Source organism: Rhodopirellula sp. MGV, assembly GCF_002251265.1.
Taxonomy (GTDB): Bacteria; Planctomycetota; Planctomycetia; order Pirellulales; family Pirellulaceae; genus Stieleria; species Stieleria baltica_A.
In genome coordinates this window covers 1-57,671 of the sequence record NZ_NPDI01000069.1, presented here as the reverse complement: position 1 = coordinate 57,671, position 57,671 = coordinate 1, and the positions used below count along the sequence as shown (strand labels likewise).

47 protein-coding genes are annotated in these 57,671 nt (G+C 57.2%); 22 read left to right on the top strand and 25 right to left on the bottom strand.

All coding sequences use genetic code 11. The annotated features are described in order from the left end of the window. Positions 1-219 precede the first annotated feature (219 nt). Positions 220-1,158: a tetratricopeptide repeat protein gene (locus tag CGZ80_RS23870; protein ID WP_158222834.1), complete on the top strand. Its 939-nt coding sequence runs from the start codon at positions 220-222 to the stop codon at positions 1,156-1,158. Between the two features lie 514 nt (positions 1,159-1,672). Then, positions 1,673-1,888 carry a hypothetical protein gene (locus tag CGZ80_RS23865; protein ID WP_094418186.1) on the top strand — a complete coding sequence of 72 codons (216 nt, stop codon included), beginning with the start codon at positions 1,673-1,675 and terminating at the stop codon, positions 1,886-1,888. 1 nt (position 1,889) lies between these two features. Here the strand turns inward: CGZ80_RS23865 and CGZ80_RS23860 are convergent, their stop codons facing one another. The 3 genes from CGZ80_RS23860 to CGZ80_RS23850 are packed head-to-tail and all read right to left on the bottom strand — an operon-like array spanning position 1,890 to position 5,884. After that, on the bottom strand, positions 1,890-2,831 hold the full coding sequence (locus CGZ80_RS23860) for a CNNM domain-containing protein (RefSeq protein WP_094418185.1): 942 nt from the start codon (positions 2,829-2,831) through the stop codon (positions 1,890-1,892). Continuing rightward, positions 2,831-4,117 (bottom strand): CNNM domain-containing protein, encoded by a 1,287-nt coding sequence (locus CGZ80_RS23855; RefSeq protein WP_233148632.1) that lies wholly within the window; start codon positions 4,115-4,117, stop codon positions 2,831-2,833. Before CGZ80_RS23855 ends, CGZ80_RS23860 begins: the two co-directional genes overlap by 1 nt. Beyond that, positions 4,118-5,884, bottom strand: coding sequence for a hypothetical protein (locus tag CGZ80_RS23850; protein ID WP_094418283.1), 1,767 nt, complete (start codon positions 5,882-5,884; stop codon positions 4,118-4,120). A gap of 312 nt (positions 5,885-6,196) precedes the next feature. Between CGZ80_RS23850 and CGZ80_RS23845 the strand changes: the two genes are divergently transcribed. From CGZ80_RS23845 to CGZ80_RS23825, 5 genes are all read left to right on the top strand, one after another. Beyond that, entirely contained in the window at positions 6,197-6,391 is a 195-nt protein-coding gene (locus tag CGZ80_RS23845; protein ID WP_094418282.1) for a Flp family type IVb pilin, read from the top strand. Positions 6,392-6,603: 212 nt separating this feature from the next. Beyond that, positions 6,604-7,485, top strand: coding sequence for an NAD-dependent epimerase/dehydratase family protein (locus tag CGZ80_RS23840; RefSeq protein WP_158222833.1), 882 nt, complete (start codon positions 6,604-6,606; stop codon positions 7,483-7,485). 157 nt (positions 7,486-7,642) lie between these two features. Next, the gene (gene kdsB / locus CGZ80_RS23835; RefSeq protein ID WP_094418182.1) at positions 7,643-8,431 is read left to right on the top strand and encodes a 3-deoxy-manno-octulosonate cytidylyltransferase; all 789 of its coding nucleotides are present in this window, start codon (positions 7,643-7,645) and stop codon (positions 8,429-8,431) included. A 117-nt stretch (positions 8,432-8,548) separates the two neighbouring features. Continuing rightward, positions 8,549-10,189, top strand: a complete 1,641-nt coding sequence (locus CGZ80_RS23830; RefSeq protein ID WP_094418181.1) for a CTP synthase — start codon at positions 8,549-8,551, stop codon at positions 10,187-10,189. A gap of 59 nt (positions 10,190-10,248) precedes the next feature. Beyond that, positions 10,249-10,614, top strand: a complete 366-nt coding sequence (locus CGZ80_RS23825; RefSeq protein ID WP_094418180.1) for a DUF1844 domain-containing protein — start codon at positions 10,249-10,251, stop codon at positions 10,612-10,614. Positions 10,615-10,736: 122 nt separating this feature from the next. Here the strand turns inward: CGZ80_RS23825 and CGZ80_RS23820 are convergent, their stop codons facing one another. From CGZ80_RS23820 to CGZ80_RS23795, 7 genes are all read right to left on the bottom strand, one after another. After that, positions 10,737-11,195 (bottom strand): DUF420 domain-containing protein, encoded by a 459-nt coding sequence (locus CGZ80_RS23820; protein ID WP_094418179.1) that lies wholly within the window; start codon positions 11,193-11,195, stop codon positions 10,737-10,739. Position 11,196: 1 nt separating this feature from the next. Continuing rightward, the gene (locus CGZ80_RS23815; RefSeq protein WP_094418178.1) at positions 11,197-11,871 is read right to left on the bottom strand and encodes an SCO family protein; all 675 of its coding nucleotides are present in this window, start codon (positions 11,869-11,871) and stop codon (positions 11,197-11,199) included. Between the two features lie 85 nt (positions 11,872-11,956). Then, positions 11,957-13,030, bottom strand: a complete 1,074-nt coding sequence (locus CGZ80_RS23810; RefSeq protein WP_094418177.1) for a protoheme IX farnesyltransferase — start codon at positions 13,028-13,030, stop codon at positions 11,957-11,959. Between the two features lie 7 nt (positions 13,031-13,037). Further along, a complete protein-coding gene (locus CGZ80_RS23805) occupies positions 13,038-14,153 on the bottom strand; it encodes a COX15/CtaA family protein (RefSeq protein ID WP_143544122.1) in 1,116 nt (371 codons plus the stop codon). A 4-nt stretch (positions 14,154-14,157) separates the two neighbouring features. Further along, on the bottom strand, positions 14,158-14,334 hold the full coding sequence (locus CGZ80_RS28380; protein WP_198953776.1) for a hypothetical protein: 177 nt from the start codon (positions 14,332-14,334) through the stop codon (positions 14,158-14,160). Beyond that, complete coding sequence (locus CGZ80_RS23800) at positions 14,331-15,659, bottom strand: cytochrome c (RefSeq protein ID WP_233148631.1); 1,329 nt, start codon at positions 15,657-15,659, stop codon at positions 14,331-14,333. The genes CGZ80_RS28380 and CGZ80_RS23800 overlap by 4 nt, the downstream gene beginning before the upstream one ends. A gap of 207 nt (positions 15,660-15,866) precedes the next feature. Continuing rightward, complete coding sequence (locus tag CGZ80_RS23795; protein ID WP_233148630.1) at positions 15,867-16,658, bottom strand: methylamine utilization protein; 792 nt, start codon at positions 16,656-16,658, stop codon at positions 15,867-15,869. Positions 16,659-17,209: 551 nt separating this feature from the next. On the opposite strand from CGZ80_RS23795, the gene purD reads away from it, so the two are divergent. After that, the gene (gene purD, locus CGZ80_RS23790) at positions 17,210-18,505 is read left to right on the top strand and encodes a phosphoribosylamine--glycine ligase (protein ID WP_094418175.1); all 1,296 of its coding nucleotides are present in this window, start codon (positions 17,210-17,212) and stop codon (positions 18,503-18,505) included. A gap of 3 nt (positions 18,506-18,508) precedes the next feature. On the opposite strand, the gene CGZ80_RS23785 is transcribed toward purD, so the two are convergent. The 8 genes from CGZ80_RS23785 to CGZ80_RS23750 form a co-directional block, all read right to left on the bottom strand. Continuing rightward, entirely contained in the window at positions 18,509-19,552 is a 1,044-nt protein-coding gene (locus CGZ80_RS23785; RefSeq protein ID WP_094418174.1) for a hypothetical protein, read from the bottom strand. After that, complete coding sequence (locus CGZ80_RS23780; RefSeq protein ID WP_094418173.1) at positions 19,549-21,651, bottom strand: hypothetical protein; 2,103 nt, start codon at positions 21,649-21,651, stop codon at positions 19,549-19,551. The genes CGZ80_RS23785 and CGZ80_RS23780 overlap by 4 nt, the downstream gene beginning before the upstream one ends. Then, entirely contained in the window at positions 21,648-23,159 is a 1,512-nt protein-coding gene (locus CGZ80_RS23775; protein WP_233148629.1) for a MotA/TolQ/ExbB proton channel family protein, read from the bottom strand. Before CGZ80_RS23775 ends, CGZ80_RS23780 begins: the two co-directional genes overlap by 4 nt. Before the next feature lie 151 nt (positions 23,160-23,310). Then, on the bottom strand, positions 23,311-26,070 hold the full coding sequence (locus tag CGZ80_RS23770; protein ID WP_233148628.1) for a prenyltransferase/squalene oxidase repeat-containing protein: 2,760 nt from the start codon (positions 26,068-26,070) through the stop codon (positions 23,311-23,313). A gap of 59 nt (positions 26,071-26,129) precedes the next feature. Then, entirely contained in the window at positions 26,130-26,582 is a 453-nt protein-coding gene (locus tag CGZ80_RS23765; RefSeq protein WP_094418172.1) for an ExbD/TolR family protein, read from the bottom strand. A 3-nt stretch (positions 26,583-26,585) separates the two neighbouring features. Next, positions 26,586-27,623, bottom strand: coding sequence for a MotA/TolQ/ExbB proton channel family protein (locus CGZ80_RS23760; protein ID WP_233148627.1), 1,038 nt, complete (start codon positions 27,621-27,623; stop codon positions 26,586-26,588). A gap of 181 nt (positions 27,624-27,804) precedes the next feature. Next, positions 27,805-30,138, bottom strand: coding sequence for a tetratricopeptide repeat protein (locus CGZ80_RS23755; RefSeq protein WP_409994565.1), 2,334 nt, complete (start codon positions 30,136-30,138; stop codon positions 27,805-27,807). After that, on the bottom strand, positions 30,084-31,163 hold the full coding sequence (locus CGZ80_RS23750) for a tetratricopeptide repeat protein (protein ID WP_094418170.1): 1,080 nt from the start codon (positions 31,161-31,163) through the stop codon (positions 30,084-30,086). Before CGZ80_RS23750 ends, CGZ80_RS23755 begins: the two co-directional genes overlap by 55 nt. Positions 31,164-31,627: 464 nt before the next feature. On the opposite strand from CGZ80_RS23750, the gene CGZ80_RS23745 reads away from it, so the two are divergent. The 8 genes from CGZ80_RS23745 (at position 31,628) to CGZ80_RS23705 (ending at position 41,172) form a co-directional block, all read left to right on the top strand. Beyond that, complete coding sequence (locus CGZ80_RS23745; protein ID WP_094418169.1) at positions 31,628-32,641, top strand: NAD-dependent epimerase/dehydratase family protein; 1,014 nt, start codon at positions 31,628-31,630, stop codon at positions 32,639-32,641. Positions 32,642-32,962: 321 nt separating this feature from the next. Continuing rightward, positions 32,963-33,454: a fasciclin domain-containing protein gene (locus CGZ80_RS23735; protein ID WP_094418167.1), complete on the top strand. Its 492-nt coding sequence runs from the start codon at positions 32,963-32,965 to the stop codon at positions 33,452-33,454. Positions 33,455-33,899: 445 nt separating this feature from the next. Beyond that, positions 33,900-34,142, top strand: coding sequence for a 50S ribosomal protein L31 (gene rpmE / locus CGZ80_RS23730; RefSeq protein WP_094418166.1), 243 nt, complete (start codon positions 33,900-33,902; stop codon positions 34,140-34,142). 232 nt (positions 34,143-34,374) lie between these two features. Next, positions 34,375-35,454: a peptide chain release factor 1 gene (gene prfA, locus CGZ80_RS23725; protein WP_094418165.1), complete on the top strand. Its 1,080-nt coding sequence runs from the start codon at positions 34,375-34,377 to the stop codon at positions 35,452-35,454. Next, positions 35,454-36,356 carry a peptide chain release factor N(5)-glutamine methyltransferase gene (prmC, locus tag CGZ80_RS23720; RefSeq protein WP_094418164.1) on the top strand — a complete coding sequence of 301 codons (903 nt, stop codon included), beginning with the start codon at positions 35,454-35,456 and terminating at the stop codon, positions 36,354-36,356. Before prfA ends, prmC begins: the two co-directional genes overlap by 1 nt. Positions 36,357-36,658: 302 nt before the next feature. Continuing rightward, the gene (locus tag CGZ80_RS23715) at positions 36,659-39,220 is read left to right on the top strand and encodes a circularly permuted type 2 ATP-grasp protein (RefSeq protein WP_143544121.1); all 2,562 of its coding nucleotides are present in this window, start codon (positions 36,659-36,661) and stop codon (positions 39,218-39,220) included. Beyond that, the gene (locus CGZ80_RS23710; RefSeq protein ID WP_315851431.1) at positions 39,217-40,326 is read left to right on the top strand and encodes a transglutaminase family protein; all 1,110 of its coding nucleotides are present in this window, start codon (positions 39,217-39,219) and stop codon (positions 40,324-40,326) included. The genes CGZ80_RS23715 and CGZ80_RS23710 overlap by 4 nt, the downstream gene beginning before the upstream one ends. 141 nt (positions 40,327-40,467) lie before the next feature. Continuing rightward, a complete protein-coding gene (locus CGZ80_RS23705; protein ID WP_143544120.1) occupies positions 40,468-41,172 on the top strand; it encodes a hypothetical protein in 705 nt (234 codons plus the stop codon). Positions 41,173-41,201: 29 nt separating this feature from the next. Here CGZ80_RS23705 and hisB read toward each other — a convergent pair whose 3' ends face one another. The 3 genes from hisB to hisD all read right to left on the bottom strand — a co-directional run bounded on the left by hisB (position 41,202) and on the right by hisD (position 44,357). Continuing rightward, positions 41,202-41,789 carry an imidazoleglycerol-phosphate dehydratase HisB gene (hisB, locus tag CGZ80_RS23700; protein WP_094418275.1) on the bottom strand — a complete coding sequence of 196 codons (588 nt, stop codon included), beginning with the start codon at positions 41,787-41,789 and terminating at the stop codon, positions 41,202-41,204. 80 nt (positions 41,790-41,869) lie between these two features. After that, a complete protein-coding gene (gene hisC, locus CGZ80_RS23695) occupies positions 41,870-42,928 on the bottom strand; it encodes a histidinol-phosphate transaminase (RefSeq protein WP_094418274.1) in 1,059 nt (352 codons plus the stop codon). Between the two features lie 67 nt (positions 42,929-42,995). Beyond that, positions 42,996-44,357 (bottom strand): histidinol dehydrogenase, encoded by a 1,362-nt coding sequence (hisD, locus tag CGZ80_RS23690; RefSeq protein ID WP_094418273.1) that lies wholly within the window; start codon positions 44,355-44,357, stop codon positions 42,996-42,998. 85 nt (positions 44,358-44,442) lie between these two features. Here hisD and CGZ80_RS23685 point away from each other — a divergent pair, with 85 nt between their 5' ends. The 3 genes from CGZ80_RS23685 (at position 44,443) to thiC (ending at position 49,190) form a co-directional block, all read left to right on the top strand. After that, positions 44,443-46,149, top strand: a complete 1,707-nt coding sequence (locus CGZ80_RS23685) for a hypothetical protein (RefSeq protein WP_094418161.1) — start codon at positions 44,443-44,445, stop codon at positions 46,147-46,149. 131 nt (positions 46,150-46,280) lie between these two features. Next, complete coding sequence (locus tag CGZ80_RS23680) at positions 46,281-47,657, top strand: c-type cytochrome (protein ID WP_146043113.1); 1,377 nt, start codon at positions 46,281-46,283, stop codon at positions 47,655-47,657. A 195-nt stretch (positions 47,658-47,852) separates the two neighbouring features. Further along, positions 47,853-49,190, top strand: a complete 1,338-nt coding sequence (thiC, locus tag CGZ80_RS23675) for a phosphomethylpyrimidine synthase ThiC (protein WP_094418159.1) — start codon at positions 47,853-47,855, stop codon at positions 49,188-49,190. A 126-nt stretch (positions 49,191-49,316) separates the two neighbouring features. On the opposite strand, the gene CGZ80_RS23670 is transcribed toward thiC, so the two are convergent. From CGZ80_RS23670 to thrC, 4 genes are all read right to left on the bottom strand, one after another. Further along, complete coding sequence (locus CGZ80_RS23670; protein ID WP_094418158.1) at positions 49,317-50,621, bottom strand: MFS transporter; 1,305 nt, start codon at positions 50,619-50,621, stop codon at positions 49,317-49,319. A gap of 179 nt (positions 50,622-50,800) precedes the next feature. Beyond that, positions 50,801-51,160 carry a hypothetical protein gene (locus tag CGZ80_RS23665; RefSeq protein ID WP_094418157.1) on the bottom strand — a complete coding sequence of 120 codons (360 nt, stop codon included), beginning with the start codon at positions 51,158-51,160 and terminating at the stop codon, positions 50,801-50,803. A gap of 33 nt (positions 51,161-51,193) precedes the next feature. Next, positions 51,194-51,997, bottom strand: coding sequence for a 4-hydroxy-tetrahydrodipicolinate reductase (gene dapB, locus CGZ80_RS23660; protein ID WP_094418156.1), 804 nt, complete (start codon positions 51,995-51,997; stop codon positions 51,194-51,196). A 133-nt stretch (positions 51,998-52,130) separates the two neighbouring features. Further along, positions 52,131-53,558 carry a threonine synthase gene (gene thrC, locus CGZ80_RS23655; protein WP_094418155.1) on the bottom strand — a complete coding sequence of 476 codons (1,428 nt, stop codon included), beginning with the start codon at positions 53,556-53,558 and terminating at the stop codon, positions 52,131-52,133. A 266-nt stretch (positions 53,559-53,824) separates the two neighbouring features. On the opposite strand from thrC, the gene CGZ80_RS23650 reads away from it, so the two are divergent. From CGZ80_RS23650 to CGZ80_RS23635, 3 genes are all read left to right on the top strand, one after another. Continuing rightward, complete coding sequence (locus CGZ80_RS23650; protein ID WP_233148626.1) at positions 53,825-54,613, top strand: signal peptidase II; 789 nt, start codon at positions 53,825-53,827, stop codon at positions 54,611-54,613. Positions 54,614-54,634: 21 nt separating this feature from the next. Further along, positions 54,635-55,459, top strand: coding sequence for a histidinol-phosphatase (hisN, locus tag CGZ80_RS23645; RefSeq protein ID WP_094418154.1), 825 nt, complete (start codon positions 54,635-54,637; stop codon positions 55,457-55,459). A gap of 889 nt (positions 55,460-56,348) precedes the next feature. Then, on the top strand, positions 56,349-57,671 hold a 1,323-nt coding region (locus CGZ80_RS23635), incomplete at its 3' end, for a helix-turn-helix domain-containing protein (protein WP_094418152.1).

Here is a 57,671-nt window from a genome sequence, read left to right as displayed (position 1 = left end):
TCTTGCGACCGAAGGCAATGGGTTGCTACGGTGTATTTTGTCAGCTCCGGTCGATCTCAATAAGCCCCATTTAACGTGGCGGCGAAAACAGTCCATCGTTCGACACGGTGCGAGACAAACCTTTTCGGCGTCAGGCAATCCGTGACGATGCACTGCCCCCACCACAGTGCCCTCATTCCTTCGCCCTGTTTTCTCTCAAAACTTCACCTAGCACCAATCATGGAAGGTCGTGCCTGGCTGAGACGATCGCTGAGATCACTTTTGATCGCGACGCTAGCTGCGTGCTGCGTTTCGGGACTGGGCTGCCGAACCATCCGCAAGATTGGAAACAATGGCGAAACACTCGGTGCTCGCCGTCTGTCGCGAAGTGGCATGGAATTCATGCGTCAGGGGCAGTGGGATCAAGCGGAACACCTTTTCCAAGAAGCACTCGCGCTTTGCAAGACCGACGACCGAGCCCACCGCGGACTCTCGGAGGCTTACTGGAAACGCGATCAGAAAGACGCCGCGATCAAGCACATGGAAACGGCGGTCAAACTGAGCGAACAAGACCCACGTCTGGTCGTACGCCTGGGCCAGATGTATTTCGATGTCGGCCGTTTAGACGATGCCGAAGCCCAAGCCAAAATCGCGTTCGCCGCTCAGCGTGACATGGCTGATACATGGGTCCTCAGCGGTGATTGCTTGTCCGCACGACACAATCGTGACGAAGCCCTAGCGGCCTATCACCGCGCCCTTGCGCTGCAGCCAGATTTCGTTGACGTGAAAATGCGTGTCGCAGAAATCTACCTTAGCGACGAACAATACGACCGGGTTCTCGCGACACTTGATCGCGCCGAAGACGAAAGCTCCTTCGCGTCGCTTCCGACTCGCGTCCACATGCTACGTGGGATCGCGATGAAAAATCTCGGGCGCCCCGAATTGGCAATCAAGCATTTTGCCAAAGCAAAATTGCAGTCACCCGAAATGGCCGAACCGTGCTTGCAAATCGCATCCATTCGCCTCAGCGAAGGCGACACGATCGCGGCCAGCCAAGAGATCGCCGAGGCGATGCAACTTAACGAAGGCTTGGTGGTCGAAAGCGGGTGGTCAAAATTCCTCCTCACGCCCGAACAACTTGCCGCCCAAAAAGCAGACCAAGATCGCAAGCTACGTTAATACGGAACGGTCGCGGTTTCCCGCCTGCTCCTGCGAAGCGCATGGCGAGTACGGATTCTAGGGGTTTTGACGCTTAGCCGAATGAGTCAAATCAACTGCCCCACGTTCAACCGCCATCATCACCCCTGACCGATAAATGCGGGAATTCCGCCGGTCAGAGTTGCCGTATTTCTGAGGCATCTTGGGGCAGCGTCCACAGCGATAACCTAAGATTGATTGACGAACTGTGTAGGCCGATGCGGTTCAGACGAGCCATTCTCCTCGTTCGTCGACTCCGCATCTTCGCGGCAATTGCCCCACGCCGGTTTCGACCCCTTTCAACCGGCAACGCCCATTAAGGATTGGTAGACCGACGGACCGGAGCTTGCCCGCACAACCACGTTCCTTCATCCAATGAGACCTTTTCATGTCGCTCTCCAATACCGAGTCGCTCTCAGCGTCCGAACTGGTGAATCCTCATCCCCTGCCAACCAATTCCTCGACGTCCGCGACATCATCCTCCAATCAATCTCCCATGAATAATCCCGGGTTTGTCGATCGACGGAAACAGGGTGGGTCACGTGTCACAGGTGAACGCCGACAGTTCGGAAGCTCTCACAGCGGTCTTTCACAAGCCGGCCGAGAACTCGCGTTGGCAATCGACCAATACAAGCTGCAAAACCACCGTCGCTACATCACCTGCGACGAGATGCTTCATGTGATCTCGCAGCTCGGTTATCACAAAGACTGATCTATTTGATCATCGGCTGTAAAAGCTGTCGACGCGTGACAACCGAACGCGCATTGTTCGAATCATCGCACAACAATGCCACTTCACTGGCCGCGTCGTACAACCGCAGCAGCACTTTTAGATGCCGACTGTGAACAGACTCACGAATCACAGGGCGAACCTCAGCCTTCGCCCCTGCGGTCGCCAATTCTGAATAGCGGACGTATCCGACGATTCGCTTCTTGTTTTGAACCAAAACGATCGGGTGGTTTTGACGCCGAGCTCGATTTGCTTCGTCCTCGCTGAGCGGAAGGTTCACCGTCGCCAAACGGTCAAGCGGCACCGCGAACGAGACCGCGAGTTGGTTGCCAACATCGAACAGCTGCTCCACCAATGATCGCTGGCCGGAATGCAACACACCGGCTTCTTCACCGGCGCGTAACACCTGCATGAATTCGCCACGTGCCATCGCCAAACGTAACCGCAATGGCGTCTGCCCGGTCACCCAGCTCAAAATGATTGATAGTCCTGCCAGCGCCATCGACACCGGCAGAAACAAGATCGTCGCGATCAAAATCAGCGGGCTCACCAAATTCAACAGCCGATACGGCGCTTGAAAAAACCAGTACTTGGGAAGCAATTCCCCGAATACGAACACAATCGGCGTCATCAACATTGGGCCAATCAGTTCGGCCGTTGCGGACACGCCAAACAGGCTTCCGACCAACATGACGATCGCGAAACTGGTCAAGAAGTTGGCGAGATTATTCCCCACCAATGCCGTCGCGACAAAAATGGTAGGACGATTGATCAACCAAATCATTGCCCTCGCCGGTGGTGAACCGTCCAGCGCGTCCAACACCAACCGCGTTCGACTTACCCGGTACAGACCGGTTTCACTGCCGCTAAAGAACGCGCTGAGCACCAACCCGAATACGAAGATTGCGATTGCGAGCAGAACCATTAGATTCCCTCTCCTTCCATCGCGTTCGATTCGTCATTCAAGATCCGCTGCGCTTCAATCCGCACCGATTCGTCGTCCTGTTCAATCACCGTCAAACGGAAACCTCCCAGGATCGCTTCATCGCCAAGCCGAGGCAATCGTTCATTGTGTCGTTGAATAAACCCTGCGACGGTCGCCACCGATCCCTCAGGACTTTCGACGCCAAGCCGTTTTGCGAACTGGCGAAGCGACACACCGCCAGAGACACGAAACCTGTCCGGCGAGCAAACTTCAATTGCGTCAGAGATAACAGCCTCGTCTGACTGGTCATGCTGCGGCGCCAACATCCGGCGAAAGATTCGATCGATCGACAAGGCACCGATACCGTCCCCGTATTCGTCGACGACGACAGCCACACTGATATCCTGTTCGTTGAGCAGTGACAGCACGCGCGCGACCGGCGCCGACCAAGGCACATAGATCACCGGCTCGATATGTTGCTCGAAATGATCCAGTTGGCTCGGACGCAGCAAACGTACCGCGACGGTGCCGACCATCCGGTCGCCGTCGTCGTCGGTCACAATGACGTAGCCGCCGGGGATGGGACCTTCAAAAGTCGTCTCACGATTGAGTGGCGGTTCGACCAGTTTCAATTTACTGCGTGGACGCATCAATTCACTTGCCCGCATGTCGGCAATTTCAACCATGCTGCTCAGCGCAACACGCTCGCGTTTCAACAACGCCGCGTCATCGGTTCCCAATTCGACCGCTCGCTCGATATCCGCCAAATCGATATCGGTTTCCGGTTGAAACGTCGGCCAAAGTAAACGCCCCGCCAACTTGTTTGACGTCCGCACCACCGGCAACACAGGGCCAATTAATCGGACAGCAATGCCCATCGGCGGCGCCAATAGAATCGATGCCCGCGTCGGTTCGAGCACCGCAATGCTTTTGGGCAGCATCTCGCTGAAGAAGATAATCACCAGCAAACTAACGACCGTAAACACCGCCGCAACGCTCGCACCGCCATTCGGGTCCGCCTCCAGCTTCCCGGCGACGATCGATGCGATCGCGAAGTAGGTCATATTGATCAGCAAATTCCAAAACAGAATTGCCGACAAAAGGTGCTCGGAGTCTTCAAGCAAACGGTGCGCGATACGTCCGCCAACTCCGCCGCGACGGAGACGCCGACGGTCGCGAGCGCCCAGCGAGAATAACGCCGCTTCACTTCCGCTGAAAAGCGCACTGAGGACGATCAAGATCGCCATCGGCAATAGCCAGCCGGCGTGCGGCGAAAGAATACTCAATCAGCTATTCCCTTCGGAACCACGATCTCGCTCCAGTGAGACATCGAACTCACTGAGAGCGGGAATCATCAAGGCTGCGATCGTGAATCCGTATCCGACCGCCATCGAAAAGAACACGAACAGGTGGTCGGTCTGAAGCAAAAACTGAGTGATCGAATAGAACGTGATCAACGGCAGCGTAAACGATGCAAGAAAGATCGCGCTCGACGGGTTTCGCCAACCTAGCGATGCGAATAGGGCTGCACCGCCACCCAAAATCATGACCAAGAACGGTGCCAGCTGTAACTGAAACGCTCCACGGAAACTGACCATGATCGTCATACAAATCGCGATGCCGACGCACAGAAAAAACACCGTGCCGAGGCTCGCCAGTGTCGCCGTGCGGCCAGCCACGTAATTCATCCCCGAGTGAATGCCAAGGATCGTCACGAACAGATACAGCACCAATGCACCCAAGATCGCATAGACCATGTTTTCGTAGGTCATCACGCCTTGAGATGCCATAAAGATCACCAACAAGATCGGCAAAACAATCAACTCTTTGCCGACATAGAACACGCCTAACAGCTTGCCAAACACGAACTCTCGTGGATTCAAATCGGTGACCAACAAAAGGTCCAATGCCAGTCCGTCCCGTTCGCCGGTGACCGAGTTCACCGCCAATGCGTTGACCAACACCAAACTGATCACACCGATCGCCGCGACAGGCAAGGTCGCCGCTGGCAGCGCCCGACCGATACGTGCCGCCGGTTCGAAAGCCGTTCCGTCTCGCATCTGGCCATAAATCACCGCCGCACCCAACAGAAACAACAACGCGAACGCGACGCGGATGACAACGACCTTGCGCCCGTAAGCCCAGGTACGCACTTCTCGCCACAAAATCGGATTGCTCCACACCGGTCGCGGCTGACGAACTTTCCAGCTGCTCGGCGACTCCTGATTCTCAGCCTCTTCGCTGGTTTCCGGTTCCGGAGTCTTCAAACGGACTTCGCGTGACGGATTCCAGACGCGGACCTTGCTGACACCGACAAATAAAACCAGGACCGTTCCGCCAGCAGCGACACAGCTGAACAATGTGACTCCCAGTGCAGTATCCGCGGAGAGTTTTGCGAGCGGTGAAGCGGCCGCCGACAACGCTCGAATCGGACTGATCGCCAAGGCGTACTCCTGCGGCGGATGCAATGTCGCGATCGCGATCTCGCCAAGTCCCAAAAGCATCAACAAAATCAATACCGTGAGCGCGATCGCTTGGAACGTCTTCTCACGCCACAAGCCAACCACTGTTCCGACGCTGCCGGCAAACACGACCGAAGCTGTCGTGACCAAGAAGACGGAAAGCACTTGGCTTGGCGAAACTCCGCCGAGCAATGGCAACACCAGGAACAACGGCAACGCGGCGAGCAACATCGCCAACGGGCCGAGCAGCGTCGCGGTTAACTTGCCGACAACGACCTCGAAACCACTCAGCCGCGTCATCAACAACAAGATCAGCGTTCGTCGGTCTTTCTCCTGCGCGACACTCGATGCAGAGCCGACTGCGGCAAGGCTCGACAGGACCAACAATTGCAACGGCGAAAGCAGCGAGAACATCCAGCCGCCAAAACGGGCCGAATCGGAAACGGTCGACAACGATCGAGATCCGTCTAGCACTAAATATCCGGTGCAGATCAGCCCGAACATCGCCAACACATACAGCCCCCGCGCCAGAAAGGTCTTTGACCGCTTGGGTAGGACGATCGCTTCACGATTGAATACAGGTCCGAGCATCAGGCCAATGGGGGGATAAACGAGTTGCGTCGCGATGATTTCATCGCAACAGGGTAAGTTTGGCAACAGGGATCGGCAATGCTTCAATCCGACTGAACGCGACAACCCAACAGGCCCTGGGAGGGGTGGGTTCGAAATCGCAGTCAAACTTCACACAACCGGAACAATCGCTTCGAACGTCAGCGGGGAGGACTGTTCTTTAATACACCCCGTAATGTGGATCACGATGCCCAGGTCTACGCAGATTGGTGGCCTATGTTTCTTTGGCTGCGCCTATTTCCAAGCGAAAATCACTCAAAAAGCATATTCGATATGAAATCTCCACATTTTGTTCGTACCGTACTCTCGCTCGCGCGAGACGAGGACGGCACCACCGCGGTGGAATACGCCGTGATGCTGGCCCTTATCGTCGCCGTCTGCATCGGTTCGGTCGCGTCCATGACCACTGCGACACAGAAGAGCTTTGATAAATCAGGGCAGGCGATCGCGGGCGCGATGGCCAACTAGCCAAACGGATTTCTGTCTGGCAAACAAGCAAAGTAACCGCCTAAGCCTTCACCAGGCTGAGGCGGTTTCTTTTTTGGCGAATTTGGTTTGAGCAAATCTTCTTTCCTCTTTCGGGCGACTCCCACCTCGCACCGAGAGTTCGCGTGATGGTTGCCAGGTTGGTACATTCTGCTGGCCACCCGAGTCCATTCTCTATTTCACGCGATGACAAAATGCGAATTGCATTGACCGGTGCGACCGGGTTTCTGGGACGCCATCTGATCGACGAGTTGGCCCCGAAACACGACTTGCAAGCGTGGCATCGTGGTGAAAAACCGCCTGCCGCCGAAGCCCCCGTGCTTTGGATCATGGGGCAACTCGGCGACGCAACTTCAACCGAAGCGTTGCTACGCGGTGTCGACGCAGTAATACACAGCGGCTTACACCGTGTCGGTGAATCGTTTCTCGCGTCCGGTGACGATCCGATTGATTACTGGAATCGCAACGCGACGGGATCACTGCGTTTGCTGGAAGCCGCCCGGAAAGCGAACGTCAAACGATTCGTCTTCGTTTCGTCAGGTGCCGTCCATGACGATGTTCTGCCGGGTCATCCGCTCGATGAAACCCATCCCGCACGCCCCAACACGCTTTATGGCGCCTACAAAGCATCTGTCGAAACGCTAGTTCATCACTATGGCAATTCTGGCGAGATGTCCTGTGTCAGCGTTCGCCCGACTTCGATCTATGGCATTGCCAATCCGATCGAACAATCAAAGTGGTTCGATCTCGCCCGCGCAGTCGCCAACGGCGACTCGGTCTCGGCCACCGGTGGGAGCAAATGCGTGCACGCTCGAGATGTCGCCAAAGCGTGTAACCTGCTGCTCACAACAGACGCCAAGATAAGCGGCGAAGCGTTCAACTGCTGCGACCAAATGATAAGCGACTATCGAGTGGCAACCATCGCCAAGGAAATCAGCGGCAGTTCGGCAACGATCAACGGTCCTGAAAAAACAGCCAAGAACGCGATCGTCACCGACAAGCTCGAAGGCCTGGGCATGAAGTTTGGCGGCGAAACGCTGCTTCGCCAAACGATCAAGACCCTGCTGGCTGACTGAACGATTTGGGTCAGCGTTCGCGAAACGTCGAACCGACTCCATCGTGGACTTGAGACTTCGCCCTACAAACGCTTAAACAATACGGCGAACACACAAACAATGTGTGGTGTGTTGCTAACGTCTCATCGACTTGTATTTTCGGAACTGTATCGCCGCAATGACCAAGACACAGATCGTCCTTCCAGCCCGACTCGCGTCATCACGGTTACATGAAAAGCTTCTGCAAGTTGTCGCCGGCAAAACGGTGTTGCAACATACCTACGAAGCGGCGAGTCGTGCCAAGTCGGCGACATCCGGCGTGATTATCGCACTCGACGATCCTCGCTTAACAGAAGCGGTCGAATCCTTTGGCGGACGCTGGATCATGACCCCACAGGACTGCGCCAGCGGAACCGACCGCATCGCCTACGTCGCAGAGCAAATGCCCGACGTCGACCTCTTTATCAACGTTCAAAGTGACGAACCGGAAATCGACCCCGAATCGATCGACGCGGTCGCGGCAGCACTGCTGAGCGACTCAAACGCCGACCTGAGCACTGCGGCAACTCCGATCCGATCGGCCGCCGCACTGACAGATCCCGGGATCGTCAAGGTCGTCATGGCCAATGCGGATGACGGGGCAGGGCGGGGCAGGGCGGTGTACTTCAGCCGTGCTTGCGTGCCACACGATCGCGACGGCGATCCCAGCGAACGCCTCCACCAAACCCCGGCGACGTACTGGCACCATTTGGGGCTATATGCCTACCGCCCTGATTTTCTGCGTTGGTTCGCGTCAGCGCCGCAAAGCCACTTGGAACAGGTCGAAAAACTCGAACAACTTCGCGCGATCGAAGCTGGCAAGAAAATCGCCGTCGCCTTTGTCGGCCCCGCAGCGTCGGGAATCGACACCCCTGCTGACCTGGACGCGTTCCGCAATCGCTTCAAAAACACATCGCCTTCAGTGTGATTGCCGAGTGATTTGAATTGCCCGATTGCGCCAGCCCCGAGATTGATCGGAGGAAAGGCGACAATGGCAGCAACGCACACCTTCACGTCCGGAATCGGCGCGGTATGATCCGCGTCCATGACGAAACACATCTTTGTAACCGGCGGGGTCGTTTCCTCGCTCGGAAAAGGCCTCACGAGCGCTTCGCTTGGAATGCTTCTGGAATCGCGTGGATTGCGAGTCCGAATGCAGAAACTGGATCCATACATCAACGTGGATCCGGGCACGATGAGCCCCTACCAACACGGGGAGGTCTACGTGCTCGACGATGGCAGCGAGACGGACTTGGACCTCGGCCACTACGAGCGGTTCACCAGCGGCGCGCTGACGCGAGACTGCAATTACACCACCGGACAGATCTACCTGTCCGTGATCGAGAAAGAACGCAAAGGCCGCTTCCTGGGCAAAACCGTCCAGGTGATCCCGCATATCACCAACGAAATCAAATCGGTGATTGCCCGGATGGCAAGCGACGACGTTGATGTCGTGATCACCGAAATCGGCGGTACCGTCGGCGATATCGAAAGCCTGCCGTTCATGGAGGCGATCCGCCAGTACGCCCAAGACGTCGGCCGCGAAAACGTCCTGTACATGCACCTCACGCTGGTGCCGTACCTCAAGGCCGCCGACGAACTGAAAACGAAACCGACACAGCACTCGGTCGGCCAGCTTCGTGAAATCGGTATCCAGCCAGACATCCTGGTTTGCCGCTGCGAACATTCGATCAGCCGTGAAGAACGCGACAAAATCGCCTTGTTCTGCAACGTGCCTTCCGAAGCGGTCATCGAAGAGAAAGACAAAGACTTCTCCATCTACGAAGTCCCGATCTCACTGGTCGACAACAAGCTGGACGAACTGATCGTCAAACGGCTGAACCTGCCCAGCAAGTCGCTGGACATCAGCCCCTGGACGGATCTGCTGCACCGCCTGCGCAACCCGCGCCACGAAGTCAGCATCGCCGTCGTCGGCAAATACGCCGAACACAAAGATGCCTACAAGTCGATCTATGAATCGATCGACCACGCCGGCATGCACCACCAAACCCAAATCCGCATCGGCCGGATCCAGAGCAGCGACATCGAACGCGAAGGCGCCGAACGCCTGCTGTCCGGATACGACGGGATCCTCATCCCCGGTGGCTTCGGCGAACGTGGCGTCGAAGGCAAAGTCCAAGCGATCCGCTATGCCCGCCAACGCAACATTCCATTCTTTGGGATCTGCCTGGGAATGCAGTGCGCCGTGATCGAATTCGCCCGCAACATCTGCGGACTCGAAAAAGCCCACTCCAGCGAGTTCGACAAGGACACGCCCGACCCAGTCATCTGCTTGCTGGATGAACAACAAAACGTCACCCAACTCGGCGGCACCATGCGACTGGGCAGCCAACCGGCAAAGCTCGTCGAAGGCAGCAAGGCCTACGATTGCTACGGCAGCGAAGAGGTCGCCGAACGCCATCGCCACCGCTACGAATTCAACAACGCCTACCGCGAAACGGTTGAAAACGCCGGCTTGGTGATCTCCGGCACCAGCCCCGATGGCAGCCTGGTGGAAATCGTCGAACTGCCTGACCACCCCTGGTTTGTTGCCGTACAATACCACCCCGAATTCAAAAGCAAGCCGCTGCAAGCACACCCGCTATTCGCCGGGTTTGTCGAAGCGACGATCGGACGTGCCAGCGAACGACGCTCGTCAGACCAACCGTCTGTCAGCCAACGGTAAAGCCCCGCTTACCAAGGCCGCCGAAGCTTTTCCAACACTCGCTACTTCACTTCACACCTATGTCTGAACCCAACAACGAACCAGAACTAGTTGTCGACAACGACTGGAAATCGCAAGTCGAGAAAGAGAAAACCGCACCTGCGGAATCTCCAGACGCGGACGACCCAACCGCCAGTTTGCCGCCTGCTTCTCTGGCGATGCTGATCAGCACGTTTTACAGCCAAGCGATGATGGCCCTTGGCGTGATGGCAAACCCGTCGACCAACGAAAAGTCGACGGACCTGATGATGGCCAAGCACTTCATCGACACGCTGGAAATGCTGCAAGAGAAAACCAAAGGCAACACCGACGACGAAGAAGACAAGATGTTCGACGAAGTCCTGCATCTGCTTCGCATGGCCTACGTCGGTGCCAAGAAAGGCTAAACCGCCGCACGACCCAATCGTGTGACAGGAACAAAAAACAAGCCGCAACGTGAAAACGCTGCGGCTTTTTTCATTGGATCGCCGCCCAAGATTCAAGCGGCGATCGATCGCGACAGAAAAAGCTATGCCGTCGCGTACAACTGATACAGCATCAGATAAACCAAGACACCGGTCACCGAGACGTACATCCAAATCGGATACGCCCAGCGAACGAGCTTCTTGTGAGCGACGATGCGACCCTTCTTGGCCAAGTAAACCGCCCGCAAGGCGAGAAACGGCACAAAGATCGCCAAGATCAGGTGTGATCCCAAAATTGAAAAGTACGTGTAACGCGCGGCCTGTGGCGCATCCGCCGGGAAACGCTTGTTGGGCTCGCCCGTGGTTTGATACAGCGCGACCTTATGCAACAAGTACAACGCCAAGAATGCGGCACTGATCCCCAGCGCGTACAGCATCAACTTCTTGTGAACTTTGACTTTGCCGCGTTTGATATTGATCAACGCAAACGCCAAAACAATCGTAGCCGCCGTGTTCAACAGCGCCGTGCAGTGTGGCAATCCCTTCGCAAGCGTTTCCCACATTCTAAATCATCTCATCAATTGCTTGTTGCAGCTTCTCAAGCTGCTTGGGTTCTGGCCAACTATAAAACCCTTCCACGTTCCCTTCGCCATCAACCAAAACAAATCGCTCGGTGTGAAAGCCTTTGTTGACAGGCTGCTGAAAAAGGTCGCCGGCAATCCGGCGGATATACAGCAGGTCACCTGTCAGGAACAACCATTGGTCCTTGTCGGCATTGAATCGCGCCGCGTACTCACGCAGCACTTCTGGCGTGTCCGTCTCCGGATCCACCGAGATCGCCAAGAACTTGACGCCTTGGCCTTTGTACTTTTCGGCAAGCTGCTTCAGTTTTTGATTCTGCTGAGGACAAACGCTGGGACAAGTCGTGAAGAAAAAACTGACCACATAAGGCTGGCCTAACAGATCGTCACTGCTAACCGTGTCGCCGCTTCGCTCGGTCAGCTCAAAACTCGTCAGCAACCCTGGCACCTTTGCCGGCCGGGCGACTTCTGCGTTTTCGACTTCGCTACTCTCCCTCACCAACGGTTGCTCACCTGGCGAGACCTCGTTGGTGTAGACCACATCCTCTGGACCGGGCCCTTCGATCCGCCCGTCCTCCGAACGCTTCATGCCCCGAAACACCAGCCCCAAGACGACACCGAGCATAAGAATGACGGCAATGTTTGCAGCAGTTTTCATTTTCAGTCCCTCTCAGCCAACGGAATTGCGACCACCACTGGCATGATACCGCCAGACGGGGCAAGTCTCAGCAGCTTAATCGAAATCACCAAAAGATACGTGTGGTGACAACCGCCAAGACCGCTGGCAGAACCAACAGGGACGAGCGAAGCAAACGACGCGCGGTCGCGTCGTCACGCTGCTTTAGGAAACCAACCGAAGCACGGAACATTGGCAACGTTGCGGCGAGTACCGCGACCGATGCGATTACGGAAGGAACCGTCGCAGCGGACGGAAAACACAGCGCGACGCTGCAAATCGCGACAGCGAGAGACCCCGTGACGCTTTGCAAACCCGCCGAGATTCCAGTCGGCTCAACGGTGGTGGTCATGCAGAAACCCGCTTCGGCGTACTGGCGGCGATAAAGCCACGCGATTGCCATGAAGTGCGGGTATTGCCAGGCGGCCAAGACACCGAACAGCAACCAGCCGGTCAAACTATCGAGCGATCCACCGAATGCGGTGTAGCCAATCAACATCGGCAGTGCACCTGCGATGGCGCCCATCGTGGTGTTCCACGAGGTGCGAGTTTTCATTGGCGTGTACGCAAACACATACAAAACCCACGTCGCCAGCCCGACGGCGGCAGGTTCCGGGCCAAACCCCAGCCACAGAAGTGCCGTCCCCAGCGTTCCGATCGAAGCGGTGAACGCTGTCGCGAGGCCAACTGACATGCGTGAGGACGGCAACGGGCGAACCGCTGTTCGAGCCATCCGGCAATCGATCACACGTTCCCAAATCTGATTCGCGCCACCAGCACTTCCGGCGACCAACGCCGTGGCGAACAGCAGCAACGTCAATGGACCGATCGCGACAAAGCCGCCCGCCGCGATCATCGCGGTGGCAACGGTCGTCACCAGGATCATCACCACAATGCGAGGCTTGGTCAGCTGCACCAAATCGCTGATCAAACGTGCGTCGTCTGCCGACTCGCGCGAATAGTCAATCGCCTGTACTGATGACATGTTCGTATACGCCGGTCGGCGTCCTTCTTCGGCATTCAAGAGTCCGACGGAACACTCCGTTCCAATCACTGCACTAGAAGACACTGCGTTTGATGACATGCTGCCAGACGAGGCGACTTCAAGGGCAGGTTCGGCGATAAAGAGATTGCTAGACATGCTCTACTTAATTCGATGCAACGACCGGATCTTGGGTGCTGGAAATGCGATCACTTGAGCCCACTGACAACTCTTTGTCAGAGCTATCTAACTGGCGAACTCCTGAATCGATGGCCTTTGCCAAATACCGCTGGCGAAACACTTGCAACAGGACAACAGCACTCGTCGCCAGGATCAAAGACCCGAAAGCCACATGCGCCGTCACGATAATCGAATCGATAAACCCTTTTGACTGAACCAAGAACCCCTCACCAACCGGCAAAAAGGCCAACACCGTCGGCCAGCCGTAGTTGACGATCCAGGTTCCCGTCCCCAACAGGATTTGAACGCCTACAAACCATATCAACCAACCGCTAGGCCTGGACAGCGTCATATCGCCGCAGCGTCGCACCAAAAGCCATAAAACCAGAGTCAAACCCCACAAAACAAACGCGCTGGTAATATGTGTGGCCACTAAGGCGGTAAACATTCGCGGAGTCGTCCAAGGTTGGACATGGCGGATTTGTGCCCCCAAAGCCAGTTGGGTGTAACTAAACAAAACGGCAGCACAACCAACCAGCACCACACCCCAACCGAGAGCACGCGTGCGGGGCCAAGCACCTTCGCGGTAAACCCGCCCCACCCAGCGTGGCCCAGTCACCGCTGCTGCTAAACAGCACATCACAAATACCACCGGGCCGAAGCAACCGTGAATCATCGCGATCGTGCGATCACTGAGTAAAACACGCACGCCCCCGAGGGCCCCCTGCGAGATCACCGCCAACAGAATCGCAACAGACAGGCCGACAACCCATCGCCTGCGTTCCTGACGGAAGGCAGCAATCACGATCGCGATGCTGACGAACCCGACAACAGCACCCAGCAGACGGTGCCCATGCTCGATGAACAAGTCGAATGGCCCAAACAGCCAAGTGGTGACCGGATACAAAAAAAGGTTGTAGCCATACGTCCCCGGCCAATCAGGGACCGCCATCCCGGCGTCGTAGGTCGTGACCAAGCCGCCGACCCAAATCAATGGCCACACCAAACAAACCGACAGCACCGTCAACCGGTGCAACCAAACAATTGATGTTCGGTCGACGCTTGTGGTCTGTCCCGAATCGCTGATTTCGTTCGACTTCACCAAATCACCTGCCATCTCGCGGGCCGTAAACTTGCTCGCCGACAATCCCGCCGATCAACGCACCGCTGGCTCCAAATACGGCCCCAACCAAGACACCACCCAACCCGAACGCTTTCATCAACGAAAAACCGACCACCAACCCGATGATCGCCCCGATGCTGCGATATCGATCGCGTGTCATCGCGATTCTCCTTTCTCGACGGACTCCGCATCCTCGACTGCCGATTTCAACGCATCCCCACGAACGGGTACACCGCCGAGCGTCTGCACAAAGTGAACGATGTCCCAAACCTGCTGCGGCGACAATGTTTTGGTGTCCTGTGAACTGCTCTCAGCAACCGGTGCGGCTGGCATCGGTGTTCCGGCGATTCCCGCGACAACGCGCCGATACAAGGTCTCGCCTTGGCCACCGCCACGATAAACGCCATCGCTCAGCTTTCTTGGAAAGATTTGCCGCGGGCGGAGTGCACCGGCGGAACGGAATGGCTTCACCGCAGCTTTATCTTCTGGCGAAATCGCCAATCGCGTCGTGAATTCCTTCGTCCAATCGTCGAAGTCCACGGTCGCGACCGTGGCGTCGCCGTTGGGCCCATGACATCCGGCACAATTCACAATCCCGCCTTCGACCGCATGGAACAAATCACGACCGCGCTCAACCGACAACGCGTCAAAACCAGTTTCATCGGGAACGGGAATCACCTGCTCGGGCGCCATAACCCAGGCATCGACAATCTGGTTCAAGCGATCTTGGGCGACGGTCAAAGCGACTGGCACACTTGCCGCTTCATCGTTTCGAGACGAAAGGCCGACCAGGCTGGTCAAGCTAGCGTCGTCTTCTGGGCGAGTGTCCTCGTACCCCAATTCGTCGATCGCATCGTCCAACAACTTGCGTTCAAACTCGCCACGAACAGCCAAGTAAATGACGTAATCAACGAGGGCTTCGCGGTCGTCGGAATCCACTCGTAAGAACGAAGGCATCCCGGTGCCCGGCACGCCACGCACCAACAGTTTTGAGACATCTTCACGCGTTGGCTTCGCCGATCGGTCCGTCGACTTCCACTTAAATACGCCCGCCCGAAAATCGCGGGGGTAGGGATTCTGCAGCAACGACGCCGGACCGTCGCCGCCACCGGCCAATCCATGGCAGGTGACGCAGTGCTCGGTGTACAAACCGAAGTGGCGGTTTTGCTTGTCGCTATAGACTCGCCCGGACGCACGCTGCAAGCGGTCCAAATCGACCAACTGTCGGGCGGCTGGCAGTTCAATCCACTCACTTGGCCAAGTCGGCTTTTCTGGAGTCCCGAACCAAGCCGTAACGACCTGCTCGACGTCCGCCATCGCGGCATCGGTAGGCACATCGCGACTCGTTTCGACGACGAGTGCGTGAACACGGTTTGAGGGAAACTGTTTGACCGTCGAATCACATCCGCCGATGGACATCAGACCGGTCACCAGAATCACGCCGACCGTGAAGTCGACTGGAAGAATCGTACGCAATGCATTCATGTCGGTAGCGTAACCGAAACTTGGCTGACTGGCTAAACGGTGACCTGCCTAAAAATTGTCGCACTCTGGCGGCCAGTCGCCTGCTGATCAGTCATTCCATCGGACAATGCAAACGAGATCCGATTGGTACTAAAAAAGGCCGGGTTCGTGACAACGACGAACCCGGCCTTTCGGATGAATAACGAGTCGGTTACCCGACGAATGCGATCACTGGAATGCCGCGACAGGGACTTCGACGGTCATTTCGTTGACACCTGGCTTGATGTCAACTTCGAAGCGGCTGCTGCGCCAGCTGGTGTCCTTGCCATCGACAACGACGTCTTTCAGCGAACCGGTTTCGTGGTTTGCACGGAAGACAACTTCGCCGGTTGGTAGGCCTTTGATTTCCAACACACCGTTTTCATCGGTGACGGCGGCGAAGGGGTGATCGACAACCAAAACCTGAGCTTTCATCCAGCTGTGGATGTTGCAAGCGACCGGCGTCGGTGCTGGCTCGGCGTCTTTCAGCTCGACGTCAACGAATGCCCCTGGAGGAACCGTCAAGTTCTGAGCGGTGTTGTTGAAGAATTGAAAGTTCGCGTTGTGGGTGACCGTGTCAGGGTTGGTCACTTTGATCGTGTCGCCTTTCTTTGCGATCAGCACGTGTGGCTCGAAACGGCAGTTTTCGTTTGCCAAAACGTGGGTTTCTGCCTTCAGGTCCATCTTTGGCAATTCGGTGCCGCGGCGGCCGGTGTAGACGTAAACGATGACATTTTTGATGCCATGGTTGTCGCCATTGACGACCAACGATTCATCAGGAATCGGGTTCTTGCCGCAGAACGCTTCATCGACGTTGGGTTTCAGCGTCTTGCCCTTTGGCGCGTCGCCTTTCAATTTGAAAGTCATCTTCAGCGTGCCGGTTTCGGCGGACGCGGAACTTGCCAAAACAGACGCAGATACAAACGCAACCGCACAGCCGGCCGCGAACAATCGTCGAAAGAAAGAGGGTGAACGTTTCACACTTCTACTCCTAGGTGGGGAAGTTTAGACGCGTCAATCTTAGTCACGCGAAACCCGCAAGCGAAGTGGCGAGAGCAACTGACTGACAGACATGACTGCAAAAAATAAGGCGACGGCCGTCAAGGGAGTGGGGAGCTCTGACGGCCGCCGCCTTGTTAAAAACAAGTCGTCGGGGAACCGCGTCGCCATGAGGGTGGGGAAGGAAAGGATGGCGACAGAAAACGCTTCCCGGCGGGACTCAGAGGATTATACGCACAAAGGCGAACCTGTCCACCACTATCCGTCACTAAAGTCCGATTGACCTCCATCGAATGACTCCCAGCCCCCGATTCGGCCTTTTTCTGTTCCCAATCAGACAACAAAGCCGGTCAGACGCGGCTTGCTCACCCCCACCCCCTCCCGCACTGCGTTGGGTTTTCCCGGCAATTGCGAGATTCGTTGGCCTGTTTCGATTGGCTAGCGATTGACGGAACCGGTCCAGCGCAGACACTTGGCATCCATAAATCGAAACGCGTTTACATCCCCTCGTACCGCCCCTTGGAAGTGGTTTGATGAAAGTTCTGGTTGTTGGCAACGGTGGTCGTGAGCATGCACTCGCTTGGAAACTCGGACAAAGCCCCAAAGTCACGAAGGTCTTCGTCGCGCCCGGCAACGCCGGCACCGCCATCGAAGCGACCAACGTCGAAATCGCCGCGACCGATATCCCGGCTCTCGTCCAGTTTGCCACCAAGAACCAAATCGACCTGACCGTTGTCGGGCCCGAAGCCCCACTGGTCGCTGGCATCGTCGACGCGTTCGAAGCGGCGGGCTTGCTGGTGTTTGGCCCTTCCGCGGCTGCCGCCGAACTGGAAGGCAGCAAGGTGTTCTGCAAAAACCTCCTGCACACCGCCGACGTCCCCACCGCGGACTATCGCACCTTCCGCGGGACCGAAGAAGCCAGCCGCTATATCAAAGACAAATACCCCGAGCCGAACGAACCGGTTCCAGTGGTCATCAAGGCCGATGGACTGGCAGCCGGGAAAGGCGTCATCGTTTGCGAAACACGCCGCGATGCCCTCGAAGCGATCGACCGCATCGCCGGACAAAAGGAGTTCGGCGACGCCGGTAACGAACTGATCATCGAAGAACGCCTGATTGGTCAAGAAGCCAGTGTGCTTGCGATCACCGACGGCGAAACGATTATCTCGCTGCCGGCGGCACAAGACCACAAGCCCGCCTTCGACGGCGACCAGGGCCCAAACACTGGCGGCATGGGCGCTTACTGCCCCACCCCAATTGTCGACGAAGCGATGTTCGAACGCATCGAATCGGACGTCCTGGTCCCCGTCGTCCACGCGATGAAACGAGCCCGCAAGCCGTTCAAAGGCGTCCTGTACGCCGGGCTGATGCTGACCAACGCCGGTCCAAAAGTCCTGGAGTTCAACGTCCGTTTCGGCGACCCCGAATGCCAGCCGCTGCTGATGCGTCTCAAAAGCGACCTGTTCGAAGTCCTGTACGCGGCAGCCGAAGGCAAGCTTTCACAAATCGGCTCACTCGAGTGGGACGAGCGTCCCAGCATCTGTGTCGTGATGGCCAGCGAAGGCTATCCCGGTTCCTACCAAAAGGGACTTGAGATCACCGGACTGGCGGAAGCCGACGAAGTGGAAGACGTCAAGGTCTTTCATGCGGGCACCACGACCAAAGACGGCAAGGTCGTCAACGACGGCGGACGCGTCCTTGGCGTCACCGCGATCGGCAATTCGATCAGCACCGCCAAGTTGAACGCCTACACGGCGGTCCGCAAGATTCGTTGGCAAGGTGCTTGGTGCCGCAAAGACATCAGCGACAAAGCGATCGAAAAGGCATAGCCGTTACTGGGCTGACGATCGACTGCCGCCACCGGCAAAGTTCACATAAATCGGCGCACCGTCTTTGATCGGCCGCGCCGCGATCGCAAACCCCTTGGCGTAGAACTTCTCGCGAAGCTTGCGAAACGCACCATAGCTGTCCGGATAAACGGCCACCGTTATGGTCGACGACTCGGGCGAATAACCAGTCAACTCGATGTCCAACCAATCGTCGTTGGATAGCACCTGATCGATCGGTTCGCCGTGTGGCTCACGCAGCGGTTCGAACGAAGCGACCATCACGCGGGCACGCGTCATCCGTGCGATCTTGCCGCCATCGCTGACCAACTCGTTGCTGCGATTCATCACATACCGAGCGACGTAGCCACGTACCGGCCCGACCGCCGAATCCGACACGCCTTCTCGGGATGACGAACCTGAGGTGCGGCGGAAGTCACGTCCGATTTCTTCGGCTAGTTCCTCGAATGGGATCACGGACAAGCGATTGCCTTTCAACCGAAAGTAAACCTCTTTGCCGAATACCGTCTTCGCCATCGGTGTCGGCAAGTTTTCGATCTCGACGACTTTCGGTTGGCGGGAACGCAATTCGTCTTCGGTCGCGTCAAGCTCTTCAAGCTGTCGCTTCAACGATTGGGCCTTCGCTTCCGCTTTCGCGATCTCCATCTTCTCGGCGTCCATTGTCTCCTGCTTGGCCTGCATCGCTTCTTCCGCCTGCGTCAAAAGCGCCAACAAGACAGTGCGTCGCTCGGACTCACGCTCGACGCGAGCCTCCAGTGACTTGATCGTCTTTTCGAGTCGTCTGGATTCCGTTTGCGCTGACGCGGCTTCGGCAGCCATCACGGCCAATTGATCCATGTCACTATCGGTCGCTTCGCGCAGCTCCGGATTGGTCGGCGTTTCGCTCTCTTGAATCGCTTCCTGGATGACCGAATGCGACTGCGCACCGAGCACCACGACGAGAATGATCAAGATCCCGACCAGGTTGGCAACGATGTCCAAAAAGGCATCGTGACCGACTGAAACTCCGCCTCCACGTCGTCGGCTCATCGCAGACCTCCGTCGGTGTCAGCACTCGCTTGACTGGTCGGCTCGACCTCAACCGGCACTCCGCTTCCAATCATCAGACGGCGCATTTGCTCAAACTGCTGCTCGGCTCCTGGCATCACCACGACTTTCAATCGAGGCGACCAACGCGAACCGGGTGCCGTAGCGCCCCACTGACCGATCCGATCTCGTACGGCTGTCGCCATTTTCAATGTCGCCTGATACGATCCCTCTGGTGCCATCGCAAACGTCTCCACTCGCGAAGCTCCGCGTGCTGCGGGCAGAACAAAGCGATCCGGATAAACCAACAATCGAACATGGCGGATGATCTCGTTGCCTTTGCCGAAGGCCACCGAATCGGGCAACCCCCAATCAGAACCGCTGCGTTCAACGAGCTGCTGCTGACCCGATTGCGATTGTGCCGCTTGTGCTTGCGACTGACTGTTTGCTTCCGGCGACTTGCCACTGATCTTCGCCGCTTGCGATTGTTGTGACGACTGGTTCGCCGACAGGTCGCTGCTACGTGTTTGCCCAAATGCCATCGTCGTGCTGCCTTCGGTGGCGGTCGCTTCCTTGCCATTCATTTGACGACTTGCGGTGTCTGAATATCCCGCTTCACCAGACTGCTGCGTTTGCTCCGTCGCATCGGGCAGATACATCGCTCCCGGGGTGAACAGTTCTTGCTGCAAACTCGGTTGCCCCTGCGATCGGCTATCCAACGCGAGATCATCCGATGCCGCCTGCTGTGCCTGCGCCGAGAACGGGTCAGACATCCCGAACCCAGACTGTTGCCCCGACCGTTCCTGCGGTTGCTCGGAAGGTGATTCAAGCTGAGATTGGGCGAGATCATTTTCGCTGGCATACTCATCGGCCCCATCGTCCATCATCCGCTCCAGTCGTCGCTTGGCGTCATCCGCCGTGACAGAGCTACTGTTGTACGATCCCGAGTTGTAACCAGATCCGGCCCCGTATCCGGACATCGGCAACGAGCGGTGATCACGAAATCCGCTACGACGTCCACTACGATCCATCTCGGCAACCGATAGCGATGGCAACGGTTTGCGAGGAGCGGATCGGTGATTCGACGCCGTACCGCTTGGCGAATTCCCATCGCCATTGGAACGCCCACTGGGACGATTCAGATTTTCTGGCAGCGTTCCGTTTCCTGGAAAACGAGCCCGTGCCTCACCAGCAGAACGTGCGATCGAATAGCGTTGCTCGCGTTCGGTCGCGTTCTTAATCGCGTACAGCATTTTTTCTTTCATCGCCGCATCGGGCTTCGGATAAGCGAGCTCGATTCCGTCGGGAACGAGCTCGTAACCGAATTGATCTTCCCACTCGGTCATCGCTGCTCGCGCCGCATAGTAGGCTTCGACGCCACCGGGCCGAACCAACAACATCGGATACGGCGGATCTTGGTCGCCGTAGTGATTCATCGCGTGATAGCGTGCGGCGCGGAGGGCCTCGTCGAGCGGATTTGCTTCCGTCGACGCTTGCTCTAATTGCCACATCGAAAGCTCGACGTTCTCCGGCCAAATCGTCACCCCACCGGCATGGCATTCCAAATAGATTGGTCGGCGACCGGTCCCATTCAGTCCTTGGTGAGGAACGATGACGAATCGAGGCTTCTCGGTCTGAACTTCACTACGCAATTGGTCGACCGTCGATGCCTTGTCATCGATCTCTTTTTGTAAGCTCGCGATCTCTTCCGCAGCTGTACTGTCGGTTTGATCTTCGTCGGCCTTTTTGATGGCCGTCATGATTTCGTCTAAGCGAACACGGATCCGCCGCATGTGATCTTCCACATGGGCCAACTGGTTGCGACGTCGCTCGAGGTCTTGGGTTTGGCCGTCGCGAAAGGAAACCAACTGTTCCAACCGAAACGATTCTTCTTCAACCAAATCGTTGACTTGCCCGACGGTCAAAACGTCATCGCTCGGGCGAGTTTCTTTGGCGGCCGTCTCGGCAATTTCCCGAGCGGCGGTCGCAGTATTTTGCGCCACCAACGCCAACAACAAGATCAATGTTCCCAAGGTGCAAACGAGCACGGCAAGGAACGGGAACAGGTTTGGCGAAAGCGACTGACGCCGACGCCCACTCATGCAGCTCGCCTCGATTGGTCGGAGTCAGAATCGTCAGACAAGTCGCTTGCCTCGATCTCCGCTTGGTCCAAAGTTGCGCCGGCCTCGCTGGCTACCGCCGGCAATGCGGCTTTCAGTTCCGCCATCTCTTCGGACAGCGTGTCGACGGCACGCGCCAAGATAATCATCGCATCCGCCATCTCGTTTCCAGCCGCCATGCCCAAGCTCTCGTCGATGCGATCGTTGGACTGCTCCAGCAACGTGACGTTTGCGGCCAAAGTCTGCTGCAACTGTAAAACCGATTGAGCCTGTTCGCGAACCAAAGCGGCCTCATCGACTTGATCCAACATCAACGCTTGATGATGCGTCATCGCTTCCGCACCCGCAAGAATCGCTTCTTGCCAATTGCCAAGATGCCCTTGCCAACGGTCGAACTGTTCTTCCATCAACTTGCGGTTGTGCCGCGACGCCGCAGCCATCTCCGAGGCATAGTCGCGAAGTGCCGGCGTAAAGGAATGTCCGATGGCATCCAAGACGGCTTCGGTGGTCTGCTGCTGGCTTTGTGCCCACACGCCTTGAGCTTCGTCGATCGTGTCCCGCCAAAGTTTCGTTTGGTTTGCCAAGGATTCAGCAACGGCAGCACGGACGCCTTCGCAAAGGTTGGCGAGCAAATGGAACTGGTCGTCAGCGGGCTCGTCACCCGGAAGATGCCGTCCGGTCAAAACGCCGACACGCTCATCGATCGCAGCCAACAATTGCTGTTCGTTCTTTTCGACAGGGAACTGCAAAAAGATCGCGGCGATCGACAGCACCAAACCCAGTGCCGTCGTGTCAAACGCGACGTACAAGCCGCTCTTCAAGTTATCGACCGCGGCGGTCCCGTTGGAAAAATCCAACCCGCCCAGTGTCTGCGTGATCCCGATCACGGTTCCCAAGAACCCCAACATTGGGATCGCCCAAACGATAATACGAACCAATGCAAATGACTCGTGCGATTGGTCCGCATCACGCGCCGACAATTCACGTAAATCGTCGGACAGATGTTTCGTTGTTCCTCGCCCCGACTGACGTGCCAAAACCTCGCGAAGACGCACGACCAACTGACTTTGTGATCGCTCGCGTGGCAGCTTGCCCAAGTAGGCATCCCACTTTGTCGCCACGTAACCCGCGTCGTGCTGGCCGCGAAACTGATCCGCTGGCGAGTCGTTTTCGTCGCGTGGTGCGATCGCACCATCGCTGATGGTGCGAAACAATCGCCATTGACGACGAACGTCCCACCATTTGAACGCCAGGATCATCACCCCAACGCAAAACAGCACCGTCGCGGCAACAGCGACAGGGTGGCCCAAGAAATACCGGCGAAGGGGAGGCCAGGGTGCAGAGAGCACCACGGCGTAAAACGCACCGGACAAGACAGCGCCGGACGCAATGGCGATCGGGCCCATCCACTGAGAAAGAAACTCTTCCGGTTGACCGGCCACCGAAGTCGGTGACTGTGTCGAGGCATCCTGCGTTTCAGTCAAACTCACGCCAGCATCCTTGCCTGGAGTATAGGGAGGTTCGTGCCGCCGAGGTTTGGTGACGGCATAGTCTCGTTAGGCAGATCGACCGTCTTATCAGTCTCGCTCCACCTAAACCGCAAAATTTACCACCGGCAAGTTTCACGACTTCGCAAACGCGTTATCGATCCGATGCGGTATCTTCATAGATTGGCAAGTGCCGGTAATAAACTTCTAAATTCAATAGGTTCATCGTGGTGACATAGACACGCCCCGCGTGCACGCTCCAACGATCACGAACCGGTAACTCCGGGTCCCAAGAACCAGCCTCGGGTCCCGACTTGATCTGTGTTTCCAACAGCAGCGGGTTGAGGAATCGATTCCAACGATCCCAATAATCGCCGCCCATATGAAACATAAACTGCGTCGCGTAGTACCAATAATAGCCATCGCGTTTCGGACGCCGCCGGTCGCCAAGTTCCGGCGGATGTTCCAACAAGTAATCCGCCGCGGACTGCATTGCTGGCAACTCGCGACTCCAGCCGTTGTACATCCGCATCAGCATTCCCACCGCAGTCATCGTGGGCGTTGGCGAACGTCCATGCCGCTGCTCAACGGTATCCGGTGCGTAAGGGTTATAGCGATAGCGATCGAGTGCCCCTGATCCGTCCTTTGCCAATGACAACCAGTGATCGATTCCATCATACGTCGCTTGTGGCACGACGAGCCCTGACAACTCGCCGCTTTTGAGCGCCATCATCATCCATCCTGTCACACTGGTGTCGCTGCTGACCTGTGGGGAATATCGCCAACCGCCACGCTCGCGGTGCTGTGTTTCGACGATGTAGTTCAGCGAGTCCTGCGCGCCTTGACGCAGTTCGCGATCTTGCGTCATCCCATAAGCTTCGCACAACGCCAACGCCGCGATCCCGTGACTGTAAAACATCACGTTGCGGTCGCTGACAGGATTCTCGCTGCGATAGAGGTTTCCGCTGGAACGTTGATTGTCCAGCAAGAACTTCAAACCGCGACTGACTGTCGACGCGTATTGGTGTTGCAGGTGCGTGTAGCCGGCGCCTTGAAACGCCAGCAAACACAGGCCTGTCGCGGCCGTGTCACTGCGCAACAAGACTTGCTCGCCATGCTCTTGAAGTGACCAACTGCCATCTTCGTTTTGGATACTTGCCAAATACGCCAAGCCACGTTCGATCGCCTCTTCCGTAGCCGGCCCTCCCATCCCCGGTGCACTTGATGCCGCACCGCCACTGGTTCGCATCACCCTTCGCGAAAACGATTCCACGGCTGCGATTTTGGTTCCCGCGGGCGTCGCCGGTCCACCGACTTGGCGACGTGGCCGAGCCTTACGTGGCAATTCGAGTGTTGAGATTTCTGGCTGTAACTCGCCCGGCATCAATCCGGCCCGATCAGACGGTTGATCGGCAATTCCCACTGGCCCCATCTCGGCCAATAGGTCCAGCGCCATCGCGGGTCCGCCTGGTGCGCTCGGTGCTGCGGCGGGTTCAAGCGGCGTTGCGAGATCACCTCCGGTCAACGCCGATTCGATCCCGGGATCGGAACCGGCCAAGCGATCTTCCAACTCCAGCATGCCCGTCGCGCCGCCAGAACCTTCCTCAATCGATGGCAAAAAATCATTGGGACTGATCGAACCGACTGGCTCCATGCCGTTGACGACATTCATGCGTTTCGAACGGCCAGACGCCTGATCCGCTGATCCGGTTGTGATGTTCGGTGCCCCAGCTGATGCCATGATCGCACTGCGCGCGATCTGTGCTCCGCCGGACGGTTCGGGCAACGTTTGCTGCGCCATAAAACTAGGCTGCATCCCTTGGCTCAGTTGCGCTCCGGTCGTTTCGCCAAGTCGACTGGTCGGAAACTCCGTCGGCGACAGCATGAACGCTCCTTCCGGACTTTCACGCGCAACGGCCACCGTGACCGGTGCAGGTGCCGAACCGGCAATCGCGGCCGGCCGGTCGATCGAGCGCGAACGGCGGACACGAGAAAGCCCTGCGTCGCCAATCGTTGGCATTGCGGGTGCCATTTCAAGCGCCGTAGCGGCCGGCGGAGTCGGCGTCGGCTGGCGATCCGCACTTGCTGACGGAGTCGCACGAGCCATCTTCAAACTGCCTGAGTCACTTTGGCTTTTGGTCGACGCGGAACGTTCCGCGAGTTGGCGTTCTGCGGGCTTGGCTTGAACCGGTGATTGCGTCGGACTGGCAGGAGACGGCACATCGATCGATTCACTGGTCGGTCGTGTCGTTTCACTCGGGCTAGTCTTGCGGGCCAACTTTCCAGGCGCATCCGCTGGCGTTGGCACCGCATCACTCGGCTGTTGACGCTCCATCAAATACTTCTGCATCGGCTGCTTTTCGGGCTGCCGAGGCTTGGGAACCTCAAGCCTTGCTTGGGAGCGATGGACCGGCGGCAATTGACGCTGCTCTTTCGGAATCACGCGTGACTTGGTTTCCGCCTCGACCGGCTTGGACCAATCCGGCGTTTCTTTTGTCTCACGTGGGACTTGAAAGATATGTTCGGGAACCGTTTTACGGATCGGCGATCGCTCGCGTTTCTTTCCCTTCGACGCCATCGGTTGGTAAGCCGAGATCACCACCAAGTTGATCGCGAAGATCAGCAGGGTCAGGTGCACACAAACGCTGAAGAGGAACCCCAACTGAATCGACTTTTGGATGTAGCGATTGTTCAACAGTCGCAATACGACCGCCAGCACAATGGAGATACACGGCACCGCAACGAGGTACGTGTTGCGATTGTAAAGCAAACGTGGATCGTCGCCGCGAAACTGCGTGACGATCAGAAACAGCAGCAACCCACCAAGAGCGACCGCGGAAAGATCCAACGGCCACATTCGGCCTGAATCCTCCGGCGTGCTGTCGACTCGAGGACGGTGATGATGCTGTTTCATTCGGTCACAGGTTGATTCAATCGGACAAAGGGGGCCCGCGAGCGTGCCGCTTGGCGTGGCTAGTTCAGCGTTTCCGACGCACTGGTCTCCGACGCCTCGGGCCCTTCTTGCGTCGTCACCGAGTAATCACTGATACCGGTCCGGTTGCACACGTCCATCACACTCACAACAGGCTGAAATGACGTGCTGCGGTCGGCGCGGATCACAGCGGTTTGGTTGGTTGGATTCGAAGCCACACTGGCTTTCAAACTCGTTTCCAACTCGTCCATCGAGGTTTTCTGCCCACGCAGGTAAATCTCTCCCGCCTCGTCGATATCGATCACGATTTCACGTGGTTTGCCAACCATCGGAACCGCGCTCGTTGCGGTCGGCAACACGATGTCCAACCGGCGTTCTTCTTCTTCAAACTCGCTGGTCACCAAAAAGAAAATCAACAGCAAGAACACCACGTCGATCAACGGTGTCAGACTTAAAGTGCCCGCAACACTGGAACGTTTGATTTCGACAGCCATCGATCAACCTGCTTTGAACGATTGGCTGGTACCCGACACCTTTTCACCGCGTGCTGCATCACTATGCGGCGACACGTGGGGCGGTGGTTCCGATGCCTCCATCGCCACCAAAGTTCCGTCGGCTGCTAATTCGTTGCGTCCGCTAAATCGCTTTAATCCGGGTGCCAACTCGAACGCGAATTGCTCGATCCGATGAAACAAACTGGCTATCCGATTTTCCAAATACTGTGCCAGGATCGCCGCCGGAATCGCAACGATCAGACCGGCAAGTGTCGTCACCAATGCGGTGTAGATGCCTTCGGAAAGCTGTTCGCTTCGCGACCGTTCGGCCGACAATGAGGTCGACTCGTGAAATGCGACAATCATTCCCCAAACCGTCCCAAGCAACCCCATCAACGGCGTCGCGGCGGCGGCCAACGACAACCATCGCACTGGTGCCGCATATCGGTCGGCCTCCCGCGAGATCGTTTCTCCCGCGGCGCGTTCAATGTCAGCCAGCGGTTGCCCTGTTCGCATCAACATCGCCCCAACCACACTGGCGGTCGGCGACGGATGATTCAAACAGGCCAAGTAAGCTTTGGCGGGATCAAACGAGTCGATGGGATCCGCCAGCATCTCTAGTTCGCGAACCAACCGTTTTGGGATCACCTTTCCTCGGCGCAAGCTCAGCATCCGTTCGGCGGCTAGTGCAACAACAAGCAAACTCATCAAGCCGATCGGGATCATAAAACGACCGCCGCTAAGCAGCAGCGTCAGCATGTCGATCCCTGACGGCTCCGCCTTGGTGACCGGTTCATCGACAGCCTCGTCGGCCATCACCGCTTGGATGTCGTCCGCACCGATCGGCGCCATCGGTTCGGTGTCGGCAGCGTCACTTGTCGGTGCGAGTTCCGGTTGCTGGGCAAACACGGATTGTGTGGCCGGCAACTCGCTAATCGCCCAAGCCACGGATGCCGTCAACAACAGCAGCAAGACTGGTCGCATGTTTGAAAATCGCGATCGCGACATCGGGCGTTTCGAGGCGGTAGGTGCGAACTTCATTATTTCTGGTTCGGTCGGAAAACGGGCCGCTGAAACAGGCAACCCTTGACTTGGTTTATCGTCGCGCTTCGCTGATCGTCAATGGTGTTCTGCGAAGCTAACTTCGCACCCAATCATGAATGCAAAGCTCACGTTTCCCCTCGTGAAAAATCTCGACGACTTTATGTCGCCGGATCCTCCATCAACCACCGCCCAGTGCCGCAAGACGATCCTTTGCCTTGGCAATCAACTCGTGATCTGCATGTTTGTCGATCACGTATTTGTAAAACTGGATTGCAAACGACTTTGCCCGATCGCGTGCTTCATCGGTCTTGGCATTTTGCATCAACAGTTCGCTGCAGCGTCCGGCCTCAAAGCCGCTTTTGGCCTGCCAATTCTTGATTTCGGCCGGCGCGTCCTCCCCCCCGAACCCGAACATGACCGCCTGGAATTCGGGAATCGCTTTGTCAAATTGCTTGTCGCCGAAATAAATTTCGCCTGACATGAATCGAGCACGTGCGCCGACTTCGCGACGTCGATAGCGTTCGGCCACCTGTTTAAAATAGTCAAGCGCCTTCGCGTTTTCTCCTTTTTGTTGATAAGCGACGCCGGTTTCATAGTACGACTGAGGCAGATACGCCGTCGCGGGGAACCGCGTTTTCAAATCGTCATACCAAGCGATCGCATCGTCCCAACGCCCCAACTGGGCGGCCGACTGGCCACCGTGCAGCAAGATCAACTCGCGAACCTGTCGTTCGGCGGCGTCGGTGATTGACTGGGCGGTGTCGTCGCTCGACCGAATCAGATCCCGTCCCGAGGAATAAGCGGTCAGTGCTTCTTCGTAGGCCTGTGTTTTGAAAGAACATTCGCCGACCATCATCAGTGCGTCAATCGCCATGGTGCCTTGCGGATGCTTTTTCGCCTGTTCGGCGAATGCATTCTTGGCATCCTCAAAGGCAGACTCTTTGTAGTAAGACCAACCGAGTCGATAGAGCGCCTTTTCGCTCGTCGAAGCATCATTGGTTTTATCAGCGGCAGCACGAAACGAAGTCGCGGCGGCCGCCCAATCGCCTTTTTGATAGGCATCCTGGGCGACAAAGTACGCGGCTTCGGCGGCATACTTGGATTCAGGGAACCGCTCATACAGTTGACGAAAACTGCTGACTGCGTCGGCTGGCAGCTCCGCTTGGCGCGACGACCAAGCCAACTCATACAGCACGTCGTCCATGCTGGGGTACTCTGGGACTTCGCGAATCAAACGCTTCAGACGCTCCGCCGCCGAAGCGAACTCGCCAGACTTCTGTTCGACGATCGCCAATTCGTATAACGCATGCCCCAAGTTCTCGCCCTCGGGAGCTGGCTCGCGTTTAAGGTAAGCCTGCAAATCGCTTTTCGCGGACGCCCAATCCGACAGCGTTCGGTGGCTGATTCCACGGGCCAACAATGCATCATCGGCCAACGCATGTTCTGGAAATTCATCAATCAGTCTTGTCAGCGGTGCGATTGATTGTTGATGTTGGCCGACTTGCATGCTGGACCACCCCAGTCCATACAGTGCGAACGGGATCAAACCGGGATCATGCTTCCCATCGATGATCGCTTGATACAACCGGATCGCGTCTTCATGCCGCATCGCGTCGGCGGCCGCTTGTGCCAACTTGTATCGAGCCTGGTCGGCCATCCGCGACGCCCCATCTGCCTCGATCACCGACTGCCAAACTTGACTCGCCGCGTCTGCTTCGCCGGCAGCGAGTAATGCCGAACCACGTAACAACATCGCTTCGGTCGCCCGTGACGTCCCTGGGACCAAGGTCGCACAACGTTCGAACGATGCCGCCGCATCGGCTGGCTGCTCAGACAGCATGTGTGCTTGGCCGAGCAAAAACTGTGCTTCGGCTTTTTGGGCGTCGTCCTTGATGGTTTCGTATTCACGGTTAAGCAGTTCGATACATGATTTGTAATCCTGCATCCGATTGAGCGCCATCGCGGTGCGCAAAATCCATACCGGTCGCTGTGACGCATCTGCCGACGCTTGGTCCAGCAACGCTTGATACTTGGCGATCGCGCCGTCGACGTTGCCCCGCATCAATTCGCTTTCCGCCGAGATAAAACGAACGTCGGCGGCCAGCTGATCGCTGGCGAACCGCTGTATAAATTCGTTCGCTAGTTGTCCCGCTTTTTCATACTGGTTCGACTGGAGTGCCGAGAATGCCGCGTTGTAGAGAGCCCGCGGTGCCAATGGGTCACTGGGATCGCTGCGATAGGCTTTCTCGGCAACGTCGATGGATTCTGCCAACGTCTCCGGATTCAGTGCCAGTGCGTCCGCCAAGTCGACTTGCAAGTCGAATAAGAACGGACCTTCGGCACCTTGGTCAAGCTGTTTGCGGGCGATCGCGATTGCCGATGCAGCATCGTTGCCGGTCAATTTGATTCGTGCCAACCAATGCGCCGCTTCGGTAGCCGCAACTGGATTTCCGGAAGCTAAAACTTTTCCGAAACGCGAACTCGCTTGTTCGTAGTCGCCTGCGCGATACAGGCTTTGCCCGGCGCCAACATCGCGTTGGCAGCGTAGGGTGTGCTTGGGAATTCGGTTTGCAATCGGTCGTACCGCAAAGCCGCCTCGGCCGGCTTGCCAGCTTGCACAAGAGCGAACGCTTGACGAAACACCGCATAGGCTTTGTCTTCATCATTGTCGCCTTGAGCCGATTCACGTCCAAACTGCGTGATCGCTTTTTCAAACGCATCGATCGCCAGGTCAAATTCCTTGCTTTGGATCCGCAAGTCACCGATACGAAGCAGCACGTCGGCTACCAATCCGCTGTTGGCACAACCGTTCAACAATTCGTCGAATGAATCGATCGCTTTGGAGGTGTCACCAAGTTCTTCGTAGGCGATACCACGTGCGTACAACGTGTCGCATCGAAGTGGCGAGTCTGCCGCCTTAGGCAGTTTTAAAAATCGGTTGTACGCATCAACGGCCTTTTTCAAGTCGCCCAGTCCGTATGCAGCTTCACCGGTATAAAACAACGCCCGGTCGATGTAGTCGCCACGCGGACGTTCTTTGCGAAGCAAGTCAAACGTTTCGATCGTCTTACGAAGCTTGTCCTCGTCACGTTGCGGTCCGTCACCGGCGGACGCGTAGTAGCACCAACCGAGATTTGCCAAGCTCTCTTCGCGAAGTTCGTATTCTTTGTCTTTCAAGGCGAGCGCAAACGCGTCTGCTGCCGCGACGTAGTTGGGGCTTTGCTTCTGCATGTAACAGACACCCAGGTAATGCGCCGCTTTGCTGGCCAGTTGGTCGTCCGGGTACTTGTTTAGAAACTGTTTCCAATTGTCGATCGCCAGCTCGTATGCGCCGCCGGTTTGTGCGTTCGCCGCATCGGCATAGAGCGCTATCGACTCCTCGCTCGACTCAGCCGCCTGAATTTCGCCTCCGCCGAATCCAACCGTCAGATGGACTGCCAGGACGATTAGACCGACCGCAGCGACACGGGCGATCCGAGTGACAGAAATCGGACAACGAGCCACGGGGAAGGGCAGGGGAGTTCGATTGTTGAGCATTCCATATTCCTATCGATCAAGATTCCTATCGATCATGGCGTGCTCCAATTGGAGACACCAGGTTCTTGGTTTCATCCTTGCCTGGGTTTCGCTGGGCTGGCTTTCATCGTCGGATGATACCGTCGCAGAGCGAAACGACCTTTCCGCGGAGTGTACAGCCACCCCCGCGACGCGTTCAGACGCACGACCGCTATAACAGCTGCAACCAGTTTAACGGCGACAAGATCACGTCGATAGTTCGCCGCCCAGTTTGCCCAACCCGATCAGGCGGCGATTTCGCAACGCGAGTGCGGACCAGATTCGATACGTCAAATGGGGTGACGATTGCGGCACCAGCTCGCCTTTGGTGACCGACCGGGCGACGCAAACGGCGGATTCGCCGTCATCTCGCGAACCAAATATTGCCTACCAATCGTACAAACTCCCTCGACGCCTCTCCGACTCCTTTGCAGCGACACCATCACGTGAACGAACCCCGTCCCACTGGCAAAACGCAACTCATCACCGGCGGCGCCGGATTTATCGGATCACATCTCGCCGCGCGTCTACTCGATCGTGGTGACAACGTTCTGATCGTCGATGACCTGTCCACCGGCAACCAAGCCAACATTCAGCCGATCCTAGACCACCCCCGACTGGAGTTCATCCAGGGTGGAGTAGAGGATGATCGGTTGGTGGCAGAGGTCGTCGGGCGAGCAGATTGTGTTTACCACTTGGCCGCCGCCGTGGGCGTCGCCTTAATCGCCAAGCAGCCGATTCAGACGATCGAACGCAACGTTTACCCCACACAGTTGATCTTGGATCGACTCGGTGAACGGGCCCGCCGCGGCAACCTGGTGCCATGCTTCATCGCCAGCACCAGCGAAGTGTATGGCAAGAACCCCAAGGAAACTTGGTGCGAAGAGGACGACCTTGTATTCGGTGCCACGACGAAACCACGTTGGAGTTACGGTGTCAGTAAAGCGATCGACGAATTCCTCGCATTGGCGTTTCACAAAGAGCAGCAACTGCCAGTTGTCGTCGGACGTTTCTTCAACGTCGTTGGACCTCGTCAAACCGGTGCCTACGGGATGGTGCTGCCACGCTTCGTTGCCGCCGCCCTTCGCGGAGAAAAGTTGATCGTTCACGACGATGGAAAACAAATCCGCTGCTTTGCTCACGTCGAAGACGTGATTGGCGCCGTTGTTGGCTTGGTCGAACAACCGTCGGCACACGGCCGAGTCTATAACATTGGCAGCGACACCCCGGTATCAATCCTTGAACTCGCAAAACGTGTGATCGAACGCGTTAATCCCGAAGCCAAAATCGAGTATCAATCTTACTCCGATGCCTACGACGAATCATTCGAAGACATTCGTCGCCGCGTACCTGACTTGACCCGCATTCGAGAAACCATTGGATTTGCGCCCAGCAAGGATTTAAACGCGATTATCGACTCGGTTGCCGATCAGATGAGACGCGATTTACAGACGCTTTAGACATCGCCTTTCGTCGATGCTTTAAAAGCTGTTAACCGTCAGGCATCACCGTGCGTTAACAGCCAAAACCAAAACTTTCTTCACGCCGTTTTCTTCGGCGATTCACGAGTCCAAACGGGTTTTATACGCGCCCGTCAAGCATGAAAAAAAGTTGGTTTCTGAAGGCCATTTTTCACTTGCCGCGTCATCACAATTCGATCGCACACCCAACCGAAGTGACGGTCGCAACCAACCGCTTCAAACCTTCCTTAACGAATGCGAGCACGTTGACTCGCAAAGCATGTTGCGACCGCCGTTTCATTGAAGATCGCGGAGAGACTCATGCGTAAGATCATGACCATGGCATTGGCGTTTGTTTTGGCCAGCACCGTCGCCGTTCAGGCCTATGCTGAAAGCAGCGAAAAGACGATTGTCGAAACCGCAGTTGAAGCAAAGAAGTTCAACACGCTGGTCGCCGCAGTCAAAGCTGGCGGACTCGCTGAATTGCTTTCCAGTGACGGCCCGTTCACTGTCTTTGCACCGACGGACGAAGCTTTCGCGGCACTCCCTGACGGAACGGTCGAAACGCTGCTCAAGCCAGAGAACAAAGCGAAGTTGGTCAGCATCCTGAAGTACCACGTTGTGCCTGGCAAAGTGACCGCCAGCCAAGTGGTCAAACTGGACGAAGCCAAGACCGCCGAAGGTTCGACCGTTAGCATTACCACCAAAGGCGACACCGTGATGATCAACAAGTCCAAAGTGGTCAAAGCTGACATCGAATGCTCCAACGGTGTCATCCACGTCATCGACAAGGTTTTGTTGCCGAAGGAGTAAGGCGACTCAACCGACCTGACAATTTGGACCGGTCAGACCGATCGCCATCGATCTGATACACCACAACCGACGCCAGCTGGCGGACAACAACGGCTGCGGATGGACATCGCTCCTCCGCAGCCTTTTGCTATTCAAGTTGCCAGCGACAAATGTCGACAATCACTAATCTCCAGTCAGCCGGCACGGCTTGGTCGAACTTAGCACGGTCGAATTTCGACGGTTCCAGGCCGCTTCCCGGGGTCTCGATACACTCTCGGCCGCCAACAGATGGCCGGAACGCGACACCCGCCCCCCGGAAAACTGGCGTGCTGGCCGAAAAGGCTGTGGCGAACACCAAATTGGACCTTGTCGATTCGGTAGGTTCTCGCCTATCCTTTTGGGCTTCGTGGACCTGTACAGCAGCCAGGACACCCCCTCTTTAGAAGAAACACGAGACATTTGTGCCATGAAAGAAGGCATCCACCCAAAATACGAAGCGACCACCGTTATCTGCGGTTGCGGAAACACGTTTGAAACTCGCTCGGTCCGCCCCGGCGAAATGCGAATCGATATTTGCAACGGCTGCCACCCGTTCTACACCGGCAAGCTGAAGTTCGTCGACACCGCCGGTCGTATCGACAAGTTCCAAAAGAAATTCGCCGCTGGCTCCTACGGCAGCTTGCAAGCGAAGGCAAAGAAAAAGAAATAGCGACGCTATCTCCGCCACGTGTTCCACAGCCCCGCCGGATTGCCAATCGATCCAACGAGCGAGCTTGGCTGACGGGCACGAGAAGGCAAACGCAACCGCATGGTCCCTGCAACCAGTACAGGACCATGCGGTTTTTGTTTACAGTCAGCATCGCCAACACGCGATGCAGCGTGCGGTCCACCATCGGGACCGACCGGCGTCTCTCCCTCTCCCCACTCTTTGTCGGTTTTCCATGAGCGGCATTCGCGAACTGCTGGAAGAAAAACTCAAACGCTTCGAGCAACTCGAACGCGACATGTCCGACCCCGATGTCCTGGCCGACGGCTCTCGCATGAGTGCGACCGCCCGCGAACACGGCGGTTTGGCACGCTTGGCCGGAAAATACCGTGAATTCAAACGAATGAACACGGAAATCGGCGAGTGCAAGGAAATGATCGAAGCGGCCGAAGACAGCGAAGAACGCGAAATGGTCGAGGCCGAGCTGACCAAACTTCGCGAGCGACGCGAAGTCCTTTGGGAAGACCTGCTTTCGATGACCGTCGGCGGCGAAGATTCACACCGGACCCGCTGCATCATGGAAGTTCGCGCCGGAACCGGCGGCGACGAAGCAGCACTCTTCGCCCGCGACCTGTTCGAAATGTACCGCCGCTACTCGGAAATTCGCGGCTGGAAGGTCGAGATACTCGACAGCAGCGTCAACGACATGGGTGGATTCAAAGAAATCACGCTGAACCTCGAAGGCGAAGGCGTCTACCGCGACCTCGCTTACGAATCCGGCGGACACCGCGTCCAGCGTGTTCCAGAAACCGAAACCCAAGGCCGTGTCCACACCAGTGCCGCGACCGTCGCCGTCATGCCTGAACCGGAAGACGTCGAAGTCGACTTGAAACCGGATGACTACCGCGTCGACAAGTTCTGCGCCAGCGGCCCCGGTGGTCAGCACGTCAACAAAACCGAATCGGCGATCCGCTTGACCCACCACGAAACCGGGATCGTCGTCCAGTGCCAAGACGAAAAAAGCCAGCACAAGAACCTGGCCAAGGCACTGCGAGTTTTGAAAGCACGGATCTATGAAAAGAAACGTGAAGAAGAAGCCAGCAAACAAGCCGAACAACGCAAAGGCCTGATCGGATCGGGTGACCGAAGCCAACGGATTCGCACCTACAACTTCCCACAGAACCGACTGACCGATCACCGCATCAATTTGACGCTCTACAAACTGGACCAAATCATCGCCGGTAACATGGGACAGGTTACCGACGCCCTGATTGAGTACGATCGCGATCAAATGCGCGGGGACATGATCGATTAATGTCTGACCAACAAGCATCTGCCGAAAAATGGACCGTCCTTCGGCTGCTTCAATGGACGACCGACTTCTTCACCAAACACGGCAGCGACTCGCCGCGACTGGATGCGGAAGTCCTGCTGGCCCATGCGAGACAATGCAGCCGCATCGAGCTTTACACGGCGTTCGAACAGGAACCCGATGCCGAGCAGCGGGCCGCCTTTCGTGAGCTCGTTCGCCGTCGCGGTGAAGGCACGCCTGTCGCGCAACTGGTCGGCTACAAAGAGTTCTACTCGCTGCGATTCCGTGTCAATGAGCACACATTGATCCCACGGCCAGAAACCGAACACCTCGTCATCGAGGCTCTCGACAGCATCAAACAACTCGAAGCGGCAAACAAACTCGACGGCCCACCTTTGGTTGCCGACGTGGGCACCGGAAGCGGCGCGATCGCGATTGCATTTGCCGTGCATTGCAACTCCGCCCGGGTGACCGCGATCGATATCAGCGAGCCCGCCTTGGAAATCGCCCGCTGGAATGCCGAACAGCACGATGTGCTTGAGCGGATCGACTTTGTCACCAGCGACCTGTTTGATGCGGTGCAATCGGACACGCCGTTCAGTCTGATCCTGAGCAACCCGCCTTATGTGAGCGAAGCCGAATTCGAACAACTGGACCGCACCGTCCGTGACTTCGAACCAAAGTCGGCACTGGTTTCAGGCCCGACCGGGACCGAGACGATCGAGCGTTTGATGGACCAATCCCGCAGCCGCCTGATCCCCGGCGGACGGCTGATCATCGAGCTCAGCCCGATGATCGCTGGCGACTGCGCAAAACTTGCTGAAAAGTTCGACGAGTACGATGAATCGCGTTTCATCAAAGACTTAGCCGGCCATCGCAGAGTTTTGTCACTCAAACGGGCATGAAAATTCGAGTTTGCGCAGCCCACGTGGCAAAATGTTAGAGGGAAAGTCTCTTTCGCCCGTATAAAAAGGACTCACGCTGACGCTAAACCCGTAAGCAGAACGGTTTTCGGACGCGCACGCGGTCTCCGTAGGTTTTTGTCCCCCGCCGCAACGGCGGATTGGCAGATAATCTACCGCAAATTCCGCGGCCCTTCCCTCGCCAATTCGGCGAGGTATGAAAGAGACCTGTCCGCCAACTTCCACCCGCGAAACGCCACCTTTGGCTACCTGACAGCCAGCCGGATCCGCCTGCCTTGAACACGATGCTCCAAGCCAGTTCCTTTTGGAACGCACCCACCAACCCGGCAAGTGACTTCGACGAACGCGTCGATGCCACCGGCAAGGTCCGTGCACATTGGGCCATGATGTCATCGGAGCTTGAATCGCTGGGCACGCCGCTGTTGCACACCCGGTCGCGTGCGGTCAACCAATTCATCCGCGATAATGGGGTGACATTTCAGCCCGCCGAACCGGGGCACCAGTCATCCCAGGGGCAAATGAATCGCCCCTGGCGTCTGTCGGTCATCCCGTTTCTGTTTGAGCAAAACGAATGGCAAGTCCTTCGCGAAGGGCTGATCGAACGCACACGCCTGCTGGAAACCGTTCTCAACGACTTGCTCGGCCCTCAGCGGTTGATCCGCGAGCGAATCATCCCAGGCCAACTGCTATGGTCCGATCCGACCTACCACCGGGCCTACCATGAACTAGATCCCGGCGCACAGAAACTCCATGTCTCGGCGACCGACCTTGCCCGCGACATCGACGGGCAATGGAAAGTCATCGGCGACCGAACTCGCGCCCCAAGCGGGCTCGGGTACCTGCTGGAAAACCGTGTCGTCACAAGCCGCGTGATGCCAACGCTCATCCGCCGCACCAACACACATCGCTTGGCATCGTTTTTCGAGACGCTGAACGATCACCTAAGACTGCAAGCCAAATCGAAACGCGAAAACCCGCGGATCGCGTTGCTGACGCCCCCGAGCGGCAGCTATCGCGAATTCGAGGACACGTACTTGGCTCGCTACCTGGGGCTGCTACTTGCCCAAGGGAGTGACTTGGCGGTACGCGGTGGCGAATTGCACATGAAAACACTGGGTGGGCTGAAACCGATCCAAGTGCTCTGGCGACACATCTCCGATCGTCACTGCGATCCACTCGAACTCAACCCACAGTCGGTCGAAGGCGTTACCGGCTTACTCCGCTGTGTTCGTCGACAAAGCGTTGCCGTCGTCAACACCGTCGGAAGTGTCCTCGCCCAGGCCCCCGCCTTGATGGCTTACCTCGGCAAGGCAAGCGAGTTCTTCTTCGGCAAATCTCTATCGCTCCCATCGGCCGAGACCTATTGGTGCGGCGATGCGAACGACCTCTCGTTCGTCTTGCAACGCCTGGACGAGTTTGTCTTTCGCGATGCTTACATGGTGACCAACAACCGGCCAATCGTCACCGACGAACTGGACGCGGCATCACGTGACGCATTCTTGGCAAAACTGAAATCAACGCCGGAGCTATACGTCGCGCAACGTCGCCTGCAATTCAGCCGTACGCCGCTGTGGTCTGGCGAATCGATCGAGTCTCGTAAAGTCGCGCTGCGGTGTTTTCAACTGACGACCCCAAGCGGAATCAATATCCTGCCGGGGGCACTCGCACGAGCGGGCAAAGACGAGCTCGACCTGTCCCGGTCGCTGGTCAGTGGTGGTATGACTCTCGATTGCTGGATCACCAGCAACCGTCCTGTCGACCAGCACAAGACGCTACTGAAAGACTCCAAAGCGACGATCAGCATCCGCCGCGGTGGTGCTGATCTGCCAAGCCGCGTCGCCGAACATCTATTCTGGTTGGGACGCTACGCCGAACGCGCCGAATCCGCCGCGCGATTGCTTCGCACGACATTGCTGCGTATCTCTGGCGAAGACAACTGGGAAACCTTGTCCGATGTTCGGCGACTGGTTTATGCGCTTGCTTCCGGGGGTCAGATCGAACCCAGCTACGCGGTCGATTCATTCTCGGTGAACCTGCCCACCGTCGAACAAATTCTCCCCGCTTCGGTCCTGGACCGTGCGCAAGCTCGCGGGTTGTGCCGCACGATGGATTCGATCCTGCACAACGCCGCGTCCGTTCGCGACCGCTTGTCCATCGATGCCTACCGAATCATCCAACGCGCCGCGCGTGACTTGAATCGTCCTGTCATCCTTGAGGCGACCGGTCAACCTGGGCAGGTCACCATCAACGAAGCGATCGACCGCACTGGCCGTTTGATCGTCGACCTGCTGGCACTCGCCGGTTTGACCAGCGAGAGCGTTGTGAGAACGCATGTTTGGCAATTCATCGAACTTGGTCGCCGCATCGAACGCGCCGAAAATATTTGCGACCTGACCACGACAATGCTGTGTCCCGCGACCGACAGCGGCAAATCGATCTGTGAAGCGGCACTTGAAGTTTCCGATTGCCTGATGACGTATCGTTCGCGATACATCAACCTCGTGCAACTGGCCCCCGTGATTGACCTGTTGATCACCGACGAAACCAACCCGCGTTCGCTACAATTTCAAATCGATCGTATTGCGTCACTCATGGACAAGCTTCCGACAACGGAAGGCCCCACCGGTTCCGACGCGATCTTACGTTTGGTTTCCAGTCTGCAGTTTCGCGTGACCACAGCAGACCCAACCAAATTGGCAACGATTGCCAAAGACGGACGCCTTGAACACCTGCAGCATTTGCTTGAAGAAGTCGCTGATGACCTGCCGAAGCTGTTCAACCAGATCAACGCCAGGTATCTGATCCATACCGAATCGACGCAACAACTGACGGGGACGGAACGATGAACAGCAGCTCGCGTTCGAACCGCCAGTCACAGATTGCTCCGTCACCAACCGAAATGCCTGCCGCTGCGCCGCTTCCCAATCCAGCAGCCCCGAACAACACCCTGCCTCCGGCACAAGGCGCGGGGCAACCGGCGATACAGAACCAAACGCAGTCTTCCGTGACCGGCGGACCTCCGAACTCGGGAACAGCGGTGCCGCCCAATGCGCCACCGGCGAAACCGCCCAGCCACGTGACGTATCAAATCAGTCACCAGACCGAGTACAATTACAGCGAACCCGTCGCTGTCTGCCAAAACCAATTGCGAATGCAACCGGTTACCGGCGGCAACCTGGAATGCCAAGACACCAAGGTTACGATCGATCCCGACCCGAATAGCTGGGACGAACATCGCGATTATTTTGGCAACCTGGTCACGACGTTTTCAATCGAATCGATTCACACGGCATTGCGTGTTGTTGTGAAAAGCCGCGTGACGGTCGCCGCACCATCGATATCCGAATCGGACGCATCGACGCAGTGGGAAGAGGCCCTTGATCACGGCCAGGGACCGCTTTGCCCGACGGTAGCAGAGCATCGCTATCACTCCCCACGGATCCTGCCTTCGGAAACGTTCGCCGCCTACGCCAGACCATCGTTTACGCCGGGACGCCGAATCCTGGAAGGCGCCTTGGATCTGACGCGGCGAATCCACCAGGACTTCGCATACGATGTCACGGCCACCACGGTTGATACCACCACTGAAGAAGCGTTTCAATTAAAAGCCGGCGTGTGCCAAGATTTCGCGCACGTCGAAATCGCCTGCCTGCGTTCGATCGGTCTGGCCGCCCGCTATGTCAGCGGATACCTACGCACGACGCCGCCGCCAGGAAAAGAACGCTTGATTGGTGCGGACGAATCACATGCGTGGGTCGAACTCTATGCCGGTGAAAAGCTGGGTTGGTTAGGCCTGGACCCGACCAATGCCTGCATGGTTTCGACTGACCACATCCCGATCTGCATCGGCAGGGACTATGGCGATGTCAGTCCTATGCGTGGTGTTGTCTTGGGCGGCGGGACGAACACACTGAAAGTCAGCGTGGACGTCGAGCCGCAACCGATTCGCTAAGCTTGCCGCCGCGTTGGTACGGCCAATTTGACGGCGCAAAGCCTGATTTCTTGAATACATTGCCATTGCGTCTGCATCGCCCGATTGCGTACCGAATCGTTTCACACGAATTTCGAGGATGGCAAAAAGGGAATCTTGCCGATGCACACCCAACAATCGAGCGATCGCAGCGTGAAACTGACCGCGCGTGTTCACGCTGTAGCCCGAATCACCGCATTGACCCTCGGGTTCGCTGCCTTAGCGGCGTTGCAGACTGGCTGTGCACCCCTGATCGCAAACTTCATGCATGTGACCGGCGCCGACCGGACCCCACCAGCGTACGAAGGTCTCGAAAAGAGCAAAGTGGCAGTCATTACGTTGACCGAGAATAGTCAATTCGGCGACGATGTCTCGGCAACATTACTAAGTCACTCGGTCAGCAAAATCCTGGCGTCGGAAGTCAAAAACATCGAACTGATCCGCGACGACAAAATCTCCGAATGGCGTGACGTCCACGGCTGGGACCAAATGGACTTCGCCGAAATCGGACGTGGCGTGAACGCCGACAAAGTCCTGGCGATCGAAGTCCTGAAACTGTCGCTGCAAGAAGGCGCGACGTTGTTCCGCGGCCAAGCGGACATCCACGTTTCGGTGATCGATGCCAAGACCGGTGACGAACTGTTCAGCAGCGAACTCGAAGACTTTACCTATCCCAACATCGCCGGCGGCGTTTCCACCAGCGAGACGACCGAATCGCGATTCCGCAAACTGTTCGTCGGCAACATTCTGGCCAAGCGAATCGCTCGCCTGTTCCATTCTTTCGACGCACGCGACGACTTCGCACTCGATTCGATCACGACGCGGTAACGCTGCACCGCGAAGCATCAGGCGAGGCTTTAAAGCACGCCTTTGGTGCTGGGTACCGCATCGCTGCGTGGATCCGATTCGGCAGCCATGCGAATCGCACGGGCGATCGACTTGAAAACGCATTCGGCAATGTGGTGCGAGTTGCGTCCGTGGTGTAACACGACGTGCAAGTTGCAGTTTGCATTCGCGGCAAACGATTGCCAAAAGTGTTCGACCAATTCGCTGTCAAAGGTGCCGATTTTGGGTGCACTGATTGGCGCGTGATATTCGAACGCATAGCGACCGCCCAAATCCACTGCTGCCGTCACCAAACATTCGTCCATCGGCAATGTGAAGTGCCCATAACGACGAATGCCAGCCCGATCGCCGAGCGCCTTGTGAATCGCCGCTCCCAACGCGATGCCGATGTCTTCGGCCGTGTGGTGATCGTCGACATGCAGGTCGCCTTTGGCGGTCACATCTAAATCGATTAACGCATGTTTGGTCAGCAAGTCCAACATGTGATCGAGAAACCCGATTCCGGAATTACGCTTTCCGCCGCCGTTTCCGTCCAAGTTGACGGTCAACTGGATATCGGTTTCGCCAGTCTTTCGAGAGATCGATGCGGTGCGTGACATATTCGGTTCGGTTTTATGTGTGATGTGGGTGTAGTGAGTAAACAGCGGATCGCGATGTCGGTGCCAACGCGGCAGGTTGATCAACCGAGGAAGCGTTCTAACAGCATCAAGCAGGCGTCGACTTGGTCATCGGTGCCAACGGAGATCCGCAGCCCGTCGCCCCACTCGGGGAAATTCATGTAGCGGACCAACACTTGGTTTTTCTTCAAATACTGGTGCATCGCTTCGTGATCGCCGCTCGGATGCGTGCACCAAACGAAGTTCGCTTTCGACGGGGTGACTTCGAACCCGAGTTCCGCCAAACGCGTTTCCATCCGGCCGCGTGTGGTGTTCATCTTGGTCACCACGTCTTGCAACCAGTCCTGTGAACCGATCGCGGCCGTCGCGGCGACGGTGGCCAGATAGTCGCAGTTATAGCTGTCTTTAATGTTTGCCAATTTTGAAACGATCGATGGCGAACCGACCAAGAATCCAAATCGAATCCCAGCAAGTGCATACGACTTGCTCAACGTACGTGTGACCAGCACGTTCTCGTGTGATTGCACGAGGTTCAAACAGTTGTCGCCGGCAAAGTCCGCGTATGCTTCGTCGACGACCAAAGGGCAGGGCAGCGACTCGGCAAGCTTTGCGATCTGATCCTTGGGAACAATCGTTCCGCTGGGGCTGTTCGGGTTCGGCAACATCACCAAACGCAAGTCATCTTGTCCTTCGCCGAACATCGTCGGCAGATGCCATCCGTCCAGGAACGTCATCTGTTCCCAACGTGCGCCTTGGATATCGGCCAGCGTCCGGTACAGGATGTAGCTGGGGTAAGGCAGTCGCAGCTTCTGTCCTTCGCCGACGAAACCACGAACGAGAATGGTCAGGATTTCGTCGCTGCCGTTGCCAGCCAAAATCCAATCCGGACTTGGCAAGCCCAACACACGACTGGCTTCATTGCGGAACGACTTGGCGGTCGGATCCGGATAGCGATTCAAAGGACCAGTCGCCGCGTCTTGAATCGCCTTGATCACTGCTTCTGGCGGCGGATAAGGATTCTCGTTCGTGTTGAGTTTGATGAACTTTCCTGGAGGTGGCTGTTCACCCGGTGTATACGGCAACATCCGCGAAAGGGCAGGGCGGAGGTCGGTTTTCGACATAGGAAGCGGTTCCGGAAAGTTGGTCAATCGAGTCGTTGAGAAATAGGAACGGTGATTCGGCGACAGCTTAACGCCGAATCGAAACACTGCGTGCGTGGGCGGTCAAACCTTCTTTGTCAGCCAAACGCTCGACATCGTCAGCGATCCCAAGCATTGCCGTTTGGTCGAACGACGTCACGCTGCCGCTTCGCAAGAAACTGTTGCTGCACAGTCCGGCGGCCCAGGTGCAAGTCCCGCCCGTTGGCAGCACGTGACTGGGGCCGGCCGCGTAATCGCCCAGTGCGACTGGCGTGTAGTGCCCCAAGAAAGCCGCGCCACTGTTTTGAATCGACGTCATCAATTCTTGTGGGTTGGCCGTTTGAATGTGCAAGTGCTCTGGCGCGAACGAATCGGTCAGCTCACACGCATGTTGCTGGTCACGGACCAAGATCAACGCTCCGAATGCTTCCAGGCTATCGAGTGTTAGCTCGCAACGGGAAAGCTGCGACAACTGCTTGCCAAGTTCCGCCTCGACGGCGTCCAACAAGGCTTCGTCCCATGTAATCAGGATCGCGCTGCCAGGGGAGTGTTCCGCTTGGGCCAACAAATCAGCCGCAATGAAATCGGCACGCGCGGTTTCGTCGGCAATCACGATCACTTCGCTCGGCCCGGCAAAGGAATCGATGTCGACGGTTCCGTAAGCATGCTTCTTGGCGAGCGCGACGAACAGGTTGCCGGGCCCAACGATTTTTTGCACCGGCTTCACGTCTTCGGTCCCATAGGCCAGCGCCGCGACCGCTTGCGCGCCGCCCATACGATAGACCTCGGTGATCCCCAACTCGTGGCAGGTTGCCAACATGTCTTGGTTGTAAGCGCCAAACGGTGTCGGTGGTGCGACGACGGCGATCTGTTCGACGCCAGCAACCTGCGCCGGCACGGCGGTCATCAAGACCGTCGACGGATACGCGGCGGCACCACCAGGCACGCAGACACCGACGCGTTTCAGTGGCACGTAACGCTGCGTCAAACGCAAACCGGGACTCGGCTCGATCGTGACGTCTTGATGCAAGATCGCCGACTGGAACCGAACGATGTTGTCGCGGATCCGTTTGATCGATTCGATCAGCTCAGGATCGGCCGCGGCGTGGGCGGCTGCCAAATCTTCGGCCGGCACACGAAGCTGTTCCGCGGTCAGGTCGGCTTTATCGAGTTGTTTCGAATAATGCAGCAGCGCCTTGGTTCCGTCGGATTGCACCTCGGCACAAATCCGCTCGACGACTTCAACGGGAGTCAACGGAGCCCCGAAGACTTCTTCGGTCAACGCACGCCCACGGGGGGACACCACATCGCCACGAGGGCTCAGTTTTTCACGAAGCTGGTCCAGAATTTCGGCCGAACCCTGTCGCGCATCGACACGTGTGATTTTGGGAGTGATTTCAGAAGTGCTCATGACAAAACGGAGATCGAACGAATCGGGTGTCTTCGAAAACGCCCCATGATAGGCAGCGGGGACGAAGTGGTACACTGCCGCTGAAATGACAAAACAACATGACTTATCACCCGCCCCTGGCAATCGGACGAATCGACATTCAAGGCATGCCAAACGGCCGCTAGCGATCGCCGCATTCGCCGTTGTCGTCGTCACCGTTGCGATGCGTTGGCCGGCGGGCGGCGAAAGCTTTTGGCTCGACGAACTGCATTCCGCATGGGCGGTCGCTGACGATTTTCCGGTGATCTCGGCCCGAGCGGCTGACGGTAACCAAACGACCGGCTATTTTCACTCGCTGTGGTTCTGGAAAAACACCGTCCAAATGCTGCGGCTCGACCAAGCCGTGGGGCTGGAATGGGCGATGCGATTAAGCAGCGTGGTGATGAACACGATCGCAGGACTGGTGCTGCTCTTCGGCGTGACCCGTTCGAGTGGTCGTGTCGCGGGCGGTTTTGCCGCGGCGATGCTGTTGGCGTTGGATCAACATGCGGTGTTCTTTGGTGGGGAACTGAGGCCCTATGCGGCGGTGATAATGTGCTCGGCGTTTGCCACCGCGTCACTGATGAAGATGCTCGGCAGCAAAAAAGGCTCGCAAGAAAACACCCCCGAATCCACACCGTCGACATGGATCGTTGAAACAGGCGTGGCGCGGCTTTCAATGGTGTTTTGGGTTTGCTTGGCAGGACTTCTGCACCCGACATCGCTGGGAACCTTGGGGCTGTTGATTCCGATCGGGTTTGTGTTGCTGGTGATAACAGGACGGTTCCGGATTTGGGTCAGCGACGTTGGTTTGGTCGCGGGCGGACTGATTACGTTGCTGCTGCTCGCCATCTCGTCGCTGCCCCAGTCTTGGCAACGACGCGATCTGTGGCGTGCCTTTGGACGCGCAACCGAGCTACAACAACTCTGGGATGCCTGGGACTGGTCTGTGCTGCTAGCGACTCCGATACTCGCGTGCGTGTTGATGTGGTCACTGAGCCATCTCCTGAATCCAAATCAGAACGCGAGTGCTGAAGGAACACCGAACCAACGTGTGTGTGTTGAAACGCGATGGCTGGGTTGGTTACCTGGCCTTATCGGATTCATCGCGACGCTGCTGTTCTTCACCGTATCCTATTTCGATTGGGTCCCGCTCTGGCACCGGAGGTACTTCATCGCCGCGTTGCCAATGCTCGCTTGGAGCGGAGGCGAATACACCGCGCGGGCGATCGACTTTGCAACGCGTACACGATGGCGATCGGCGCACCGACTCACCGCCGCGGTGCTCGTCGTGGTGATCGGATTCACGATGTACCATCAAGGCATCTTGCACAAGCTCGCCGCGGGCAACCTACCGATGCAGCTCCGCGGCGAGCGTTGGCGTGACGCGGTGGAATTGGTTCAACAATCACGACGAAGCGGCGAACCGGTTTGGTTGGACAGCGGTTTGATCGAAGCAAGCTTGCTTTCCGAGCCGCCGGAAGCCTGGCCATCGCCCGACGCGCGGTTTTGGGATTACCTCGCTTTCCCGCTCCAAGGGCCCTATCAATTGGACGGAACCAAGCCTGTCGCGGTGAACGCACACGATGCTTGGCTGGACTCGCTGGTCGGGGGGCTGCCAGACGACAAAACACATGTTTGGTTCATCACACGCTCCAATCAATCGAGCGTTGAAAATCTGGTTCAGCGACTCAATCTTCGGCGGCCACTCACGTCAAACTGGGAGCTGCGATCTCGCCCCGCAGTGGTGTCCATCGAATTTGCCGCAAAATAGTGTGACGCCTCCCAACCAAAACACGGTCACTACCGATAGCGCACTGCGTTTCGACGTCGCCATCGCCGGCGACTTACAATTGAAGTGACCAGAGATTCTGACTTCGCGAATCCAACACCGTTGCGATGCAAATGGGAAGCCACAAGCAAATTCGTCCACTATTCGTTTGGCTGATCGGACTGGCCTGCGTTGCGGCCAGCTCCGCCCACGGTGCGGAGCCCAGCGATGCCAAATTGGGTTACCGTTTTTTGACGGAAACGGCGGTCTTGCCCAGCGATTTCCAACAGTCAACGTTCGACGAATTGTGGAAGGTCTGGCCCGAAGAGCTTCGCAAACAGGCTGCTGAAGCGACTCCCGACCAGCGGCGACAAATGGCGTACCAGCGTTATGGGCTGACCACGCGTCCCGGCGATGACTCGGGTAAACCGCTGCAGTACGTCGTCGACGAAAGCGACAACTGGACGATGAACTGCTTTTCGTGCCATGGCGGAAGCGTCTATGGAGAACCTACTCCGGGTGCTCCCAACAATCGCTATGCGTTGCAATCGCTGACCGAGGAATTGACCAAGGCAAAGTCGCAGCTCGGATTGCTGCCCGGCCGAATGGAAATCGGAGCCTTGTTTATCCCACTCGGCACGACCAATGGGACCACGAATGCGGTGGTCTTCGGCATGGGATTGATGAGCAGTCGTGATGCCAAATTGAACTTGGTTCGCAAGCTACCGCAGTCGTTTACGCACCACGATATGGACGCGCCGCCGTGGTGGTATTTTTACAAACGGCCTTCGATCTACATCGACGGCTTTGCCCAGAAAGGCCATCGGGCACTGATGCAGTTCACGCTCGTTCCCGAGAACGGCCCTCAGTTTTATCGCGACAACGAAGACAACTTTCGCAACGTCTACGCGTATCTCGATTCGCTTCGTCCGCCGAAGTACACCGGCCAGATTGACGGGAGTCTGGCAGAGCGGGGCAGGGCAGTGTTTACCGACAACTGTGCCGAGTGCCACGGGACCTACGGCCAGGACTGGACCTACCCTAACCGATGCGTCCCGATCGACGAAATCAAAACCGATCCGGTCCGCTTGAACGCGTTAACTCCCGAAGGCCGCAAACGCTATGCGGACAGCTGGTTTGCCCATGCGGGCGAGTCGGACGAGCACGATACGACCCTGGATCCCGCCGGATATGTGGCCCCGCCGTTGGACGGCATTTGGGCCAGTGCACCGTACCTACACAATGGCAGTGTTCCCACGCTTTGGCATCTGCTGCACCCGGAATCGCGGCCGGCGGTATGGCGTCCGGTCTCGCAAGACTTGGACCAGAACCTGGTCGGGCTGACCATCGAAACGGCCGACCGAGTCCCGGTGGGGATCGAGGATCCGGTCAAGCGTCGTAGCTATTTCGACACACGGATGTTTGGAAAAAGTGCGAGCGGGCACGATTTCCCGGCTCGACTTAGCGAAAGTGAAAAAACGGCGGTCCTGGAGTATTTGAAAACGCTATAGCCCGACGGCGCGGCCCTACTCCGATTGCCCGCCCGGGCGTATAACTAGGGCGCCGTTTCTAAGTGGCATTTCGAGCAAATTTACTAGGTGCAAGCCGCATCTTCCCCATACACCGACGGCGATTGTCCCAAATCCGGGGTGTCGCCGCTTGGCATTCATTCCCACCCTTCGTGGGTTCCGACGGAGTTCTGATCGATGAGCAAAACGCAAATTCTGGCAGCGCGTGCTGGTGAGATTACCCCCGAGATGGAACGATGCGCGCAGCGCGAGGATTTGCCTGTCGAAACCATCCGCGATGAAGTCGCTGCCGGCCGCATGGTGATCCCCGCCAACAAGGTTCACGCCGCAGGCGCCCTGGACCCGATGTGCATCGGCGTCGCCGCCAAGTGCAAGATCAACGCCAACATCGGCAACAGTGCCGTAACCAGCAACATCGGCGAAGAGCTAGAGAAACTGCACACCGCGGTTCACTACGGCGCTGACACCGTGATGGATTTGTCGACGGGCAAGAACATCGACGAGATCCGCAAGCAGATCATCGGCAAAAGCCCCGTTCCGATCGGAACCGTCCCGATCTACCAAATGCTGGAAGAACTGGGCGGCAACATCGAAGACATGAACGCCCAGCACTTCTTGGACATGGTCGAGCACCAAGCCAAGCAAGGTGTCGACTATATGACGATTCACTGCGGCGTCAAACTCGAACACCTGCACCTGTCGATCAACCGCGTCACCGGAATCGTCAGCCGCGGCGGTTCGCTGATCGCCAAATGGATGATGGCGCACAACAAACAAAACCCGTTGTACGACGCCTTCGATGACCTTTGCGACATCATGCGTGAATACGACGTCACCTGGTCGCTGGGCGATGGTCTCCGCCCCGGATCGATCGCTGACGCTTCGGACGACGCCCAATTCGCCGAACTCGAAGTCCTCGGCGAACTGACCAAACGCGGCAAAGAAAACGGCACCCAGGTCATGGTCGAAGGCCCCGGCCACGTCCCCATGCACCAAATCCAAATGAACATGGAAAAGCAAGCTGAGCTTTGCGAAGGTGCTCCGTTCTACGTACTCGGCCCACTCGTGACCGACATCGCCCCCGGCTACGACCACATCACTAGTGCAATCGGTGCGGCAATGGCCGGATGGCACGGCGCGGCAATGCTGTGCTACGTCACCCCAAAAGAACACTTGGGTCTGCCCAACGAAGAAGACGTCAAGCAAGGCGTGATCGCCTACAAGATCTCGGCCCACGCGGCTGACGTCGCTCGTGGACGCAAAGGCGCTCAAGACCGTGACGACGCGCTCAGCAAAGCTCGCTTCGAGTTCGACTGGAACGAGCAATTCCGTTTGTCACTCGACCCAGAAACCGCTCAGCGTTACCACGACGAAACGCTGCCCCAAGACACCTTCAAGAGCGCCCACTTCTGCAGCATGTGCGGACCGAAGTACTGCTCGATGAAGATCACCGAGGACATCCGCAAGATGGCCAAGGAAAAGCAAATCGTGTCGTTGGACTCGAAGCAGTCCTAGGCAATTGTCGCCTTCCATTCCGCGAAAGTAGCGATCTTTGCTGCGGCTTTTGCGGACCAGAAGGCGATTCCAGAAGCGACTCCATCTGAAAATCGAGGCCTGCGAGAGGCCTCGCGTGAGTCGTCGTTACCCCGCGGTGGCTTCGCTGGTGTTGACCAGAATCCCGGTGCCCCTTAGCCGCCACGTAAAGAACATCGCACCAATCAGCATCAACCCGCTGCAGATATAAAAAATCCGCTGCGGGTTGTCTCCAAATCCCGGTCGAATCACCGGATACAGCACACCCGCGACCGTCATGAAGGCGAACGAAACGGCATTCGCGGTTCCAAGGAACTGCCCCCGCTCGTCATCCGGCGACAGCTTTTGCAGCAATGCCTGCAGCGGGACGATGTAAAACCCGGCCGAGAAACCCGCCAACAAAATTAAGAACGACACGTTGCTGAGCGCCACTCGCAGCAACGGTTTCGTGTCCGGCATCCACGGCGGGACGGCAGCCAACAAAAAGAAAAACAGCACCAAACCGACCGCCCCCAGAAGCGTCAATCGCGGCCGAATCTGGTCGCCTGACAACACCCCCGCGATCGCACACCCCAGTCCAATCGCCACCCCGAGCACTCCCATCAGCACGCTCGCTTCGGTGTGATTGATCTTCAAAACCTCGGTGTACTCCGGCACGATAAACAGCGCCAGCCCAGCCAACATGTAGAAATACCCCCAGGCCATCATCACCATCAGCAATCGCGTTTTTGACATCTCGCGAATCGCGGCGATATAAGTACTGAACGGGTTCAGCGTGACCTGCAAGTTTTTGTCACCAGCGTCAAGCTTCGGAATCAGGAAACTGGCGACCAAACCAAACACTGCGGTGATCACCAACAGTGCTCCGGGCAACCACAAGACGCCTGGTGTTTCGTCTTTCGGGGCATAGTGGTCGCTTGCCACGCCAGCAATCAACGTTCCCGCAATGACGGCGACGTTGGTCATCATGTTGATCGCCCCGTTGGCACGACTGAGGTGCCGAATGGAAACCAACTCCGGGATCATCCCGTACTTGGCCGGCCCAAAAAACGAACTCTGACACGTCAAAGCCGTCAGTGCGATCAACGTCACCGGAAGGTTCTGGATGTAAAACCCGATGCCCGCGACAGCGGCGATCGGGATCTCGGCGACCTTCACCCACAACGTCACTCGCTGCTTGGAATATCGGTCCGCGATCTGCCCCGCAAATCCGGACAGGATCATAAAGGGAACGGTGAAGCAAATACTGACAACACCTTGGCCGCCCTGACCAAGCTGACCGCTCCAGGCCCCGTTGATCACCATGAAGGTCAGGATCACCTTCAGAATATTGTCGTTCATCGCACCAAAGAACTGTGCGACGATCAGGCCTGAGAAGCCTGAATTGAAGAGTGAATTGGAACGCTGTTTCACAATGGCGACAGGGTGTGAGGTGTGCCGGTGGTGCAAGCTAGCATCGGAGACACTGCGAGACCCGCGAAAATGCGCGTCAATTTAACCTGCAGCACGCCTTTTGGCATATTCCGCCGGCTCGAACAAGCGGAATCCCCGTGTTGCGAGCTTCGCGGAACCAATCCTCACACACTCTTCGCCTAGCGATAGCGTTCGACAACGCCCGGCAGCGGATACTCGGTCATGTCTCGATCTCCGTCCCATTCGATGATCTCAAGCAGCCTGCGATAGCCGGCCGAAACCAACTGCGTCCGCTCAGAAACGAAGTCATGATCCAGTCCGGATTTCGCCATCGGACCATCGACAACCACGGGTTCGAACCGATCGTCGCAAATGAATTGAGCGAGCACCGGATTGCATCTCAGGTGCCGCTCGGCACTGGTGTGCAGCGTTTCGGGATCAAGTTCTCCGATCACAAAACGCAGATAGAGATCACTTTCGACGATCGAGGTGACGTCTTCGCCGCAGACCTCGCATCGGTAGCCCTCGTCGCATTTCATCCGAAATCGCAGCCTTTATCGCGTCCCCGTGGACTACATCTCCAAGACGTCGAACATGTCGTACATGCCCGCCGATTTTCCGGTCAGCCACTTCGCGGCTGCCACGGCGCCACCGGCATAGCAATCGCGGTTACTGGCGGCAACGTTCAGCTCAATACGCTCGCCCAACATGCCGAACACGATCGTGTGTTCACCGGGATTGTCGCCAACGCGGACGGCGTGGTAGCCGATTTCGTTTCGAGTGCGTTGACCGGTGTGGCCTTCGCGACCGTGAACGTGCTTGGTGTCATCGCCTAACTTTTCAGCGATCATGTCGCCAAACTTCAGCGCTGTGCCGCTTGGTGCGTCGGCTTTGAAACGATGATGGCGTTCGATAATTTCGACGTCCAGACCGCCCGGCACACCCATCAGTTTTTCGGTGATCTGCTGGGCAACCTTCATCGACAGATTGACAGCCAATGACATGCTGGGCGCCCAAACGATCGGGATGCTACTGCTGGCTTCACGCAGACGCTCGATCTGTTCGTCCGTCATGCCGGTGGTCGCGACGACCAACGAGGTTTCGTGAGCGATGCACTTGTCGATGCAGCGGTCCATCGCTTCGGGCAGCGAAAAATCGATCACCACGTCGGCATCGCTTGGCCACTTGGACGACAGCGGCACGTCGATCTTTCCGATCCCTGCGATCTCACCGGCATCGGTGCCCAGCAGAGAGTGCTGATCGTGCTCGATGGCGGCGATGACTTCGATGTTTTTGTCTGCGTCGGCAAGTGCGATCACGCGGCGGCCCATGCGGCCGGCGGCGCCGTGCACCGCGATTCGGAGTGGTGCTGACATTGGTTGATTGTTCGGGAAATGGGAAACAAGTCACTCGATGATGAGTGATGCCCCGGGCAGTGACAAGAGGGATGCGTCATCGCGGTCACGCGCCGATAAGGCGAAACCTGACGCAAATCGCGCAACCGAAACGCTAGGCGTACAGCTGGATCGCTTTGATGATGTCGGTCAGTTCGTTCGGCACGGCGATCGCTTTGTTGGCATACGACGCCTTGTTGACGCCGCGGCTGCCCAACGTGTTGTTGAACAGTTCCTGATCGGTGGTGTGGTAGGCAACCGTCGCGGTCGGATCTTTCAGCTCGTGCCCGGTCAAAATACAGACCACACGGTCGCTCGGTGCGATCACGCCTTCACGACGAAGCACCTTGGCCCCGGCAACACTGGCCGCCGACGCGGGTTCGCACCCGAAACCGCCAGCCCCTACTGTCGCCTTGGCGTCCATGATTTCTTGGTCGCTCACCTGGCGAACGACACCGTCGCAGAATTCAAGAGCACGCAAGCACTTCTTGAGGTTCACGGGACGGTTGATCTCGATCGCACTGGCCAGCGTGTCGGCCTTGATGCCGTTCTGGTCCATGTAATCCATGTACTCGCGGATCGGGTCCAGATTGACGTTACCGCCATTCCAACGCACACCACGGCGTTCGTGCAATTCGTAAAGCGTATCGGCACCGGCGGCGTTGATGATCGCCAAGCGCGGCACACGGTCGATCAGCCCCAATTCCTTCAGCTCCATGAATGCTTTGCCGAAGGCGCTGCTGTTGCCGAGGTTGCCGCCGGGGACAACGATCCAGTCCGGCACTTCCCAGCGGAGGGCTTCGAGCACGCGGAACATGATCGTCTTTTGGCCTTCCAGTCGGAACGGGTTGACCGAGTTGACCAAGTAAATGCCAAGTTGTTCCGCGACTTCGCGAACGCGGATCATTGCATCATCAAAGTCACCGGCGATTTGAACGGTCAGGGCACCGTAATCGAGCGCCTGGCTGAGTTTTCCGTAAGAGATCTTGCCGCTGCCGATGAAGATGATCGCCTTCATCAATCGGGTCGCACTGCAATACAACGCGAGCGACGCAGAGGTATTACCGGTGCTGGCACATGCGGCGCGTTTCGCCCCCAGCAGCTTGGCGTGGGTGATTGCCGCACACATGCCGTTGTCTTTGAAACTGCCCGACGGGTTCATGCCTTCGTATTGAAGGTGCAGCTTTCCCGCGTCCATCCCCACGAACGATCCGACCGCGTCGGTTTGTTGCAGCAGCGTCTGGCCTTCGCCGACGGTGACAATTTCGCTTTGCGGAACGAAGGGCAACAGTTCGTGGAATCGCCAAACGCCGGAGAAGCGAACCGGGTTGGTGCGTTCGGACCAACGGGCTTCGAAATCGCTCAGCTTGGTGGGGACTTCCAAGCGGTCCCACTCGTACGCGACGTCCAACAAATTCCCGCACTTCGGACACGACGTGTGGAGCTGGCTGGGGTCGTAGGTCGCACCACAATCGGGGTTAATGCAGCGTTGGAATGCCATATCGGTCTTGATCGACGACTTTTCTTTAGTGGACTGAATCATGGCAATGATGGCTTGGGGCGCGACAAGGTCTTGTGACTGGCGGTTTAATGCGATCAGCCTCGATTTCGCAACAACTGTGTGGGGAAGTGTCTCAACATTACTGCGCGACAACGCCCCCCCTGGCAAGCATATCGGTCTGGAGAAGTTTTGTCGCTACTCCTTTCGCTAATCTACACGTGTGAAGTTGCGAAGTTGACCTGGGCAAGCTGCGGCGACAATTCTACCGTGTAGGACCAAACAACGAATGGATTTTAACTGTTTGCCCTATGAATCTCTCCCCAGCGACTGCAAAGACCAGACCCGAACGACGCCGAATCGGTTCACCCGGTCACCCCAATCCGATTATCGGGTCTATCCCTGACAACACGGGCGACCCGACCGACCAACACGACAACCACCGTTCGAACATGCCGGATCAAAGCCATCCAGAGGACGCTGCACGCCCCGTTTCGCTGGTTTCGCGAGCGATTGTGTTCGCCGGTTTGGCAATCACCGGTGGCGTGATCGACCTGTGGAGCAAACAGGTGATTTTCAATTGGCGCGGCCTGCCTGGTGAAAAGGACATTTGGTGGGTCTGGGAACCGTTTTTCGGGATCGAGACTGCCGTCAACATCGGCGCCGTATTTGGAATCGGAGCAGGGCAGGGCACGCTGTTCGCGACCGCCTCTGTGATCGCCGCGGTAGGAATCGTCGCTTGGTTGTTCCTATTTCGTGCTGCCGAATCGCTGTGGCTGACGGTCGCATTGGGATTGGTCGGCGGCGGTATCATCGGCAACCTCTATGACCGAGTCGGAATGTGGTGGGAACCCGGATACCCTGACGTTTGGAAAAGCGGCGTTCGCGATTGGATCCTGTGGCGAATCAACGAGCGCTGGACATGGCCGAATTTCAATATCGCCGACTCGCTGCTGGTTGTCGGGGCCTGCATGTTGCTCTACCAAAGCATCTTCTTGCAGCCCTCGCCGCTGTCGCAAGCCAAGCATTCCGAATCCGGCAGCCCTGACTCCCGCAGTCCTGAATCCGATGCGGCTGGCGACGAACTGGCATCCACCTAGTACCAACCCGAATTGACGATCATGAGCAGCACCGAACGCCAACCTTGTGTGCCCGACCAATGGCAAAGCTTTGAAGACGGGCGGATCCTCCACATGATCGCGATCGCCCAAGCCGCCGGCGATCACACGCTAAAGTACTTCCAAAACGACCAACTTCAGGTCGACGCCAAAAAAGACGACTCGCCCGTCACCATCGCTGACCGCGAAGCGGAGCAGCTCGCACGGAAATTGATCAGCGAGCAATTTCCCGACGACACTGTCCAAGGCGAAGAATTTGCAGAACACGAGGGCGAGTCGCGTTATCGGTGGGTTATCGACCCGATCGACGGAACCAAATCGTTCGTTTGCGGCGTCCCGCTTTATTCGACACTGCTCGCGATCGAGAAAGACGAACAGCCGATCGCGGGCGTGATCCTGATCCCCGCACTCGGCGAAATCGTCGTCGCGGCGGAGGGGCTGGGATGCTGGCACCGCAAAGGATCTGGCGACTGGACGCGAGCTCAGGTCTCACAAAAACAGTCGCTATCCGAAGCCGTTTTCCTGTCCAGCCAAGTCGACTCGTTCGACATCCGCGGTGCCGCCGACGCCTACAAAGCACTCGAAAAGGCCTGCTGGATCACGCGGACCTGGGGCGACGGCTACGGGTACTTGCTGGTCGCAACCGGGCGTGCCGATGTAATGGTCGACCCGATTTGCAACGCCTGGGACGTCGCGGCGATCATGCCAGTGATGATCGAATCCGGCGGCAAGTTCACGGACTGGAAAGGCAACGAAACCGTTCGTGGCGGCGACGGAATCGGCACGAACGGATTGCTGCACAACGCCGTTCGCGAAACCCTTGGCTAGTTCCGCCTTGCGACTGGCTGCCCAAAAACGCTAGTTATTTCGCTCAAGTTCTCGTGCGCGACGCCGCCATGCTTCCAGTGAGTTGGGCAACCGCGCGTTCGCAGCCGCTATTCGAACCATCGCGAAAGGATTCCAAGGATGTCAGGTCAGATTCAAACGGGACGCATGGGAAAACGCCAAACCGGCTTTCTGACCTTGGCGATCGGATTGGTGCTTCTGATGCTCGGACTGGACCAACCGAGTACCGCGCAGCTTCCTCTTGGGGTCGCCCCCACGGAGGAAGAAGCCGCATTTTTGGAACAATACAAAGCCCAACGAAATCAAAATCGGGCCAACTCGGGCCGATCAGCGGTCGCCGAACCGCGTCGACTGGGCGGCGGCACCCCCACAAACCCACCTCAAGAGCCAGTAGCGACCCCGCCACAAACACCCCTCCAGACGGATTGGCCTGCCCCAAGTGGTGAGCCTCAAATGACGGAAACTGTCGGCCCGCCCCCTCCGACGGTAAACCCTCTGCAGGCTCTCGCTGGGGGAAACAAAACTCCACAGAGTGCCGCTGCGGGCGATTTGATCGGCTTTTTCGGTTCTGACGACTCGGGAACACACACAATTGCGCTGGTTAATACCAGTAAAATGCAAATCGTTGTGTATCATATTGATAGGTCTGGCGCTCTCCGACTGATAAGTAGCCGACCAATCGACGCCGACTTTTCTGTCACGCTCAACGCTACTGACCCACTTCCCAGTCAAATCCGACTTCTGCAGGGTCGGATGAAGTGAGGGTTCGTCTAATTCCGAGCAAAGAATAGTAGCGGCGTTGCCCCACGTAATTACTTTAAGACGTCGCGACACTATCTAACTGTTCTCGGAATCGAAGACCCCACCGACCATGTCTTATCTCTCATTGGACGAAGCAGCTGCGAAGCTGGGTATTTCCACCGACCGACTCGTCGAACTCCGCAGCCAAGGTCAGGTACGTGGCTTCAAAGACGGTTCGAGCTGGAAGTTCCCCGAAAATGAGATCGAGCGGTTGGCCGATGACTTGGCCGCCGAAGACAACTTTGGCTCCGGAATCCTGGTCAACGATCTGGATCTCGGCGACTCATCCGCCAGCATTGGATCGATCATTGGCGGCGACCAATCCGACGACGCCGACGGCAGCGACCTGAACATTGGGTCGGAACCACTGAAAGAAGGCAGCACCGGCTCGGACGTGAACCTGGTCACCGGATCCGACATAGGCAGCGACGTTTCTTTGGTCGCCAGCGATAGCGGTCAGTTGGACAGCAACCTCGAAATTGATTCGGTCTTCGAAACCGATGAAGAACTGCTCCAGGAAATTGACTCGGCAGAACTGAAACTGGATGACCCGGCGTTGCTCCGCGACAGTGCGGACAGCATCGATGTTGCGATCGACCCGAAAGAGGGCAGCACCGGACCGGTTGCGAAAAAAGAGATCGAGAGCGAAGTCGACAAGATCTCGATCAGCGATGTCGACGTTACTGACGATCCGTCGAACGACGAAGAGTTCATGCTCTCCAATGACCTGGCCGAAGACGACAGCAGCGAGCTATTGCTGGCCGATGACTCAGACTCGCTAGACTTGGATTCGCTCGACGATCTGAATTCCAGCCCCGCCGGCGCCAGCAGCTTGGCACTGATGAACGAGCTGGACGCCCCCAGCACCGACAAACCGATGAAGTCGTCCGGTGCAGACGTCCTCAGTGAGCTGGACCTGCTGGGCGAACAAGCTGGCAGTGGCAGCGGCATGATCTCCGGCGATAGCGAAAAACTGCTGACCTCGTCCGGCCTCGGCAGCGGCCTGGGCTCGAGCGTCATGAGCGAAATGGACGACGCACTCAGCGAAGACGACGACTTGGTCATCGCCGACGACGACGCGGATCTAATGCTCGACAGCGTTAGCGATATCTCTGTCGCTGGCGACAGCGGTATCAACCTGATGAGCCCCAGCGACAGCGGCCTGTCCCTCGAAAGCGAACCGCTGGACCTCGCCGGCAGCAGCCTGTCTGCTCTCGACCTGGGTGCGGAATTGACCGACGGCAGCGGAATCTCCAGCGGCAAAAGCGGTGTGGGCTCCGGCCTCGGTTCGGACGAAGAATTCCAGCTCTCGCCCTCCGGCGTTGGCTTGGACGCGGACCTGGACAGCAGCTCGCAAGTCATCGAAGTCGAAGACTCAGAAGTTGTCGACCTG

Bases quoted from the DNA above. Each gene is read 5' to 3' on its own strand.
- CGZ80_RS23785 (WP_094418174.1), bottom strand. From the start codon at position 19,552: ATGAGCCGACGACGTGGAGGCGGAGTTTCAGTCGGTCACGATGCCTTT.
- CGZ80_RS23680 (WP_146043113.1), top strand. From the start codon at position 46,281: ATGGGAAGCCACAAGCAAATTCGTCCACTATTCGTTTGGCTGATCGGA.
- CGZ80_RS28380 (WP_198953776.1), bottom strand. From the start codon at position 14,334: ATGACACGCGATCGATATCGCAGCATCGGGGCGATCATCGGGTTGGTG.
- hisD (WP_094418273.1), bottom strand. From the start codon at position 44,357: ATGAGCACTTCTGAAATCACTCCCAAAATCACACGTGTCGATGCGCGA.
- CGZ80_RS23800 (WP_233148631.1), bottom strand. From the start codon at position 15,659: ATGAATGCATTGCGTACGATTCTTCCAGTCGACTTCACGGTCGGCGTG.
- CGZ80_RS23735 (WP_094418167.1), top strand. From the start codon at position 32,963: ATGCGTAAGATCATGACCATGGCATTGGCGTTTGTTTTGGCCAGCACC.
- CGZ80_RS23760 (WP_233148627.1), bottom strand. From the start codon at position 27,623: ATGAAGTTCGCACCTACCGCCTCGAAACGCCCGATGTCGCGATCGCGA.
- CGZ80_RS23685 (WP_094418161.1), top strand. From the start codon at position 44,443: ATGACAAAACAACATGACTTATCACCCGCCCCTGGCAATCGGACGAAT.
- CGZ80_RS23650 (WP_233148626.1), top strand. From the start codon at position 53,825: ATGAATCTCTCCCCAGCGACTGCAAAGACCAGACCCGAACGACGCCGA.
- thrC (WP_094418155.1), bottom strand. From the start codon at position 53,558: ATGATTCAGTCCACTAAAGAAAAGTCGTCGATCAAGACCGATATGGCA.
- CGZ80_RS23665 (WP_094418157.1), bottom strand. From the start codon at position 51,160: ATGAAATGCGACGAGGGCTACCGATGCGAGGTCTGCGGCGAAGACGTC.
- CGZ80_RS23845 (WP_094418282.1), top strand. From the start codon at position 6,197: ATGAAATCTCCACATTTTGTTCGTACCGTACTCTCGCTCGCGCGAGAC.
- CGZ80_RS23765 (WP_094418172.1), bottom strand. From the start codon at position 26,582: ATGGCTGTCGAAATCAAACGTTCCAGTGTTGCGGGCACTTTAAGTCTG.
- hisC (WP_094418274.1), bottom strand. From the start codon at position 42,928: ATGTCGAAAACCGACCTCCGCCCTGCCCTTTCGCGGATGTTGCCGTAT.
- hisN (WP_094418154.1), top strand. From the start codon at position 54,635: ATGAGCAGCACCGAACGCCAACCTTGTGTGCCCGACCAATGGCAAAGC.
- CGZ80_RS23825 (WP_094418180.1), top strand. From the start codon at position 10,249: ATGTCTGAACCCAACAACGAACCAGAACTAGTTGTCGACAACGACTGG.
- prmC (WP_094418164.1), top strand. From the start codon at position 35,454: ATGTCTGACCAACAAGCATCTGCCGAAAAATGGACCGTCCTTCGGCTG.
- CGZ80_RS23830 (WP_094418181.1), top strand. From the start codon at position 8,549: ATGACGAAACACATCTTTGTAACCGGCGGGGTCGTTTCCTCGCTCGGA.
- hisB (WP_094418275.1), bottom strand. From the start codon at position 41,789: ATGTCACGCACCGCATCGATCTCTCGAAAGACTGGCGAAACCGATATC.
- CGZ80_RS23865 (WP_094418186.1), top strand. From the start codon at position 1,673: ATGAATAATCCCGGGTTTGTCGATCGACGGAAACAGGGTGGGTCACGT.
- thiC (WP_094418159.1), top strand. From the start codon at position 47,853: ATGAGCAAAACGCAAATTCTGGCAGCGCGTGCTGGTGAGATTACCCCC.
- prfA (WP_094418165.1), top strand. From the start codon at position 34,375: ATGAGCGGCATTCGCGAACTGCTGGAAGAAAAACTCAAACGCTTCGAG.
- CGZ80_RS23820 (WP_094418179.1), bottom strand. From the start codon at position 11,195: ATGTGGGAAACGCTTGCGAAGGGATTGCCACACTGCACGGCGCTGTTG.
- dapB (WP_094418156.1), bottom strand. From the start codon at position 51,997: ATGTCAGCACCACTCCGAATCGCGGTGCACGGCGCCGCCGGCCGCATG.
- CGZ80_RS23860 (WP_094418185.1), bottom strand. From the start codon at position 2,831: ATGGTTCTGCTCGCAATCGCAATCTTCGTATTCGGGTTGGTGCTCAGC.
- CGZ80_RS23840 (WP_158222833.1), top strand. From the start codon at position 6,604: ATGCGAATTGCATTGACCGGTGCGACCGGGTTTCTGGGACGCCATCTG.
- purD (WP_094418175.1), top strand. From the start codon at position 17,210: ATGAAAGTTCTGGTTGTTGGCAACGGTGGTCGTGAGCATGCACTCGCT.
- kdsB (WP_094418182.1), top strand. From the start codon at position 7,643: ATGACCAAGACACAGATCGTCCTTCCAGCCCGACTCGCGTCATCACGG.
- CGZ80_RS23715 (WP_143544121.1), top strand. From the start codon at position 36,659: ATGCTCCAAGCCAGTTCCTTTTGGAACGCACCCACCAACCCGGCAAGT.
- CGZ80_RS23750 (WP_094418170.1), bottom strand. From the start codon at position 31,163: ATGCTCAACAATCGAACTCCCCTGCCCTTCCCCGTGGCTCGTTGTCCG.
- CGZ80_RS23710 (WP_315851431.1), top strand. From the start codon at position 39,217: ATGAACAGCAGCTCGCGTTCGAACCGCCAGTCACAGATTGCTCCGTCA.
- CGZ80_RS23815 (WP_094418178.1), bottom strand. From the start codon at position 11,871: ATGAAAACTGCTGCAAACATTGCCGTCATTCTTATGCTCGGTGTCGTC.
- CGZ80_RS23705 (WP_143544120.1), top strand. From the start codon at position 40,468: ATGCACACCCAACAATCGAGCGATCGCAGCGTGAAACTGACCGCGCGT.
- rpmE (WP_094418166.1), top strand. From the start codon at position 33,900: ATGAAAGAAGGCATCCACCCAAAATACGAAGCGACCACCGTTATCTGC.
- CGZ80_RS23770 (WP_233148628.1), bottom strand. From the start codon at position 26,070: ATGAAACAGCATCATCACCGTCCTCGAGTCGACAGCACGCCGGAGGAT.
- CGZ80_RS23850 (WP_094418283.1), bottom strand. From the start codon at position 5,884: ATGCTCGGACCTGTATTCAATCGTGAAGCGATCGTCCTACCCAAGCGG.
- CGZ80_RS23870 (WP_158222834.1), top strand. From the start codon at position 220: ATGGAAGGTCGTGCCTGGCTGAGACGATCGCTGAGATCACTTTTGATC.
- CGZ80_RS23810 (WP_094418177.1), bottom strand. From the start codon at position 13,030: ATGTCTAGCAATCTCTTTATCGCCGAACCTGCCCTTGAAGTCGCCTCG.
- CGZ80_RS23780 (WP_094418173.1), bottom strand. From the start codon at position 21,651: ATGAGTGGGCGTCGGCGTCAGTCGCTTTCGCCAAACCTGTTCCCGTTC.